General features: G+C 67.3%; 48 protein-coding genes and 4 pseudogenes. 21 read left to right on the top strand and 31 right to left on the bottom strand.

The genetic code is table 11. The features are described from left to right. Positions 1–148: 148 nt before the first annotated feature. From C0541_RS21800 to C0541_RS19225, 7 genes and pseudogenes are all read right to left on the bottom strand, one after another. Positions 149–250, bottom strand: a pseudogene (locus C0541_RS21800) (DUF3313 domain-containing protein); the annotation flags it as partial. After that, positions 246–359: pseudogene (locus tag C0541_RS21135) on the bottom strand (DUF3313 domain-containing protein); the annotation flags it as partial. The pseudogenes C0541_RS21135 and C0541_RS21800, both read right to left, overlap by 5 nt. Then, positions 357–512, bottom strand: a pseudogene (locus C0541_RS19245) (DNA-binding response regulator); the annotation flags it as partial. The pseudogenes C0541_RS21135 and C0541_RS19245, both read right to left, overlap by 3 nt. A gap of 155 nt (positions 513–667) precedes the next feature. Further along, positions 668–1555, bottom strand: coding sequence for a TIGR01777 family oxidoreductase (locus C0541_RS19240; RefSeq protein ID WP_115050989.1), 888 nt, complete (start codon positions 1553–1555; stop codon positions 668–670). Positions 1556–1757: 202 nt separating this feature from the next. Beyond that, positions 1758–2351, bottom strand: coding sequence for a DUF4142 domain-containing protein (locus C0541_RS19235; protein ID WP_115050988.1), 594 nt, complete (start codon positions 2349–2351; stop codon positions 1758–1760). Positions 2352–2445: 94 nt separating this feature from the next. Beyond that, positions 2446–2712: a hypothetical protein gene (locus tag C0541_RS19230; RefSeq protein ID WP_161960162.1), complete on the bottom strand. Its 267-nt coding sequence runs from the start codon at positions 2710–2712 to the stop codon at positions 2446–2448. Positions 2713–2753: 41 nt separating this feature from the next. Further along, entirely contained in the window at positions 2754–3035 is a 282-nt protein-coding gene (locus C0541_RS19225) for a hypothetical protein (protein ID WP_016902660.1), read from the bottom strand. A gap of 410 nt (positions 3036–3445) precedes the next feature. Here C0541_RS19225 and C0541_RS21130 point away from each other — a divergent pair, with 410 nt between their 5' ends. From C0541_RS21130 to C0541_RS19215, 3 genes are all read left to right on the top strand, one after another. Further along, a complete protein-coding gene (locus tag C0541_RS21130) occupies positions 3446–3607 on the top strand; it encodes a hypothetical protein (protein WP_193725967.1) in 162 nt (53 codons plus the stop codon). 97 nt (positions 3608–3704) lie between these two features. Beyond that, the gene (locus C0541_RS19220) at positions 3705–4805 is read left to right on the top strand and encodes a DUF3182 family protein (RefSeq protein WP_115051170.1); all 1101 of its coding nucleotides are present in this window, start codon (positions 3705–3707) and stop codon (positions 4803–4805) included. After that, positions 4805–5674, top strand: coding sequence for an alpha/beta hydrolase family protein (locus C0541_RS19215; RefSeq protein ID WP_115050987.1), 870 nt, complete (start codon positions 4805–4807; stop codon positions 5672–5674). The genes C0541_RS19220 and C0541_RS19215 overlap by 1 nt, the downstream gene beginning before the upstream one ends. Positions 5675–5820: 146 nt before the next feature. Here the strand turns inward: C0541_RS19215 and C0541_RS19210 are convergent, their stop codons facing one another. Together C0541_RS19210 and fabR are read right to left on the bottom strand one after the other, a co-directional pair. Continuing rightward, complete coding sequence (locus tag C0541_RS19210; protein WP_115050986.1) at positions 5821–6633, bottom strand: hypothetical protein; 813 nt, start codon at positions 6631–6633, stop codon at positions 5821–5823. Between the two features lie 476 nt (positions 6634–7109). Continuing rightward, positions 7110–7757, bottom strand: a complete 648-nt coding sequence (gene fabR / locus C0541_RS19205; RefSeq protein WP_115050985.1) for an HTH-type transcriptional repressor FabR — start codon at positions 7755–7757, stop codon at positions 7110–7112. Between the two features lie 93 nt (positions 7758–7850). On the opposite strand from fabR, the gene C0541_RS19200 reads away from it, so the two are divergent. Beyond that, a complete protein-coding gene (locus C0541_RS19200; protein WP_115050984.1) occupies positions 7851–8927 on the top strand; it encodes a ferredoxin reductase in 1077 nt (358 codons plus the stop codon). 9 nt (positions 8928–8936) lie between these two features. Then, a complete protein-coding gene (locus C0541_RS19195; RefSeq protein WP_115050983.1) occupies positions 8937–10061 on the top strand; it encodes a fatty acid desaturase family protein in 1125 nt (374 codons plus the stop codon). 240 nt (positions 10062–10301) lie between these two features. Here C0541_RS19195 and C0541_RS19190 read toward each other — a convergent pair whose 3' ends face one another. Continuing rightward, the gene (locus C0541_RS19190; RefSeq protein ID WP_115050982.1) at positions 10302–11861 is read right to left on the bottom strand and encodes an EAL domain-containing protein; all 1560 of its coding nucleotides are present in this window, start codon (positions 11859–11861) and stop codon (positions 10302–10304) included. Between the two features lie 373 nt (positions 11862–12234). Between C0541_RS19190 and C0541_RS21125 the strand changes: the two genes are divergently transcribed. After that, positions 12235–12411 carry a hypothetical protein gene (locus C0541_RS21125; RefSeq protein ID WP_193725966.1) on the top strand — a complete coding sequence of 59 codons (177 nt, stop codon included), beginning with the start codon at positions 12235–12237 and terminating at the stop codon, positions 12409–12411. A gap of 319 nt (positions 12412–12730) precedes the next feature. Here C0541_RS21125 and C0541_RS19180 read toward each other — a convergent pair whose 3' ends face one another. The 3 genes from C0541_RS19180 to ubiK form a co-directional block, all read right to left on the bottom strand. Then, entirely contained in the window at positions 12731–13240 is a 510-nt protein-coding gene (locus tag C0541_RS19180; protein WP_161960161.1) for a lipocalin family protein, read from the bottom strand. A gap of 302 nt (positions 13241–13542) precedes the next feature. Next, positions 13543–15063, bottom strand: coding sequence for a YifB family Mg chelatase-like AAA ATPase (locus C0541_RS19175; protein ID WP_115050981.1), 1521 nt, complete (start codon positions 15061–15063; stop codon positions 13543–13545). Positions 15064–15078: 15 nt separating this feature from the next. Continuing rightward, a complete protein-coding gene (ubiK, locus tag C0541_RS19170; RefSeq protein ID WP_115050980.1) occupies positions 15079–15357 on the bottom strand; it encodes a ubiquinone biosynthesis accessory factor UbiK in 279 nt (92 codons plus the stop codon). 154 nt (positions 15358–15511) lie between these two features. On the opposite strand from ubiK, the gene C0541_RS19165 reads away from it, so the two are divergent. Continuing rightward, a complete protein-coding gene (locus tag C0541_RS19165) occupies positions 15512–15886 on the top strand; it encodes a P-II family nitrogen regulator (RefSeq protein ID WP_274519106.1) in 375 nt (124 codons plus the stop codon). 470 nt (positions 15887–16356) lie between these two features. Further along, the gene (locus tag C0541_RS19160) at positions 16357–18339 is read left to right on the top strand and encodes a beta-N-acetylglucosaminidase domain-containing protein (protein ID WP_115050979.1); all 1983 of its coding nucleotides are present in this window, start codon (positions 16357–16359) and stop codon (positions 18337–18339) included. A 323-nt stretch (positions 18340–18662) separates the two neighbouring features. On the opposite strand, the gene C0541_RS19155 is transcribed toward C0541_RS19160, so the two are convergent. Next, the gene (locus C0541_RS19155) at positions 18663–19337 is read right to left on the bottom strand and encodes an RIO1 family regulatory kinase/ATPase (RefSeq protein WP_161960160.1); all 675 of its coding nucleotides are present in this window, start codon (positions 19335–19337) and stop codon (positions 18663–18665) included. Between the two features lie 611 nt (positions 19338–19948). On the opposite strand from C0541_RS19155, the gene C0541_RS19150 reads away from it, so the two are divergent. Next, complete coding sequence (locus C0541_RS19150; RefSeq protein WP_115051166.1) at positions 19949–20776, top strand: hypothetical protein; 828 nt, start codon at positions 19949–19951, stop codon at positions 20774–20776. A gap of 206 nt (positions 20777–20982) precedes the next feature. Beyond that, on the top strand, positions 20983–21594 hold the full coding sequence (locus C0541_RS19145; RefSeq protein WP_115050978.1) for a PH domain-containing protein: 612 nt from the start codon (positions 20983–20985) through the stop codon (positions 21592–21594). A gap of 412 nt (positions 21595–22006) precedes the next feature. Here the strand turns inward: C0541_RS19145 and speE are convergent, their stop codons facing one another. Further along, positions 22007–22864, bottom strand: coding sequence for a polyamine aminopropyltransferase (speE, locus tag C0541_RS19140; RefSeq protein WP_115050977.1), 858 nt, complete (start codon positions 22862–22864; stop codon positions 22007–22009). A 237-nt stretch (positions 22865–23101) separates the two neighbouring features. On the opposite strand from speE, the gene speA reads away from it, so the two are divergent. The 4 genes and pseudogenes from speA (at position 23102) to C0541_RS19120 (ending at position 32770) form a co-directional block, all read left to right on the top strand. Then, the gene (speA, locus tag C0541_RS19135) at positions 23102–24988 is read left to right on the top strand and encodes an arginine decarboxylase (RefSeq protein WP_115050976.1); all 1887 of its coding nucleotides are present in this window, start codon (positions 23102–23104) and stop codon (positions 24986–24988) included. A 1038-nt stretch (positions 24989–26026) separates the two neighbouring features. Then, positions 26027–30016, top strand: a complete 3990-nt coding sequence (locus tag C0541_RS19130) for a non-ribosomal peptide synthetase (protein ID WP_115050975.1) — start codon at positions 26027–26029, stop codon at positions 30014–30016. Then, entirely contained in the window at positions 30009–31346 is a 1338-nt protein-coding gene (locus C0541_RS19125; RefSeq protein ID WP_115050974.1) for a glycosyltransferase, read from the top strand. Before C0541_RS19130 ends, C0541_RS19125 begins: the two co-directional genes overlap by 8 nt. A gap of 296 nt (positions 31347–31642) precedes the next feature. Next, a pseudogene (locus C0541_RS19120) lies at positions 31643–32770 on the top strand (acyltransferase family protein). Positions 32771–32934: 164 nt separating this feature from the next. Here the strand turns inward: C0541_RS19120 and C0541_RS19115 are convergent. The 5 genes from C0541_RS19115 to radC form a co-directional block, all read right to left on the bottom strand. Beyond that, positions 32935–33690 (bottom strand): SDR family NAD(P)-dependent oxidoreductase, encoded by a 756-nt coding sequence (locus tag C0541_RS19115; protein WP_115050973.1) that lies wholly within the window; start codon positions 33688–33690, stop codon positions 32935–32937. A 40-nt stretch (positions 33691–33730) separates the two neighbouring features. Continuing rightward, positions 33731–34279, bottom strand: coding sequence for a hypothetical protein (locus C0541_RS19110; protein ID WP_115050972.1), 549 nt, complete (start codon positions 34277–34279; stop codon positions 33731–33733). A gap of 5 nt (positions 34280–34284) precedes the next feature. Then, entirely contained in the window at positions 34285–35172 is an 888-nt protein-coding gene (locus tag C0541_RS19105; protein WP_115050971.1) for an SPOR domain-containing protein, read from the bottom strand. A 46-nt stretch (positions 35173–35218) separates the two neighbouring features. After that, complete coding sequence (gene argS, locus C0541_RS19100) at positions 35219–36907, bottom strand: arginine--tRNA ligase (protein WP_115050970.1); 1689 nt, start codon at positions 36905–36907, stop codon at positions 35219–35221. Between the two features lie 86 nt (positions 36908–36993). Beyond that, a complete protein-coding gene (radC, locus tag C0541_RS19095; RefSeq protein ID WP_115050969.1) occupies positions 36994–37671 on the bottom strand; it encodes a RadC family protein in 678 nt (225 codons plus the stop codon). 96 nt (positions 37672–37767) lie between these two features. On the opposite strand from radC, the gene coaBC reads away from it, so the two are divergent. Genes coaBC through C0541_RS20935 form a run of 3 tightly spaced genes read left to right on the top strand, consistent with a single transcriptional unit; the run spans position 37768 to position 41859 of the window. Beyond that, positions 37768–39036, top strand: a complete 1269-nt coding sequence (gene coaBC, locus C0541_RS19090; protein ID WP_115050968.1) for a bifunctional phosphopantothenoylcysteine decarboxylase/phosphopantothenate--cysteine ligase CoaBC — start codon at positions 37768–37770, stop codon at positions 39034–39036. Next, the gene (gene dut / locus C0541_RS19085) at positions 39033–39500 is read left to right on the top strand and encodes a dUTP diphosphatase (RefSeq protein WP_115050967.1); all 468 of its coding nucleotides are present in this window, start codon (positions 39033–39035) and stop codon (positions 39498–39500) included. The genes coaBC and dut overlap by 4 nt, the downstream gene beginning before the upstream one ends. A gap of 13 nt (positions 39501–39513) precedes the next feature. Next, the gene (locus tag C0541_RS20935) at positions 39514–41859 is read left to right on the top strand and encodes a phosphomannomutase/phosphoglucomutase (protein WP_161960159.1); all 2346 of its coding nucleotides are present in this window, start codon (positions 39514–39516) and stop codon (positions 41857–41859) included. 305 nt (positions 41860–42164) lie between these two features. On the opposite strand, the gene C0541_RS19075 is transcribed toward C0541_RS20935, so the two are convergent. From C0541_RS19075 to pyrE, 9 genes are all read right to left on the bottom strand, one after another. Continuing rightward, positions 42165–42698: a hypothetical protein gene (locus tag C0541_RS19075; RefSeq protein ID WP_115051164.1), complete on the bottom strand. Its 534-nt coding sequence runs from the start codon at positions 42696–42698 to the stop codon at positions 42165–42167. Positions 42699–42973: 275 nt separating this feature from the next. Continuing rightward, positions 42974–43315 carry a lipid-A-disaccharide synthase N-terminal domain-containing protein gene (locus tag C0541_RS19070; protein ID WP_039816706.1) on the bottom strand — a complete coding sequence of 114 codons (342 nt, stop codon included), beginning with the start codon at positions 43313–43315 and terminating at the stop codon, positions 42974–42976. Then, positions 43315–44037, bottom strand: a complete 723-nt coding sequence (locus C0541_RS19065; protein ID WP_115050966.1) for a glycosyltransferase family 2 protein — start codon at positions 44035–44037, stop codon at positions 43315–43317. Before C0541_RS19065 ends, C0541_RS19070 begins: the two co-directional genes overlap by 1 nt. 89 nt (positions 44038–44126) lie before the next feature. Continuing rightward, positions 44127–45092: an SDR family NAD(P)-dependent oxidoreductase gene (locus tag C0541_RS19060; protein ID WP_115050965.1), complete on the bottom strand. Its 966-nt coding sequence runs from the start codon at positions 45090–45092 to the stop codon at positions 44127–44129. 101 nt (positions 45093–45193) lie between these two features. Beyond that, the gene (locus C0541_RS19055) at positions 45194–45502 is read right to left on the bottom strand and encodes a helix-hairpin-helix domain-containing protein (protein ID WP_115050964.1); all 309 of its coding nucleotides are present in this window, start codon (positions 45500–45502) and stop codon (positions 45194–45196) included. A 34-nt stretch (positions 45503–45536) separates the two neighbouring features. Then, positions 45537–46466: a ParB/RepB/Spo0J family partition protein gene (locus C0541_RS19050; RefSeq protein WP_115050963.1), complete on the bottom strand. Its 930-nt coding sequence runs from the start codon at positions 46464–46466 to the stop codon at positions 45537–45539. Then, entirely contained in the window at positions 46466–47263 is a 798-nt protein-coding gene (locus tag C0541_RS19045; RefSeq protein ID WP_115050962.1) for a ParA family protein, read from the bottom strand. Before C0541_RS19045 ends, C0541_RS19050 begins: the two co-directional genes overlap by 1 nt. Before the next feature lie 115 nt (positions 47264–47378). After that, positions 47379–48044, bottom strand: a complete 666-nt coding sequence (locus tag C0541_RS19040; RefSeq protein ID WP_115050961.1) for a hypothetical protein — start codon at positions 48042–48044, stop codon at positions 47379–47381. Between the two features lie 22 nt (positions 48045–48066). Continuing rightward, on the bottom strand, positions 48067–48726 hold the full coding sequence (gene pyrE / locus C0541_RS19035; protein WP_115050960.1) for an orotate phosphoribosyltransferase: 660 nt from the start codon (positions 48724–48726) through the stop codon (positions 48067–48069). A 127-nt stretch (positions 48727–48853) separates the two neighbouring features. Here pyrE and C0541_RS19030 point away from each other — a divergent pair, with 127 nt between their 5' ends. From C0541_RS19030 to C0541_RS19020, 3 genes are all read left to right on the top strand, one after another. Next, positions 48854–49654, top strand: a complete 801-nt coding sequence (locus C0541_RS19030) for an exodeoxyribonuclease III (protein WP_115050959.1) — start codon at positions 48854–48856, stop codon at positions 49652–49654. 241 nt (positions 49655–49895) lie between these two features. Continuing rightward, positions 49896–51191: an AmpG family muropeptide MFS transporter gene (locus C0541_RS19025; protein ID WP_161960158.1), complete on the top strand. Its 1296-nt coding sequence runs from the start codon at positions 49896–49898 to the stop codon at positions 51189–51191. Positions 51192–51249: 58 nt separating this feature from the next. Beyond that, on the top strand, positions 51250–51477 hold the full coding sequence (locus tag C0541_RS19020) for a hypothetical protein (RefSeq protein ID WP_115051162.1): 228 nt from the start codon (positions 51250–51252) through the stop codon (positions 51475–51477). Positions 51478–51756: 279 nt separating this feature from the next. On the opposite strand, the gene C0541_RS19015 is transcribed toward C0541_RS19020, so the two are convergent. Continuing rightward, the gene (locus C0541_RS19015) at positions 51757–52899 is read right to left on the bottom strand and encodes an anhydro-N-acetylmuramic acid kinase (protein WP_115050958.1); all 1143 of its coding nucleotides are present in this window, start codon (positions 52897–52899) and stop codon (positions 51757–51759) included. 277 nt (positions 52900–53176) lie between these two features. Beyond that, the gene (locus C0541_RS19010; RefSeq protein ID WP_115050957.1) at positions 53177–54595 is read right to left on the bottom strand and encodes a M23 family metallopeptidase; all 1419 of its coding nucleotides are present in this window, start codon (positions 54593–54595) and stop codon (positions 53177–53179) included. Between the two features lie 171 nt (positions 54596–54766). On the opposite strand from C0541_RS19010, the gene tyrS reads away from it, so the two are divergent. After that, positions 54767–55978 (top strand): tyrosine--tRNA ligase, encoded by a 1212-nt coding sequence (gene tyrS, locus C0541_RS19005; RefSeq protein WP_115050956.1) that lies wholly within the window; start codon positions 54767–54769, stop codon positions 55976–55978. Positions 55979–56633: the final 655 nt, after the last annotated feature.

Here is a 56633-nt window from a genome sequence, read left to right as displayed (position 1 = left end):
CCGCCCCTGCGGGGCACCTTCTCCCGTTGGGAGAAGGACTCTGAAAGCCGCCGCTTCCCAGCACCCAGCACCCAAATCCCAAATCCCAAATCCCAAATCCCAAATCCCGAATCCCGAATCCCGAATCCCGAATCCCGAATCCCAGCTGCCGCATGCCCTCGACCAACTGCTCGGCACCCTTGCCAATCCCGGCTTTCGCCGCGCCGTAAGCACCGAGGCTGGCCTTGATGTTCATTGCGTCTAGGTACTGTCTGCTCGGCACCCTTGCCAATCTCCGCTTTCGCCGCGTCGTAAGCGCCAAGGCTGGCCTTGATGTTCATTGCGTCCGGGTACTGTTTTTCGACGCAGGTGGCGAGCAGGTCCAGCAGCGCCGTGGTGCAGCGGTGGTCCACCAGCGCGGTCTTGGCGGCGTTGGCGCTGCCGAGGTGGTCGATGCTCCAGGACCGCTGGCGCACGCCGTCGCAGATTGTGTTGGCCAGCATGGTGTCGTCTTCGACAAGCAGCAGGTGCATGGGTGTTCTGCAGGGCCAGGGGCCAGTCCGAGATCCGCAACACTGTCGGAGATGGTGGTTAGGCAAAGATCAGTGCATGGCCCGGTCGGCCGTTGCAGGCGGCTGTCCGACCCGCCCGGTGCGCAAGGCCCACCACGACCGCGCCGGCGCTAGCGCTAGCGCTGCAGGATGGCGCGCAATGCCGCCTCCAGCTGGACATACTGGAAGCGGAAGCCGGCATCCAGGGCGCGTTGCGGCAGGACGCGCTGGCTGATCAGCAGCAGCTCGGCCATCTCGCCGAAGCCCAGGCGCAGCAGGCCGGCCGGCAACGCCAGCAACGCGGGACGATGCAGCACGCGGGCCAGGGTGCGCGTGAACTCGGCATTGGTGACCGGGCTCGGCGCGGTGGCGTTGTAGGCGCCGGCCTGGCCGTGCTCCAGCAACCACAGCAGCAAGGCCACCATGTCGGCGCGGTGGATCCAGCTCATCCAGTGCCGGCCATCGCCGAACGGGCCGCCGCCGCCGAAGCGGAACGCCGGCAGCATGCGGGCCAGGGCGCCGCCGTCGCGATCGAGCACGATGCCGGTGCGCACCCAGCTCACGCGCGGGCCGAGTGCGGCGATGCTGGCCGCCTCGGCCTCCCAGTCGCGGCACAACTGCGCGGGGAAATCGTCGCCGGCAGGGTCTGTTTCGGTGAGAACGCTGTCGCCACGCTCGCCGTAATAGCCCACCGCCGAGCCGGAAATCAGCACCGACGGGCGCTGTTCGGCCGGCTGCTGCGCGATCCAGGCATGCAGCTGGCCGGTGATGCCCAGGCGCGAGGCGCGGAAGCGCTGCTTGCGCGCCTCGGTCCAGCGGCCGGCAGCCAGCGGTTCGCCGGCCAGGTTGACCACCGCATCGGCCCGCACGCCGTCCAGTGTGTCCACTGCGGTGACGCCGGGCAGGCTACGCCCGGCGCGACCCGGGTCGCGGGTCAACACGCTGACCTGGTGCCCGGCTTGCAGGAGTGCCGGACACAAGGCCTGGCCGATGAAGCCGGTGCCGCCGGTGATGAGCAACTGCATGGGACCTTCCTGCGCCGAGTCGATGCGGCACGATAGGCCAGTGCCGCCTGCGGTGGAGTGAAGTCGCTGCAGCACGCGCTGCGGCGGCTGCGGGCCGCGCCAGGCCGGTGGCCCGGTGCAGCGTGTGTTCGATCGCCAAGGCCCAAATGCCAACGCGCCGGACAGGCCGGCGCGTTGGGTGCTCGCAGACGCTGCGCCAGGCTCAGCGCGAGGAGGACACCGCGTGTGCCCGCTCGAAGTGCGCCGACACCACGCGCCGGCTTTCTTCCAGGTGCTGCTTGACCGGCGCGCTTTCGGCAGCGGGCAGCAGCTCGGCATCGATGATCTTGATGGTGTCGCCGTGGTCGCTGACCATGGTGCGCAGGAAGGCGTTGCGGTATGCATCCTTGCCATCGGGCAGGGTCGCCGTCTTTGCCAGTGCGTCCACTGCCGCCTTGCCCTTGGCGCGCATGGCATCGGCACGCGCGCTGTCGGTGGCCCCCAGCGCCTTGCTCTTTTCCAGGTTGGCTTCGTGGTCGTGCAGCAGCTGCTTGGCGAATGTGTCGGTTGCACCGCCCAGGTCCTGGGCGATGGCCTGCTTGGCCAGCGCGATCTCGTTTTCGTCCAGCGCGGCCAGCACGCCGAGCACGGCGGCGTCGCCCTTGGCCAGCTCGGTGGCGCCGGTGCCGCTGACTGGTGCGGCAGTCGGCTCGGGCGACACCGCCGGCGCGGTGCGCGATGCATCGCCACCGGGGCGATCGCAGGCGGCAAGGGAGAGCACGGCAAGAAGCGATGTCGCGACAAGAAGGGGTTTCATGGATGTCCTAGGAAGATGCGGCCAACATTGCCGACAGTGAAATGCAAAGGAGCCGCTGCGCGGCTCCGGTGGTACGTGGATCGGCGCCCGCCGGTCAGGCCAGCTGCGCCTGGGCGACGGCACCAAGACCCAGCGGTCTGGCCGGCGTGCGCACGTTGTCCTGCGCGGTGCGGCACATCAGCGCCATGCGTGCGGTGCGCTCGCGAATCAACGCGTGTTCGCTGGCCGGGGCACTGCCCAGCAAGCTGGCGACATGGAAGCCTAGGATATCCTCCGCGCGGTCGCCCTGGTCGCTGACGATGTGCGGTACCAGCCGCTCCAATCGTTCCAGCTCCTGCTGCACTTGATACGGGGTTTTCATGCTGCTCTCCAATGAGGAACGGTCCTGCCCGACACGCGCGTTCAACTATTGCGTGTGCCCAGTCGCTGCCAGCAATCGGTAGCCAACTGCTCGTAGTTGGACTGGGTGCTGGATGAAATGAAGTGATGTTCCAGGCGGTCGCGAAACAGGCGCAGACGTTCCTGATCGCTCGAGCGCGGCGCCTGCAGATAGATGTCGCAGGCCATTTTCACCACCGGGGACAATTCGCTGAACTTGCCTGCACCCAAGTTGCCCTGCGCGTGCCGCGCCTGCCAATGCGCGATTTCGGCTTGTACATCGATGACGGATGGGTCTCTGCTCATGACTTCGCGTGGTCCGGGTTAAACAAACTTGACCCGCAGGGTAACTATGGCTGTGTCAACGAATGATCATCGAACCCGACAATTCAACGCATCGCAGCAGTACGTGCTTAACTGGTCAGCTTCGTCTTGCGTCCGTGCTCGCCGCGTCGGCAGCTGTAGCGCGCACGGCGCGCAGTTGCACTCGAAGCCGCATGCTTGCACCGAGTAGCCGCCAGCAATCGATTGCATGGGTGAGAAAATCCGCAGTCCAGACGTGTGTGCCAGCTGCTTTGCAGTGGCTTGCGCCAGGCGATGCTCGCCAAGCAGTCGCACGAAATGCCGCAATTTACGCAAGATTCTGAATCGTTCCACACGTGTGTAACGTCTGATGCTTATCATGTGGAACGACATTAGGGAGAAGAGTACTCAGGATGCAGGACAGCGAAAGCAGCCGTAAGCCGCAAACAGCCAGCGGTACCTCGGAAGCACGTGTGTGGTGGCATGCCTTGGTGGAACTGCGCGCAGGACGTGTCGCCATCAGCCTGATCGTCGTGCTCGTGATCGTGTTCGCGTTCTATCTGACGCTGAAATAAGCCTGCTGTTCCCGGCGCCAGCGTACTGCCGCGTGAGCGGCCGAAGTTCCAGCAAGCCAGCAAACGGCGCGCGGCGCGACGCCGCGAGGGGGGCGTGATGGCGCACAAGCGATACCGCCAGGTGCTGGGGCATGTCACGCGGCCAGTGCCTGAAGACGGTCATGAGCGCACGACGCATGCATGGGTCTGCGGTGAAATCGCACGGTTGCTGGGCGTGCACGGCGCAGGCCCGGCCGGTGACCTGGAACATGCGATGGCGCAGACCGTGTTTCATGTGCCTGACGACACCCTGACCGCAGAACAGGCGCATCGACTGGGCATCGACGATGTGGCCGACGTGCTGGGAGGCATCGTGCCGCATGCGTTCCTGGCGACCAAGGTGATCGGCCACCCGCTGATTGCCGACCACGCAGCCCGCATCGCCGGATGGAACCAGGCGCTGGCCACCGCGCTGATTCCGGCAACATTGGCTGGCTATACGGTGTTTTCGCGCATCGATGCGATGCATGCGCTGGAGATCCTGCTGCCCGATGGCGGTGTGCGGCTCAAGTTGCCGACCGGCGTGGGGGGGAGCGGACAATGGCGTATTGCCGATGCCACGCATCTCGCGCAGCTCGTGGACGGCCTGCCGGCGGATTATCTGGGCACCCATGGCGCGGTGCTCGAGCGCAACATCCTGCAGCCCGTCACGCACAGCGTGGGCGAACTGTGCGTTGCCGGTGTGCAGATCGCCTATTACGGGACGCAATCCAGCGTGCGCAACGCGCAGGATGAAGAGGTCTACGGCGGTTCATCGCTGCACGTGCATCGCGGATCGCTGGAGGCGCTGGCCATGACCGCGCTAGCGCCGCTGCAACACCGCGTGGTCGCGCAAGCCTGCAGATACGATCGATTCATCACCGCTGCCTATCCTGGGTTGCACATCTCGAGGCGCAATTACGATGTGGTCAGCGGCGACGACGGACAGGGCGGTGCGGTCTGCGGCGTGCTGGAGCAATCCTGGCGCGTGGGCGGCGCCACACCGGCCGAGCTCGCTGCGATCGCCAGCTTCCAGGACGATGCCGGACTGCAGTGGGTATGCGCATCCACGCACGAGATCTATCAGGGCGAACCGCCCGCAGATGCGCAGATCTACTACCGCGCCGAACGCCCCGGGCCGGGTCCGCGCTTCAAGTACAGGAGGGTCTCCACCCCATAATGGAAGCCAAACTTTCCAGCATCCAGATCCCGGTCGACCAGGACGAACTCAGCGGGACCTTGCTCACGCCCACCGGCATTCCCGCCGTGTTGTTCGTGCATGGCTGGGGCGGCAGCCAGCATCACAGCCTGGTGCGCGCGCGCGAAGCGGTGGGCCTGGGCTGCATCTGCATGACCTTCGACCTGCGCGGGCACGAAGGCTACGCGTCGATGCGCCAGAGCGTGACGCGTGCGCAGAACCTGGACGACATCAAGGCAGCCTACGACCAGCTTGCCGGCCTGCCCTACGTTGATCCGCAGTCGATCGCCGTGGTCGGGCTGAGCTACGGTGGCTACCTGTCTGCCTTGCTGACGCGCGAGCGCCCGGTGGAATGGCTGGCATTGCGCTCGCCCGCGCTGTACAAGGACGAGCACTGGGATCGCCCCAAGGTCAGCCTCAACGCCGATCCGGAGTTGATGGACTACCGGCAGCGCACACTGACCCCCGACGACAATATCGCCCTGGCGGCCTGTGCCGACTACAAGGGCGATGTGTTGTTGGTGGAAGCGCAGCACGATGTGATCGTGCCGCATCCGGTGTTGCGCAACTACGCCGGTGCCTTCGTCAATGCGCGCTCGCTGAGCGCGCGCGTCATTGCCGGCGCCGATCACGCATTGAGCGTCAAGGAACACCAGCAGGAATACACGCGCACGCTGATCGACTGGCTGACCGAGATGGTGGTCGGCCGGCGCATCGCCCTGGCCAAGGAGGTGGTGGCCGCACGCAAGCAGATGCTCAAGCAGCACCAGGGCGATGCGGTGTCAGCGACGGGGCAGGGTGCGCGCGAATTCCGCGGCGATATCCGTGCGGTGGAAAAGCGCTCCAGCTAAGTCGCGCGTTCGATGCGGCGACTGCGTCTGGTGGTGGGTTCGGCAATGAAGGATTCAACAACGCAGAACGGGCCCATCGGGCCCGTTCCATGTCAAACCTCGGCCTGCTCAAACCTCGGCGTGGTTTGGTGCCAGGCCGTGGCCCTTCAGACGCGCGGGGCGGTTGGGTTACGACGTGCCGCTGCGTCGTGCTGCTCCGAATCGAAGGCTTCGCGCACGGCGTGCTTGGCCTTCTCCCAGCTCAGGCGCGAGTTGGACTTGAAGCGGTCCCAGCCATCGCCCAGATCGCGTTCCAGATGGTCGTCCCACTGGCGGCCGGCGTGTTGCTGGCGCGCCTGCATGCCGTAACGGTAGGCCGGTCGATAATCGTCGTAGGAATACTCGGCGTCGCGATAGCTCGCGCTGTCGAAACGGCCCTGATAATGCGTATCGCCCTCGCGGTACACGCTGTGCGTGCGATCGGCGCGCTCCCAGGCATCGCGCGCGACAAGGCGCGCCTCTTCCCACTCCAGACGCGACTGGCCACGGTTGCGCGGCCATTCGCCGGCCAGGGTCGCTTCGGTTTCTTCCCAGCTGCTGGTCGGACGGGTTTCGCGCGCCTGCAGGCCGAAGCCGTAGACGGTGGCGTAATCGCGGTCGTAATCGGTGCCTTCCTTGTAGTAAGGACGGTTGCGATGTTCCTGGCGCCAATATTCGGTTTCTACCGTCGGGTCCAGGCGCTCGGCCACGCCCTTGCCGGCCGCAGCGCCGGCTACCACGCCGACCGCAGCACCGATCAGGGTGCCCAGCGGCCCGAACACCGTGCCGGCCAGTGCACCGGCGGCAGCGCCGCCGGCGATGCCGCCCACACCCACGCCCACCGGGTGCGAGCCGGGTGTGCCGGAGATCGGATCACGATTCAGATCCTGTGCTTCGGCCTTGCGTTCCTGCTTGTCGAGAGGGGTCTGGTGGTTGCTCATGTCGTCTCCGGGGTGTCTGTGGGTGCGACTGTCGATGCAGATCGCGAACGTGGAGCCACCTTGGCCAGACGGGAGTGAACCGCGTGTGCTGGGATGTGAGTGTGGTCGCGACAAGGCTGAACTGTGCATCCGCCGCCATGGATGAGGCTGGTCTGCACGAACGTGCGACGGTTTTGCCCTGCAGGTAGGTGGCATGCCACTGCACGCAGGCAGACGCTGCAGATGTTTCAGCGCTCGCCAGTGCTGCTTGCCTGCACAACACGCGGCACGTGCAATTACCTGCGCACAGGCGCTTGAGCGACATTCAAGCTGGCGCCACGCGTGGACTGCGCCGGCCACAACAAGCGCAGGTCACCGACGCATTGACGGCACATGCATGCGGTCTGGTCCATACGCAGCCAGCCTGCATCGCTCGACAAGCCTGCCTCGCCGATGACGGCGAGACGGACAGCTCGCGCTCCAGCGCCAAACCACGCTCAGCCGCCGTGCGTACCCAGGGTGCGGGCACCGGTCAGTATCATGCGCAGCATCTGCGAGATCTGTTCGATCAGTTCGGGGTCTTTTTCCGGCGGCGAGTCCATCGCCACCGCGCCCATCGCGAACACCAGCCGGGTGATCGCCTTGGACACCAGCGCCGGCGCATGCAGCTTGGCGTTGTCGGCGGCGGCCAGGCGGATCAGGTCCACCCGCAGCTCGTCTTCGAAATAGCTGAGCTCACGCTCCACCGCCTGCTTGAACGCGTCCGAGCCCACCGCACCTTCGCGCAGCAGCACGTGCAGCAGTTTGTCGTCGGCACGCAGCTGTTCCATGAAGGCCTCGACCGACACCCGGATGACGCTGCGGTCGGTGGAGGTGGCGCGCTGGCGGGCCTGGCCGATGATGGTGCGCAACGAGCGCCCGGCCAGGTCGATCAGGGCCACCGCCAATTCGTCCATGTCGCGGAACTGGCGATAGAAGCTGTTCGGTGCGATGCCGGCTTCGCGTGCCACTTCGCGCAGGCTCAGCGTGGACAGGCTGCGGTGCGGTCCGATCAGCGACAGTGCCGCGGCGATCAGGTCCTCACGTGAAATCGCCGGCTTGCGTGACGGCGGCGCGTCGTTGGTAGGCAGGGCGATGGAGGTCATGAGGCGGTAGCCGGACGTGGGACTGAATCATAGCTCCTCTGATCAATATACAACTGTATACACGGCTGTGCATGCATGCGTATAGTGCAATCCATGAACCTGGCATCCAACCCCAAGTCCAAGTCCCCGTTGCCGACGCGTCTGGCGCGCCGGCTGGTGTCGCCGCAGCTGTTCGATTTCTGGGCAACCCGGCTCAACCCCTTGTGGACGCTGGAACGGCCGATGGCCCGCCTGGTCGCGCGTACCGCGGCCAGCCGCGACGCGGTGACCCTGGTGCTGCGGCCCAACGGCCACTGGCAGGGGCTGCAGGCCGGCCAGCACGTGAGCCTGGGCGTGGAGATCGACGGCCGCCGCCTGCTGCGCAGCTACAGCCCGACCGTGCTGGCCGATGGCCGCCTGGCGATCACCGTCAAGGCGATCGAGGGTGGGCTGGTCAGCCGCTACCTGGCTGGCGATGCGCCGATCGGGACGGTGGTGTCGCTGGATCCGGCCTTCGGCGACATGCTGCTGCCGGCCGCCCCGACGCCGCTGTTGCTGCTGGCTGCCGGCTCGGGCATCACCCCGATGCGCGCGCTGCTGCAGGCCGCCGCGCAGGCCGGCATGCCGATGGACGTGGACCTGCTGTACTGGGTGCGCCAGCGCGACGAAGCCTGCTTCCTCGACGAATTCGAGGCGATGGCCGCCGCATATCCGCGCCTGCGCGTCCGGCTGCTGACCACCCGCGAAGGCGTCGCGCCAGCGGCGCGCATCGACACCTACCCGTTGCAGCAGGTCGCCGATCTCTCCAGCCGCCACGTCATGGTCTGCGGGCCGGGCGGCTTCGTGCAGGCAGCGCGCGCGCGGCTGGAAGGCCAGGTGGCGGCGTTTCAGGCCGAAGCCTTCAGCGTGCCGGTGCTGGAAGACGGCGAAGCCGGTGAGGTGCAGGTCCAGCTCTCACGCAGCGGCCGTACGCTCACCCTGCCGCGCAGTCAGTCGCTGCTGGAAGGGCTGGAAGCGCAAGGCCTGCGCCCGAAACACGGCTGCCGCATGGGCATCTGCAACAGCTGCGCCTGCGCGCGTCAGTCCGGCACCACGCGTCACCTGTTGACCGGTGAGCGCAGCAACGAACCCACCGCACAGGTCCGCCTGTGCATCAGTGCCCCGAGCACTGACCTGATCCTGGATCTGTAAGGAATCCTCATGAGCCGAGTCCACAACCGCGCCCTGTCCGCTGCCGAACTGCAGTCCTTCGGCGACGAGCTCGATGCCATCCGCGCCCGCGTGCAGGCCCAGGTCGGTGCCGCCGATGCGCGTTACATCCGCCGCATCGTGGCGGCAGTGCGCTGGACCGGCGTGGCCGGACGCGCGCTGCTGTTCCTGGGCGCGTTCGTGCACAGCGTGCTGATTCCGGCCTGGATCGCCGGTGTGGTGCTGCTGACGCTGTCCAAGATCCTGGAGAACATGGAGCTGGGCCACAACGTCATGCACGGCCAGTACGACTGGATGGGCGACCCGCAGCTCAACGGCAACACCTACGAGTGGGACATCGTTGCCACCGGCGACAACTGGCGCAAGACGCACAACTTCAAGCACCACACCTACACCAATGTGCGCGGCATGGACGACGACATCGGCTACGGGCTGCTGCGCATCTTCCCCGAGCAGCGCTGGCGCCCGTTCTACCTGCTGCAGCCGTTCATTGCGGTGGTGTTCGCGTTGCTGTTCGAATGGGGCGTGGCGATCCAGGACCTGCGCCTGGGCCGCTGGTTCGCCGGCAAGATGAAGGCGGCCGAGTTGCGCGCCTCGTTCCTGCCGGTCGGCCGCAAGATCGGCCGCCAGATGCTCAAGGACTACATCGTGTTCCCGGCGCTGGCCGGCCCGTTCTTCCTGACCGTGCTGCTGGGCAACCTGGCCGCCAACGTGCTGCGCAGCATCTGGACCTTCGTGATTATCTTCTGCGGTCACTTCACCGCCGATGCGGAAGTGTTCCCGAAGGAGTCGATCCGCAACGAGTCGCGCGGCCACTGGTATCTGCGTCAGCTGCGGGGGTCGTCGAACCTCACCGGCGGCAAGCTGATGAACGTGCTGTCGGGCAATCTGAGCCACCAGATCGAGCATCACTTCTACCCGGACCTGCCGGCCAACCGTTACGCGCAGATCGCGGTCGAGGTGAAGCAGGTCTGTGCGCGCTACGGCCAGCACTACAACACCGGCTCGCTGCCGCGTCAGTTCGGCCAGGTGATGTGGCGGATCGTGCGGCATGCGTTCCCGAGCCGGCCCAAGCCGGTCCGTCGCCAACGCGAAGGCGCCCTGCAAGGCGCCTGATCGAAAGGGCCGCCACTGGCGGCCCTTTTCTTTTGGCCAGTCCGTCCGCCCCGTTCGCCGAACGCGGGTGCGCGTTGGCGGTGGGCGGCATCGGTGCCGGCGACAGTGGCGAACACCGTCGCGGCGATCCGGGCCTGCCGTGCGCGTCCTGGTCGTTGCCATGCCGGGATCGCCGTGCCCGGTCGGCCGGCTGCACGTCGTGGTGGCCCCGCCCGGTGCGTGGCGCCGTAGCGGCGCTGGTCAGTGCGCGACGCCGCGCATCAGTGCGTGGTAGGCGATGAAGCCGGTGGCCGGCAACGCGCGCGAGAACAGCCAGCCCTGCGCCAGGTCCACGCCGTGCGCGCGCAGATAGTCCAGCTGTTCCTGCCGTTCCACGCCTTCGGCGATGGTGCGCAGCTGCAGCGTCTTGGCCATGTCGATGATGTGCGAGGTCACCGCGCTGGTGGCCGAGTGGGTGCCGATGGTGTCCACGAAGGACTTGTCGATCTTCAGCGCATCCAGCGGCAACCCTTGCAGGTATTGCAGGCTCGAATAGCCGGTACCGAAGTCGTCGATCGACACCGTGTGGCCGGCACCGCGCAGGTGGGTGATGGTGGTGCGTGCCGCCTCGATGTCCATCAGGCTGCGTTCGGTCGCTTCCACCCACAACTGCCCGCTGTCCACGTTGGTGCCGTGCAGCGCCTGCGCAAGCACGGTCTGCACACGGCCGCTCTTGATGTCGTCGGCGGAGACATTGATGGCCACGTGCAGGGAGGGGTCGGTCGCCAGGGTCGGGCCAAGGTCGCGGATGACTTCGGCCACCACCAGATCGGTGATGGGCAGGATCAAGCCGCTTTCTTCGGCCAGCGGGATGAAGGCATCGGGCGGGATCAGCACGCCATCGGGTTGCTGCCAGCGCACCAGCGCCTCGGCACCGACGCAGGCGCCGGTGTCGAGTGCGATGATCGGCTGGTAATGCACGACGAACTCGTTGCGCTGTACGGCGATTTCCAGCCGCGCCAGCGGCGACAACCGCCGCCGCGATACCCAGATCACCAGGCTGACCAACAGCAATGCCAGCGCAACGCCGACCGGTACCACCTGCAAGCGTGCGGCCGCCAGCGGCCCGCGCAGATAGGCCACCGGCTCGGTGACGACCGCCGCCCAGTCGCCGCGGCGGTCGCGGCCGGACAGCACCGTGGCGTCTGCGGCGGGGCCGGTTGCAGCGGTCGGCGGTGCGATCAGCAACTGCTCGGCGGCGATGCCGGTACTGCTCAGTATCTGCCCGTCCGGCGTGCCGATCGCCAGCTGCAGGCCGGGCGGCAGATTGATGTCGGTGAGCGTGTTCGGATTGATCAGGACGTTGTAGTCCCGCAGCTGCAAGGCCATCAGCGGATGTTGCGGATTGGCCAGCGGACGCAGCCGCGTGGTGACCGCGATGCCGCGCTTGACCACGAAGTCGGCAGTGGTGTGGGCAGTGGTTTCCGGCGATGGGCCCCACGAGGTGCAGCGCAGCCGGCCCTGCCGCATGTATCCCAGTTCGACGATGTAGTGGCTGGCCAGCACCAGTGCGCGCATCTGCCCCACATGCGGTTGCGAGCAGGGCTGCAGCTGCGATGCGCCCATGCTCAAGAGTGCGCCATACGCCTCGTCGAAGGCGGTGTCGGTGCGCCGGATCGACAGCGCTGCGAGCTGCGCGAGCTTGCTTTCCTCGCGCTCCAGCGCCAGCCGCCATGCCAGATAGTAGGACAGGCTGATCGGCAGCGTTGCGCACAGCAGCACCAGCAACACGGTCACACTGATGATGCGTTGACGCTTCACCTCACCACCCACATCTGCGGGGAGGCATGCTCACGCACTACAGCCCGTGCGGAGCGGCACTGGCATGCATCGCCCCAGCAACGATGCGGCGTACTCGCGCTGCGCGCGGACGCGCCGCACGGGAATGCTGGAGATCGTGACGGTGGACTGATGAGGCTGCACGTCGCGAATGTACGACAGACGCGTGGGTTGCGCGCGTCTGCGGGACGAAGCAGATGCAATTTTTCTGCAGATGACGGTGCCGGGCGGCCTCTTCCATGGGTTCACGCGCCTGCATCGGGCAGCGCGTTAGGGTCGGGTCGTCTGTGCTCCCGAGTGGGAGCCGCGGCGCCATCCGGTGCCGTGCAAGGCACTTTCCCTGGAGGAATCACCCATGACAACGCAGAAAGAACGCGTCGGCGGCACCGATGCAGTGCCGATCTTCAAGATGCAGGAAACCACCCGCGATGGCGAGCTGACCAAGTACGTGGTCGGCGACACCGGCGTGGCCTTCGACAGCCTGGAAGGCGCGCAGGCTGCGGCCAGGGATCTGGGCACGCTCGACGGTTGAGTCGGGTTGCGGTCCGGCCCGTCGGTCGTCGAACGCCGGATCGTCGAGGCCGGGGCAGGCCGCGGCTGCGGTGCCTCGGCGCTTGCAGGCCACGCGGTGGATCCGTCCGTGCAGCGTCCAGCAACGGATGCACCGCGTGTGCCGCGATGGCGGGCGGGCAAGGGTCCTGCAACCAGGCTGCAGGTTGGCCGCGCTACAGGTGTTCCAGCGCTGCAATCGATCCGTCTGTGCGGGCAGCCTGCCAGCGCGCAAGCCGGTCGCTGGTCGACGGAGCGTGTCCTGGTGGGGGAGGCGACTGCCATGCCGGCCCTGCCGGCAATCAGGGAAGCGGCTGCTCGGTCAGTCGCCCGGTGTGCGGGGTATGGATCAGCGGGGCCAGATCGAAGCCCTGCTCGCGCGCATGCGCCAGATAGGCCTGGGTGATGTTTTCGTCCAGCTGCGGCAGTCTTGCCAGCAGCCACAGGTACTTGCGGTCGGGACCGCCGACCAGCGCGGCGGTGTAGTCCGCATCGATGCGCATCACCCAGTAATCGCCCTTGGTGAACGGAATCCAGCGCAGGCCTTCGGGCAGGAAGGTGACTTCCAGCCGCGCGTTGCTGTCGTCGATGGCGCGCGCCTCGCCGACTGCCTCTTCCAGCTCGCCTTCGGCGGTCAGGCAGCGGTTTTGCACCCGCACCGTGCCATCGTCCTGCAGCGAGTAGTGCGCCGACACGTCGGTGCAATCGGCATCCTCGAAGCGGATCGGCAGCCGTGCGATTTCGTACCAGGTGCCCAGATAACGATTCAGATCCAGGGACGGGACGGTGACTAGGTCGGGATGTCGGCTCATGGCGGCGTCTGCGCTGTGGTGTGGCGGACGTTGTACGTGCATCGCCATGAAATGGATGTTGCGAGGTTGGAGGACGCGCGTGGACGCGCCGGCGACTGCCATGCTGCCCGATGCAAGCAGGCGCACGCGCGCCACGCCAGAACCGGCAGCAGGGCCCTGGCGAACCGGCAGCCGACAACGTCGCGAGGGATGTAGCGATCGACCGCACTGCGGTCCCGACATGCTTGGCGTCCTGACCAGACAGCGCGGCATCGCCGTACGCCGGACCAGTGCCGTGGAGTCGAGGCACTGGGTCGGCGCGCCTACGCCGCGCTCGCCGTGCCCATGGCGCGATCCAGCTTGCGGTAGCCGATGGCCTCGCTCAGATGCCCGGTGGCAATGGCGGCACTGTCGTCGAGATCGGCAATGGTGCGGGCCACCCGCAGGATGCGATGCATCGAACGTGCGGACAGCTGCAGATGCTCGATGGCGCGTTCCAGCAGTATCTGATCGTCGCCCTGCAGGCGGCAATGCTGATCGGTCTGTGCCTGATCCAGTTGTGCGTTGGGTGCGCCGGCACGCGCGAGTTGCCGCTCGCGTGCGGCGACCACGCGGGCACGCACGCTGGCGCTGTCTTCGCCGAGGTTGCCGCTGCGCAAGGCCTGCGGCGGCAGTCGCGGCACGTCGACATGCAGGTCGATCCGGTCCAGCAGCGGGCCGGAGACACGGCTGCGATAGCGGCGGATGCCGTCGCTGCTGCAGCGGCACCGCCCGCTGCCGTCGCCGGCCCATCCGCACGGGCATGGGTTCATGGCAGCAACCAGCTGGAACCGCGCCGGGAAATCCACGCTGCGCGCGGCCCGCGAGATCGTCACCAGGCCCGACTCCAGGGGCTCGCGCAACACTTCCAGCGTCTGCCGCTGCCACTCCGGGAGCTCGTCCAGGAACAGCACCCCGTTGTGGGCCAGCGAGATCTCGCCAGGGCGCGGATGGGTACCACCACCGACCAATGCGACCGCGCTGGCGGTGTGGTGCGGGGCCCGGTAAGGCCGCTGCCGCCAGCGCGCAAGATCCAGCCCGCGGCCGCTGACCGAGGTGATGGCAGCGGTTTCCAGGGCCTCGGTTTCGCTGGATTCGGGCAACAGGCCGGGCAGGCGCGAGGCGAGCAAGGTCTTGCCGCAGCCCGGGCTGCCCACCAGCAGCAGATGGTGACCGCCGGCGGCGGCGATCTCCAGCGCGCGACGTGCGTGCGGCTGGCCGCGCACATCGGCCATGTCGGGCAGGGCGCGTGCGCCGAGTGCCGGGATCGCCACCTCGGCGGCCGGTGCGCGTTGGCTGCCGTTGAGCGCGGCGCAGACTTCCAGCAGCGTGCGCGCGGTGAAGGCTTCGACATGCCCGGCGATGGCCGCTTCGGCGCCGTTGGCCAGCGGCACGATCAGCCGTCGCCCGGCCTGCGCGGCAGCCAGGGCGGCGGGCAGTACGCCATCGACGCCGCGCAGCTCACCGGTCAGCGCCAGCTCGCCGAGAAATTCGTAGTCGGCCAGGGTTTGCCGATCGATCTGCCCGCTGGCAGCCAGGATGCCGAGGGCGATCGGCAGGTCGAAGCGGCCGCCTTCCTTGGGGAGATCGGCCGGGGCCAGGTTGATGGTGATGCGCCGGGCGGGAAATTCGAATTGTGCGCACAGCAGCGCCGCACGCACGCGCTCGCGCGATTCGCGCACCGCGGCCTCGGGCAGGCCCACGATCTGGGTGGAGGGAAGCCCGCCGGACAGATGCACTTCCACCCGAACCTCAGGTGCATGCACCCCCACGCGGGCACGGCTGTGCACCAGCGCCAGACTCATGGTGAAAGGCCCTGGTCAGGGAGTGGTGGGTGGCGCTGCGGGCGGCGTCGCAGGCGCGCGGGCTTCCAGCGCGGCCACGGCCTGCTCCAGCGCGTCGAGTTTTTCGCGCGTGCGCAGCAGCACCGCGCGCTGCACGTCGAACTCTTCGCGGGTGACCAGGTCCAGCTTGCCCAGGCCGGCCTGCAGCGCGCCCTTGAAGGTGCCTTGCAGCTCTTCGCGCGATTGGCGCAGGCCCGGCGGCACCAGGTCGCTGAGGCGGCGGGCGAGGTCGTCGAGCTGGTTGAAATCGATCATGGGTGTTCTCCGCAGGTCCGTAGGAAGCCTAGTGCAGGCCGGGACACGCGGGACATCGGCAAGGCAGTCGGCAGGCGGTAAGGATAGTCCCATTCGGCTGTCGGCCGCGGTGACGGCCGCACCCCACGGGGTGAGTGTTACGGCCGTCCACGGTATGCTGCGCGCCCGTCATGCCCCTGGATCTGCACCGATGAAAATGATCATGGCCATCGTCAAACCGTTCAAGCTCGACGATGTGCGCGAAGCGCTCGCCGGTTGCGGGGTGGCGGGCATCACGGTGACCGAGGTCAAGGGGTTCGGGCGGCAGAAGGGGCACACCGAGCTGTATCGCGGTGCCGAGTACGTGGTCGATTTCCTGCCCAAGGTGAAGATCGAAGTGGCGGTGACCGACGACCAGGCCGAGCGCGTGGTCGAGGCCATCGTGACCGCGGCCGGGACCGGCAAGATCGGCGACGGCAAGGTGTTCGTCTACGACCTGGGCAGCGTGGTGCGGATCCGCACCGGCGAGCTGGACAGCGACGCGCTGTAAGCGCGCCGGCGGGCAGCGACGTCGGCGACGGTGCGCCTGGCGCCTGGGCAACCGCCCGCTTGCCGGAACACCACACCGCGCCAGTCGGCGACCGACGAGCGGCTGGGTGCCGCGACGCAGTGCCATGGCGTGCGCAGTGCATCGCCGGTCACTGCATCCTCCAGGGTGGCACGCGGCCGTCGACGGCTGAGGTGGGCACGCAATGCTGAGCCGGGGGCGCTCTCGACGCAGTCGCGCGGGCGCTCCCCGAGCCAGGCTGCTGTCAGTCGCCATCCCAGCGTTCTCATACCATTTCAATACCGAAGACCGGATCCGGCACCCGAGGCAAGCCTCGGCATCCGCTTGAAGTGCTTCACCCTGCTTGCCGCTCCCGAATCGAGCCAGGACGCCAAAAAGCCGCGCCCGCTTGTCGCCACGCGATGACTTGCCTACTCTAGGGCCTAATACCATTTCAATACCGGAGTTCGGGGATGAAACGACGCGCCAGAACGTCGGGCTTGCGCCCGCTCTCGCTGTGGCTGGCAGCAGGCCTGGCAGCGGCGACAGTCCCCGCACTGGCGCAGCCGGTCGTCCAGCCAGCGATCTTCCCCACACCGGTCGCGATCACGCTGGACGGCGGCACGGTCACGCTGGGTCGGTCGGTGGTGCTGGTGGTGGCGCCGGGCGCAGATCCGGAGGCGGTCGCGTTGGTGCGCCGCATCCTCGGCACGGCCGGCGTCACCAAGATCGCCACTGGGTCGCGTCTGCCTGCCACGCTCGACCGCCCGCATATCGTGCTGGGCACCGCTGAGGCGGCAGTGGTGCGCGATGCGCTGACCCGCAGCAAGGCGGTGCAGGACACCCACACCGAGGGCTACACGCTGGCCAGCGTGGCGCTGGGCAACGGCAGCCTGATCACGCTGGCCGGCCACGACAACGATGGCCTGTTCCATGCGGCGCAGACGCTGCGCCAGCTGCTCGAGCGCCCGGCCATTCCGACCCTGGCGATCGAGGATCATCCGGCGATGCCGATCCGCGGCACCATCGAAGGCTTCTACGGCGCGCCATGGTCGATGGCCGACCGCAGCAAGCACATCGAGTTTCTCGCCCGCAGCAAGGCCAATACCTTCATCTACAGCCCCAAGGACGACCCCTACGCGCGCGACCGCTGGCGCGAGGCGTACCCGGCCGCGACGCTGAAGGCGCTGGGCAAGCTGGCGGCCACCGCCAGGCGCAATCACGTCGACTTCGTCTATGCGATCTCGCCGGGGCCGACGGTGTGCTTCTCCGATCCGGCCGATGCCAAGGCGCTGCTGCGCAAGTTCGATGCCTTCCGCGCGCTGGGCGTGCGCAGCTTCTATGTGGCGCTGGACGATATCGAATACACCAAGTGGAACTGCGAGCGCGACAAGACCACCTTCGGCGCGTCCGGCGCGCAGGCGGCCGGCATCGCGCAGTCGCATCTGCTCAACCTGGTGCAGGCCGACCTGGTCGCCCGCCACGATGCGTCTTCGGAATTGATCATGGTGCCGACCGAGTACTACGACGCCAAGGAAAGCCCGTACAAGGAAGCGCTGCGCAAGCACCTGGATCCGAAGATCGTGGTGCAGTGGACCGGCACCGACGTGGTGCCGCCGGCCATTTCCATTCCCGATGCACGCGCGGCCACCAAGGCGTTCGGCCGCAAGACGCTGCTGTGGGACAACTACCCGGTCAACGATTTCGAAACCTCGGCCGGGCGCCTGTTGATGGCGCCGTATGCGCGGCGCGAGGCCGGCCTGTCGGCGGAGTTGTCCGGCATCGTCTCCAACCCGATGAACCAGGAAGTGCCCAGCCGCGTGGCGGTGATGGGGCTGACCGCGTTCGCGTGGAACGACACCGGCTACGACGCCGAGCGCACCTGGCACGCGGCCGCGCGCGACCTGGCCGGTGGCCACGCGCAGGTGACCGCGGCGCTGCTGACCTTCTTCGACACCCAGCATCTGGCGCCCACCTTCGGCAGCCAGCCCTGGCAGGAGCAGGCGCCACGCCTGAAGGCCGTGCTGGACCAGGTGCGCGAGGCGATCGCACTGGGCGATGCCGCAGCGCGCAGCCAGGCGATTGCAACATTGGCGCGCACCGCCGACGACATCGCTGCCGCGCCGCAGATCATTCGCGATGGCGTCGCTGACAAGGGCTTTGCCGAACAATCACGCCCCTGGCTGGAGGCGATGGAGGGTTGGGGCCGCGCGCTGCAGAAGACCGCGGCCGGGCTGGAGGCCGCCAATCGCGGCGACGCGCAGGCGTCGGTGGCGTTTGCCGATGCAAAGCGCGTCGCCGCCGAAGCCGCGGCCATCCCGTCGATTCCCGGCGCCACGCGTTTCGGCGGCCCGGTCAAGATTGCCGATGGCGTGCTGGACCGCTTCGTCGCCGACGCGCCGCGCCTGATCGCCTACCGCGCGCCGTCGGCAGCCGAAGCGGCAGGTGCGCGGTGAGGACCTGCCGCAGCGACCGGGCGACTGCCTAGCCACTGGATAGCGCCGCTGATGCGCGGCATCGGCGTGGACTGCGGTTCGTCGGCGCCGTGCGAATCCCCTGGCGATTGCTCGCCAGGGGGCGGCGTAGCGTTGGCGCGTCATCGAGAGGGTCAGGCTTGCAGCCCGGCGCGCGTGCCCGCTTCGCCGGACCAGCAGGCGGCACGCAGATCGCTATGCGTCGTTCCCACGCGCTGGTGCTGGATGCATGGCGCGACTGCGCCTCATCGGCCAGGCAGCCTGCCCGGCGCCCGCTACCTCGGCGGCGCGCCGGTCGGCGCGCTTCAGTCGGCACTGGTTGGCTGCGCATCGCGCTTCAGGCGCCGATACAACCGCTTCCAGCCGCTGCGAATGGCGCCCACCCAGCGCGGTTCGGCGCTGCGCGCGGCCTCGTCGGCAGTCGGTGCGATCCCGGCCAGGCGCTGGCGCATCTTGTGGAAATTGGCCACATCGCCACGCTGCAGCTGACGGGCCAGCGTGCCGCGCTGCAACCAGCGCGGGAAGCGCCAGGCCGAGGTGAAATCGATCAACACCGGCACCCCGGCACTGACCACCACGTTGGTGCCGTGCAGATCGTTATGGGTGATGCCGAAGGCATGCAGGCGACGCAGCGCCTGCTGCAACTGTTGAAAGACTTCCTGGCCCACCACCGCACTGGCGCTGAGCGTGTCGCCCGGAATGAACTCCATGCCCAGCGCCAACCCGCCCAGCGTGCCGAGCAGGGCCGGCGCATGCCGCCAGCCGTGCAGGCGGGCCAGCATCTTGGCCTCGTGCCGCACCATCAGCCGTGCGATCGGTGCCAGCAGCGTGCGGCGATACCGGCCGTAGTCCTTGACCACGGCCAGCTGCCCGTCCAGATGGGTGCGGTAGACGTCGGGCTCAAGCAGCCGCGTGCCCTGCTTGAGCAGAACGGGAGTGACGACCTGCAGGCTGGACACAGCCAGCGGTTGGTAATGCATGACAGTTCTCCAGACCCTGGCGGCGCGGAGGTGTCACGCGGGACGCAGGTCCATGGGGATCACGATGGATCGGGATCACGCAATTTTAGAACTTACGAGTACTGAAATTACATTTGTTTAACAAATGAAATGTTCCGGACATGGAACAGCCTTTCAATTCAGATGGTTGGAACGCTCGGGCCTTGCAAAATTACCGGGGCAGAGGCCATGCGGGAGCGCTGTGCCGCCGCGGTGGGCGGCCGCACGCGGCACCACGGCCGCGGCGCGATCTCTCCCGACCGGAATGGAAGCTGGCGATCAGCTCGCGGTGGATCGGCGGGGGGCGGAACATGTCGAAGCCAACCGCGGCTGCGTGCGATCGGACATGCGTCCCGCCGCTTCTTGACAGTCAATGAGACTCCAGACACTGTGCGCGCTGCGGTCAGGGGGCTGCATCACGCGCGCGTCGCGCACATCCACGTCGGTGTGCCACGACCGGTGCCTTGGGCACTGCGGTGATGCGGGGACGCTCCCGAAGAGATGACGGCAACTGCGCCACTTCCAGACGCCGTCGGGTTCGCCTGCGCGCGCACGGATGCGGGAACGATGGAGGACCACTCATGGGGAATGCGATGAAAAGGACTGCAACACTGCTGTTGGCCTGCACGGCGCTTGGCGTCACGGCACAGGCCTCGGCGCAATCGTTGTCGCGCGGCTGGGACAGCTACCGGCAGCAGCAAAAGCAATCGCAGGCCGGTACGCAGGGGGTCCCTGCGCCGGCAGCGCCGCCGTCGCGTCCGTCGCAAGCCGGCAGCGGCGGCGCGCCCACGGCCGTCGGCGGAAGCGGAAGCGCGAGTGTGGTCGACCAGACCGGCGGATTTGCCACCGTCACGGCGCAGACGTCTGCGGTAGATGCGCCACAGGCGCCGGCTTACGCAGCAGCATCAGTCCAGGCAGCGGGCAGTGAGCACACCGAGCAATCGCGGATCGACAGCGGCGCGTTTATTAGCGTGCAGCGGGGGAGGGGCGAGGTGTTCAGTGGCTACAAGCAGGACATGCTTGGCCTCAGCGCCGGCTATCGCTGGCGTGCCGGCTCGGTGACGTTGATCGGGCTCGAGGGGTCGGTTGGGCGCCTGGACCGCGGAGACTCGACCGACGATGTGTTTATTCCAGCAGTGAAGTTTGTCGGCATCGGCGGTACGGCCCGCTTCAATTTTGGTGACACTCCACTGTTTGCTGTGGTGCGTATTGGCTCATGGTATGCGGAGGTCGCAGAAATGAGTGATGAAATCTACGGTGGCTACGCTAGCCTCGGCCTGGGCGTCGATCTCGGCAAGCACGCGAGTGTGAGCGCGATGTACACCAACTACATTTACGCCAACGATTACGATGACTACGCCGAAGACACCACCATCAATCGTGCCGATGTACTGAACGCGGCACTCGAAGTCCGCTTCTGATGTAAGCGCATGATCCAGGAAGGGCGGGCGGTGGCGTCCGCCCTTCCGCGTCGGATGTTTTTCAAAAGCGACTTGGCAGACGGCAGTTTTTGTTGAGGCCGCACCTTGAAGACGCGCCGCATACGGTCATTGGTGTTGCACGGACATCCACGCGGGTTGTTGTAGTGTCACGGTCAACGCATTGGCTCAGCCGTTGGTGAGGGCAGATGGACGCAGTAGCGCAGTTTTTGACAGACGAACAGGACCCGGTAGCCGTGGGCAAGATCCTGCCCAAGGTGAACGAGTTGCTGACACGGGACGAGCAGGTCGAGTACATCGCCGTGCAGAAGAAGATGGTGATGAACCTGTCGCCGGACGCGGTGGTGCTGACCAACCGCAGGTTCATCGTGGTCTCCCCGAAACTGTTCGGCATGACGTTTCGCGATTTCCCCTGGCGCGAGGTGCTCGATGTGCACATGAGCGAACAGATGCTCGGGGCCACCATCATGTGCCGCACCACGCAGGGTGCGTATGCATCCATCGATAGCCTGCCAAAAAAGCAGGCGCGTCGCGTGTATGCCTATGCGCAGCAGGTGGAAGAATCGGCCTACGAAAAACGCCAGCAGCTGGAATTCGACAAGTTGCGCGCCTCTGCCGGCGGTGTGGTGGTGCACGCTCCTGCGGCGCCGGGTACGGTGCCGTCGGCCCCGCCGATCGCGGTGGCCGTCACCGATGATCCGATGCAGGTGCTGAGCAAGCTCAAGCAGCTATTGGATGCGGGTTTGGTCACGCAGGAAGAATTCGATGCCAAAAAGGCCGAGGTATTGGCACGGCTGTAAGGCTGCTGGCAGATACAGCACGTAGCCGTCAGCTGGCGGGGATTGCGCGGACCCAGGAATGCCTGACGAAACCTAGCGAGCAATCGTAAGCCGTGCGGACGGTGCGCCCAGAACCGGAGCGTAAAGCGTGGTGCATACCGATTCCGAGCACCGGCCGCGCCAAGCGGTGCATGCGTGGGTTCGGCAAGTCACTTCAAGCGGCGCTCTGCGTGCTCTGCGCTTGCCGCAGCCGGCGCGCAGACCGCTACGCCGGTCGTGGGGTGCCAAGCTACGGCAGTCAAGACCGGCACGTGGTCGTCAGGCGGGCGGACGCAGCTTCGCTTGCCGCTTCGCTGTTTGCCGCATGGACATGGCGGCTGCTCCGCCTGCCATGCCCATCTGACGAGCGTTCACCTTGGTGCCGCTGGCAGTCTTACTCGCCCAGCGCCTTGGCCACGAACGGCGGTGCGACCAGCACGCCGGTATGCAGGTGCGCGGTGTAATACAGCGTCTCGAAGCCCTTGGCCTGCGCAGCGTCCTGGCGGAAGGCGAAATCGGCGTTGGCCTGCTTGCTGGCCATGGTCACGCTCCACCAGCCGGTGGGGTAGCACGGCTGCGGGAACGGCAGGGTCTTGAACGACTGGAAGCCGGCCTTGCCCATTTCGGTGCGCATTTCCTGGATCAGCGCCAGCAGCGCCAGCGGCGACTCGGACTGCTGCACCAGGATGCCGTCGTCCCTCAGTGCCTTGAAGCAGCTCTCGTAGAAGGCCTTGTTGAACAGGCCTTCGGCCGGGCCGACCGGATCGGTGGAGTCGACGATCACGATGTCCACGCTGCCGGCCGGGCAGTTGGCCATGTAGGCCACGCCGTCGTCGAACAGCAGCTCGGCGCGCGCGTCGTGGTTGGAGTCGCACAGCTCGGGGAAGTACTTCTCCGACATGCGGGTGACCTGCTCGTCGATATCGCACTGGGTGGCGCTTTCCACGCCCGGGTGCTTGAGCACCTCGCGCAGGGTGCCGCAGTCGCCGCCGCCGATGATCACCACGCGCTTGGGCGCGGGATGGGTGAACAGCGCCGGGTGGCTGATCATCTCGTGGTAGAAGAAATTGTCGCGGCTGGTCAGCATCACCGCGCCGTCGATCAGCATCAGCTTGCCCCAGTCGGTGGTCTGGTAGATCTCGATCTTCTGGAACGGGGACTGCACCTCGTCCAGCTTGCCGCTGACGCGGAAGCCGATCGCCGAGCCGGTCGGCTGGAAGTGTTCGATGTACCAGTTGTCGTTGGTGCTCATGCGGACGTCCTAATTCTGGAAGAAGCGGGCTGTTCCTTCTCCCGGCGGGAGAAGGTGGCGCGTGGCGCCGGATGCGGGTCGGGCGCAGCCTCATGCAGTCGGACTGCGTGGCGGCTGACCCTTGCTCGGCCCCGTTCCGACCAGGAGCGGGGCGTGAAGTCGGCGCGGATTGTAACGGACCCTGCGCGTGCCAGGCGTTACACTTCACGCCCTTTTTGCCCCAGCCGAGTCAGCGAAATGAGCGATTGGTCCCTCGACCAAGCCCGCAAGACCTATTCGATCCCGCATTGGGCCGACGGGTATTTCGACGTGAACGATGCCGGACATGTGGTGGTCACGCCGACCAGCGACGGTCCGTCGGTGTCCTTGCCCGAGGTGGTGGATGCCGCGCGCGCGGCCGGCGCCAAGCTGCCGCTGCTGGTGCGTTTCCCCGACATCCTGGGCCAGCGCCTGGGCAAGCTGCAGGCGGCATTCGCGCAGGCGCAGTCCGAATGGGACTACGCCGGCGGCTATACCGCGGTGTACCCGATCAAGGTCAACCAGCACCGCGGCGTGGCCGGCACGCTGGCCAGCCACCACGGCGAGGGCTTCGGCCTGGAAGCGGGCAGCAAGCCGGAGCTGATGGCGGTGCTGGCGCTGTCGCGTCCGGGCGGACTGATCGTCTGCAACGGTTATAAGGACCGCGAATACATCCGCCTGGCGCTGATCGGCCGCAAGCTCGGCCTGCAGACCTTCATCGTCATCGAAAAGCCCTCCGAGCTGAAGCTGGTGCTGGAAGAGGCGCGCGCGCTGGACGTCAAGCCGGGTCTGGGCGTGCGCATGCGGCTGGCCTCGCTTGGCGCGGGCAAGTGGCAGAACAGCGGTGGCGACAAGGCCAAGTTCGGGCTGTCGCCGCGTCAGGTGCTGGACCTGTGGAAGACGCTGCGCGACACCGAGTACGCCGACAGCCTGAACCTGCTGCATTTCCACATGGGCTCGCAGATCTCCAACGTGCGCGACATCGCCAACGGCATGCGCGAGGCCACACGCTACTTCGTCGAACTGTCGCGGCTGGGCGCGAAGATCAGCCATGTGGACGTCGGCGGCGGCCTGGGCATCGATTACGAAGGCACGCGCTCGCGCAGCTATTGCTCGATCAACTACGGCCTGCATTCCTACGCCAGCAACATCGTGCAGCCGCTGGCCAGCGCCTGCGAAGAGCACGGCCTGACCCCGCCGCGCATCGTCACCGAATGCGGCCGCGCAATGACCGCCCACCACGCGGTGCTGATCGCCAACGTGTCCGAAGTGGAGCAGGCGCCGGAAGGCCGCGTGCCGGACGCGCACGACGACGAACCGGCGGCGATCCGCCACCTGCGCGAGATCCATGACGAGCTCGATGTACGCCCGGCGGTGGAATTGTTCCAGGAGGCGCAGCACTTCCATGCCGAAGGTTTGAGTGCGTATGCACTGGGCCAGATCGACCTGACCCACCGCGCACGCATCGACGACCTGTTCTATGCCATCGCCCACGGCGTGCGTGCACGCCTGAGCTTCGACGAGAAAAGCCATCGCCCGGTGCTGGACGAGCTCAACGAGCGGCTGGTCGACAAATACTTCGTCAACTTCAGCGTGTTCGAGTCGATTCCGGATGTGTGGGCGATCGATCAGGTGTTCCCGATCGTGCCGATCGAGCGCTTGAACGAAGCGCCGCAGCGGCGCGGCATCATCGCCGACATGACCTGCGATTCCGACGGCATGGTCAAGACCTACGTCGAGAACGAAAGCCTGGACAGCTCGATGCCGCTGCACACGTTGAATCCGGGCGAGAGTTATCGCATCGGCTTCTTCCTGGTTGGCGCCTACCAGGAAATCCTCGGCGACATCCATAACCTGTTCGGCGATACCGATGCGGTGGAAGTGGCCGTGGACGGCGACGGCTATCGCATCGCGCAGCAGCGTCGCGGCGATACCACCGATGTGATGCTGGACTACGTGGGCTATCAGCTGGACACGTTGCGTGCGACCTATGCCGAGCGCATCGCCGCCGCCCAGCTGTCGCCGCAGCGCGCGCAGGAATTGCACGACGCACTGGAAGCCGGGCTGACCGGTTACACCTATCTGTCCGACGAGCCGCTGGGCTGAGGCCCGGTACTGCGCTGCGGCCAGTGCCGCGGCGCAGTCGATTCCGATGCGAGCGCATCGGGTCTGTCCATGGCTGCCTGCGCAGTCGCCAGGCGGGTACGGCCGGTACCCGGATGCATCGGGTTTGCGAACACCGCGGCGATCGATGTGCTGCATCGACAGCCTCCATGGCTCCGCCGCGCCTGCTCGTAGAGTACGCACACGCCGGCGCAGCGGCGGAACCGGCGAACCTGCGCTGGCCGGTGCTTGCATTGCAGAGCGAGCTGTACAGGCAATGCGTGGCCGCCCCGGCAGGCGCTGCCGACGATCGCAGGCAACGCCACGCCCAGCGCCTTCGCACCGCTACACGTTCCGCCGTGCACGCCGGTGCGACCGCGACCCACCGGTGTTGCTCGCAGCAAGGCGCCAGGTGTCGCAGGCATATGACAGCCGGGCGAGCAGCGGGTGAGCCTGCAAGCGCAAGCAGCATTTCCAGCAGCGGTTCTCCTGCCTGTTGCAGTGATTTTGTCGGTCGCCATTTATAGCAACGGCACTGCAGAAAGTGGTCTTGTTCATTACGGACATTCCTGCAGATTGATGCGTGGAATTCCTGCTGGTCCGCCATTTTTTCGGCACTGATGCGGTGTCTGTCGCGCCTGCTTCCGGCCCGTTGCACGGGTCGTCGACCTCGCACGCGACACCTGCATCCAGAACGCCCGTTGGAATCACACTTCAGAAAAAAATATTTTCGGATGACGCCAGAAGCGTGATTTTTGCACGGTTCAAGATGTTGGCTAATTGTTAGTGTTTATTAACTTGCCGGGAAGCAAGTGCCCTAAAACAAACAGCTGCACATCGTTGTATCGATGCTGCGTTACGCTTCGTTGTGCGTTTTCATCATGCGTCTCCCATCGCGTATCGCCGATGTCCATTGGCGGTCGATGGTGTTGTCTACTCCGCGGTTTTTTAAAGGCCAGGTGCTGATCGGCGTCCCACTGACTGCTGTGCTGTCAGGGCGCGTCGGCCGACTGCGCGCCAAACAGAGAAGGAATGCACGCAATGCACGCCAAAGCCCCCTCCGTGTTTCCATTGACCAAGGCGCAACGCGGCCTGTGGGTCGCCAGCAAGTTGCACACCGGCAACACCTTGATGTTGTCCGAAGCCCTGGAAATGGTCGGCCCGCTCGATCCGCAGCTGCTGATCCGCGCCAGCATGCAGCTGACGTGCGAATTCGACACGCTGCGGCTCTGCATCGTCGAGCACGACGGCGTGCCGCATCAGGTGGTGCTGCCCGACTACACCGCCGCGATTCCATACTTCGACGTCAGCGAGGATGCGTCCCCGCGCCATGCGGCCGAGCACTGGGTCGACGAAGAAATCCGCAAGCCGGAAGACCTGCAGAACGGGCCGTTATGGCATTGCGCGGTGTTCCGCCTGGGCGAGGATCACCACCTGTGGGTGCAATGCGTCAGTCATCTGGTGATGGATGGCTATTGCGCCTCGATCATGATGCAGCGCATGGCGGTGCTGTATAACGCCTACGCGGAAAACCGCGAGCCGGAGCCTGCGCAATACGGCAGCGCGCTGTCGCTGATCGAACTGGAGCAACAGTATCGCGACTCCGATCGTTTCCAGCGCGACCGCAGTTACTGGATGCAGCAGCTGGCCGATCTGCCGCCGCCGGCCACCCTGGCACGTCCGGGCAGTCAGCTGTCGACCGGGCTGTTGCGTGGCACCGGGCAGTTCTCGCCGCAGCAGGTGGTGCGTCTGCGCGCACTGGGCAAGGACTACGGCGCCAGCCTGCCGCAGATGCTGATTTCGTTGATTGCCGCCTATTACTACCGCTGCACCGGCGCCGAGGACCTGGTGCTGGCCATGCCGGTGACCGGCCGCATCAATGCGCGCTACCGGCAGGCTGCAGGCCTGGTGGCCAACGTGATTTCGCTGCGCCTGAAAATGGACCCGCAGCAGCCGGTGCATGCCTTGTTCGCGCAGGTGTCCTCGGTGGTCCGGCATGCGCTGCGCCACCAGCAATACCGCTTCGAGGACGTGCGCCGTGACCTGGGCATGTTCGGGATCGATCAGAAGTTCGCACGCCTGGCAGTGAACATCGAAGCCTTCGACTACGCACTGCGCTTTGGCCAGGCCCATGCGATGCCGCATAACCTCTCCAACGGCCCGGCCGACGATCTGACCATCTTCTGCTACGAGCGCGGCGACGGTGCCGCGTTGCGCTTCGATCTGGATGCCAATCCGGCGTTGTACGACAGCGACGAACTGGCCGACCATTGCCGCCGCCTGACCCATCTGGCCGATGCGGTACTGGCCGACCCGGCATGCGCGCTGGGCCGGATCGATGTGCTGGGCGATGCGGAACGCCGCCGGCTGTTGCAGACCTGGAACGCCACCGCCGCAGCGCTGCCGGAACCGGCCACGCTGCTGCACGGCATGCTGCAGCGTGCCGAGCTGATGCCGGCGGCAGTGGTGGTGCAGTACGACAACCGCAGCCTGGACTACGTCACGCTGTGCGAGCTGGCCTCGCGCATCGCCGCGCAATGGGTGGCCGATGGCGTCCGCCCCGGCGATGTGGTGGCCATCGCGTTGCCGCGCAGCGAGCACTTGTTGGTGGCCCTGCTGGCGGTGATGTGGAGCGGGGCGGCGTATCTGCCGCTGGATCCGGAAAGCCCGGCCGCACGCAACCGGCAGATGCTCGATGATTCCGGCGCCATCGCACTGGTCTGCGAGCCGGCGTTGTGCGAGCGCTATCTGCTCGGTGGCATGGTCTGGCTGGATCCGCGCCCGGCGGTGTTGCCGGCGGCGATCGCGCCGCTGGCCACGCCGGACGGAACCGCCTACCTGCTGTACACCTCCGGTTCGACCGGCGCGCCCAAGGGCGTGGAAATCAGCCATCGCAACCTGTTCAATTTCCTGCATGCGATGGCGCATGAGCTTGCGTTGCGTCCGCGCGACCGCGTGCTGGCGGTCACCACCATCACCTTCGATATCGCCGGGCTGGAGTTGTATCTGCCGTTGCTGGTGGGCGCGCGCGTGGTCGTCGCAGCGGCCGGCATCACCCACGATCCGCGCAGCCTGTCGCGGCTGATCGCGCAGGAACAGATCAGCGTGGTGCAGGCCACCCCGTCGCTGTGGCGCATCCTGCTGGCCAACCAGGATCTGGCGCTGGACCGTATCCACGCCCTGGTCGGCGGTGAAGCCCTGGTGCCGGAACTGGCCACCCAGTTGCTGAGCCGGGTCGGGCGCCTGACCCAGTTGTATGGGCCGACTGAAACCACGATCTGGTCGACCATCATGCCGTTGCAGCTGACCGACGCCGCCGCTCCGCCGATCGGCCGGCCGCTGCTCAATACGCGTGTCTATGTGCTGGATGCGCAGCGGCAACCGCTGCCGACCGGCGCGATCGGCGAGTTGTACATCGGCGGTGCGGGCGTGGCCAAGGGCTATCGCGGCAAGCGCCAGCTGACCAGCGAGCGCTTTGTGCGCGACCCGTTCGCCGACGACGGCAGCAACATGTACCGCACCGGCGACCGCGTGCGTCAGCGCCGCGACGGCATGCTGGAATTCATCGGACGCGCAGACGCGCAACTGAAGATCCGTGGCCATCGCGTGGAGCCGGCCGAAATCGAAAACGCCTTGCTGCTGCATCCGCAGGTGGCGCAGGTGGTAGTGGTCGGTCATCGCGATGGCGACCACGCTGCGCTGCAGCTGCTGGCCTATGTGGTGGGCAAGCAGGGCGCAACGCCATCGGCCGAGCTGTTGCGTGCGCATCTGCAGCAGCGCCTGCCGGCGTCGATGATTCCCACCTTGTGGATGCCGTTGCAGGCACTGCCGCTGACACCCAATGGCAAGCTGGATCGCCGCGCCTTGCCGTCGCCGGGTGCGTTGCCACAGCGCGCGCATGTGGCGCCGCGCAATGCGCTCGAACACCAGCTGGCGGCGATGCTGCAGGACGTGCTGGGCATTGCAGTGGTGGGAGTGGAAGACAACTTCTTCGAGCTCGGTGGCGACTCGCTGCGCGCGGCGGAAATGGCCGCACGTTTCCCGCAGGCGTTCGGTGTCGAGCTGCCGTTGGGCAGCCTGTTCCATGCGCCGACCATTGCCGGCCTGGCCGAGGTGATCACGCGCAAGGCGCAGATCCCCAACGACCCGCTCGGCGTGCTGTTGCCGCTGCGTGCCGGCAGCCCGGGCACGACGCCGCTGTTCTGCATCCACCCGGTGGTCGGTCTGGGCTGGTCGTATCTCACCTTGCTCGGCCAGCTCGATCCGCAGTGGCCGGTATATGCCCTGCAGTCGCCGGGCTTGAGCGACCCGCAGCATCGCCCGGAAAGCATCGAGGCGATCGCGCGCGACTATCTGGCGCGGCTGCGCACGGTGCAGCCGCAGGGGCCGTACCGGTTGATTGGCTGGTCGCTGGGCGGCTTGATCGCCCATGCCATCACCGCCGAACTGCATGCGCTGGGCGAAGAAGTCGAACTGCTGGCGATGCTCGACAGCTACCCGCACCTGGAGCAGGCCGCGTCGCTGCCGGAATCGGAAAACGTGCGTGCCTCGGTGCATGCGCTGGGCCTGCACCTGGCACCCGACCAGCCGATGCCGACCACGGTGACCGAACTGGCCAGCCTGCTGTGCGATCACTACGGGTTGAACGCGCTGCCCGCGGTGCGCCAGCTGCTCGAACAGCGTCCCACGTTACTGGACGACATGGGGGGCCTGACCCAGCACCACCTGCAGCTGGCGCGGCGCCATCGCCCCAGGCCGCTGGACCAGGATGTGCTGTTCGTCGAAGCCAGCGTGCGCATGAGCGCCGGCGGCGACGATACGCTGTGGGTGGATTACCGGCCGCAGGCCTGGCGCCCGTACGTGCGCAACCTGCACCTGCACGCATTGGACAGCGACCACCATTCGATGCTGTCGTCCACGCATTCGGCCACGCTCGGCGCACTGCTGCACGCAGCCACGGCGAATGCGAAGGCCACACAACGCGACGGCAGCATCGCCACCGCCAGCGACGGGGTGGCCGAATATGCCTGAGTCTTCCTTCAACGCGCGGCGCCCGCGGCCGGTGCTGATCGCCACCCTGGGCACGCATGGCGATGTGCGCCCGATCATCGCGCTGGGCCGTGGCTTGCAGCAGCGCGGTTACCCGGTGCGGGTGCTGACCAGCGCCAACTTCGAAGCGCTGATCCGCGCCAACGGGCTGGAGTTCTTCCCGCTCAGCGGCGACCACCAGAAACTGCTGCAGGACCATCCCGATGTCGCCGAGATGCGCGGTGGCTGGCGCGGCATCTGGGGCACCTTGCGCGCGCAATTGCTGGAGTGGGCGCCCGACTGGGCCGCGCAGGGTCGCGCGGCCTGTGCCGAGGCCGGCTTGGTCCTCGGCGTGGGCAGTGCGAGTTTCCTGGCGCACAGCCTGGGTCAGGCGTATGGGCTGCCGGTGGTGTTCACGCAGCTGCAGCCGCTCACCGCTTCGCGCCACCTGCCGCTGATGGTGATGCCGCATGTGCGTTTGCCCGGGTTGGTCAGCGTGGCGCTGCAGCAGGTGGTGCGCTTTGCCGGATGGCAGCTGATGCGGCCGGTGCTCAACGATATCGTGCGACCGGCATTGGGGTTGCCGGCGTATCCGTGGGGCGGTCCCGATCGCAGCGGGCTGCGCGTGCTGTACGGCTACAGCGCGCATCTGTGCCCACGTCCGCCGGACTGGCCGGCCAGCGCCCAGGTCAGCGGTTTCTGGCCGTTGCCGCAGCCGCAGTGGCAGCCACCGGCCGCGCTGCAGGCGTTTCTGCAGGCCGGCCCGCCGCCGCTGTATATCGGTTTCGGCAGCATGATCAGCAGCGATGCCGCGCAGCTCACCGCCACCGTCAAGGCGGCAGTGCGTCTGACCGGTCAACGCGCGCTGCTGGCCAGCGGCTGGGGCGGGCTGGCGGCCGGGGACGACGCTGCCGACGACGCAGGGCGCTTTTTTCATCTGGAGCAGGCACCGCACGATTGGCTGTTCCCGCGGGTGGCGGTGGCGGTGCATCACGGTGGTGCCGGCACCACCGGTGCGGCGCTGGCGGCGGGGATTCCGTCGGTGGTGCTGCCGTTTGGCTACGACCAGCCGTTCTGGGCGCATTGCCTGGCCCAACGCGGCGTCGCGCCGCCGGCGCTGGCACGGGCCGGATTGCAGCCGGAGACCCTGGCCGATGCCATCGGCCAGGCCAGCGCGCCGGGCATGCGCGCGGCGGCACGCGCGCTGGGGCAGCGCATCGGTGAGGAGGACGGAATCAGCCGGGCGGTGGAGCAGCTGGAAGCCTGGGGATTGCTGGAGCCGGCGGTGACGCTGGCGCAGGGAGTGCGCCTCGAGCAGCAGGCTGTCGCTTGACCCAGGCCGTCGCGTGATCGATGACGCCTTTGGGAAGCCACAGCATCGACAGCGGTTTGGCGGCGGTAATGCGGCTGGCGGTACCGAAGGTCTCCGGGTGCGGCACCGGTGGAATGCTTGGCGTGTTGCTGTCGCCGCCAGCCGGTCGACGGCAATACGCGCTGCACTGCTGGCAGGCGTCGAGAACCCGTCTGCGTTGCCGGCACGAGCCGGCGAGCGCGGCCAACGCCGCTGCCGGCATCGCCGCAGCGACGGGATGCGGCACAATCGGGCTTCCTCGCCCCTGCAGCGTCCGCATGCGCTATCCCGCTCTCGATCTGCTGCGTGGCATCGCCATCGTCTGGGTGATGCTGTTCCATTCCTTCGTGGTCGGCGGCCTGGGGCCGGACTGGGCGTGGTTGTCGCGCTACGGCTGGATGGGCGTGGACCTGTTCTTCGTGCTGAGCGGCTTCCTGATCGGCACGCAGGTGCTGCGGCCGCTGGCACGCGGGTAGCGCCTGGACTTCAGGGATTTCTACCTGCGCCGCGCGTTCCGCATCCTGCCGGCGTTCTTGGTGGTGCTGGCGATCTACTTGGCGTGGCCGCAGTTCCGCGAGGCGCCCGGGTTGGCGCCGTGGTGGATGTTCGTCAGCTTCACCCTGAACCTGTTGGTCGACTACGGCCGTGATGCCGCGTTCTCGCACGCCTGGTCGCTGTGCGTGGAAGAACATTTCTATCTGGTGTTTCCGTTGCTGGCGACGCTGTCGATGCGGCGGCCGTCGGCCGCGGGGTTCGTCGTGCTCTGCGTGCTGGTGGTGGTCGCAGGCATCGCGCTGCGCGCCGGCATCTGGTGGCACAACACCGCCCTGGACAGTGCCGGCGCCGGCCTGCAGCGCAACTGGTTCATCGAAGACCTCTATTACCCGACCTGGAACCGTCTGGACGGTCTGCTGGCCGGTGTCGTGCTGGCGGTGCTCAAGGTCTTCCGCCCCATGCTGTGGCAACGGCTGCAGCAGCGCGGCAACGCCGTGCTGTGTGCAGGCGTGGCAATCCTGGCGCTGGCACTGTGGCTGTTTCGCGAGCGTACCGGCCTGGTCGGCAATGCGCTGGGTTGGCCGGTGCTGTCGCTGGGACTGGCCTTGCTGGTGCTCGCCGGCACCGCCACCCGCGGTGTGCTTGGCGGCCTGCGCGTGCCGGGCGCGGCGTGGCTGGCGGCCATTTCCTACAGCCTGTATCTGACCCACAAGGCCGTGTTCCATCTCACCCAGGGCTGGTTCGGCCCGGCCTTGGAGGGGCGCGGCGTGCTGGCATTTGCGGTGTATGGCCTGGTGGCGGTGCTGGGTGGCGCGCTGTTGCACTACGCGGTGGAGCGCCCGTTCCTGCAACTGCGCGACAAGATGCTGCGGCCAGGCGCGCAGCCGTTGGCTGCCGCCGATCGCGGCTGACCGGGCAGAGCAAAACGCCGCGCAATGCGCGGCGTTGTCGTCATCCCTGGCGGTGCGCCGGTTGCAGCGCCGCACCGAGCTTGATGCTGCGCAATCTGCTCACGCGCCGACCAGCCCACCATCGGATCGCGGCGCGATCGGCGCATCGGCGGTGCAGGCCACCGTTACTGTGCGTCGCGCGCCACCTGGAAACCGGCGAACGATTGCGTGACCGGCATGATTTCCAGCCGATTGATGTTCAGATGCGCCGGCAGGCTGGCGACGTAGAAGATCTGCTCGGCGATGTCCTCGGCGGTCATCGGGGTGGCGCCGCGGTACAGCGTGTCCGAGGCGGCCTGGTTGCCGCCGGTGCGCACCAGGGTGAATTCGGTTTCGGCCATGCCCGGTTCGATCGAGGTCACGCGCACGCCGGTGCCGTGCAGGTCCGCGCGCAGGCCCAGCGAAAACTGCTGCACGAAGGCCTTGGTGCCGCCGTAGACGTTGCCGCCGGTGTAGGGGTAGGTCGCCGCGACCGAGGCGATGTTGATGATGGCGCCACGGCGTGCGATCAGTGCCGGCAGCAGGCGGTGGGTGAGGGTGACCAGCGCGGTGACATTGGTGTCGATCATCTGCTGCCACTGGGTCAGGTCGGCCTGCTGCGCGGGTGCGGTGCCCAGCGCCAGCCCGGCGTTGTTGACCAGCACGTCGATGTCGGCAAACCCCGCCGGCAAGGCTTCGATCGCTGCCGACAAGGCCTGTGCATCGCGCATGTCGAACGCGGCGGCATGCACCTGGCCGGCGGGCAGCTCGGCCGCCAGCGCGTCCAGGCGCTCGGCGCGGCGGCCGGTGGCGATGATCTTCCAGCCGGCGGCGGCAAACCGGCGCACGGCGGCGCTGCCGAATCCGGAGGTGGCACCGGTGATCAGGACAGTCTTGGACATGGGGGATAACTCCTGCGAACGAGGGGATCAGGCAAGGGGATCAGGGGGACGTGGCGGGGCCGGGCGCGTTGGCCTGGGCGCGACGCGCGCGCAGGCTGGCCTCACTGAGCGGTTCGCGCGTCACCACGCGGCCGTGTTGCACCTGCAGGAGCAGGTACGGCGTCTCTGCGGCGGTGGGCGCGGTGTCGGCGGCGCTCGCAGCGGTTGGCAAAGCAATCACCAGCTCGCCATCGATCCAGTCCGCGGCGACCGGGGCGGTTCGTCCGGGAAACAGCACATCCAGGGGCAATGCCGGCGGTGCGGTGGCACAGGCACCGATGACGACGCGGTCCAGCAGCAGCTGCGCGTTTTCCACGCGCCAATCGGCCCGATAGCCGCGCCAGTTGGCACTGCAACCGCCCAGCGCCTGCCGCGCATGCGGCACGAAACGTTGCCAGGTGGCCTGGTCGTCCAGCACCGGCGACAGGGGCTCGGCCAGCAGCGCCGCGTCCTGTCCGTCGATCCGGATGCGGTCTGGAATCTGCTCGGTGGCGTGCGCCGCGCCGATCAGTCCCCAGCACAACCACAGGCCGGCAACGCGCTGCAGCACTGCGGCTACTGCGCCTTGATCGCAATGGCGGGCAAGCCGCTACCGGTCAGCTTCTGCTTGGCTTCGGCCAGTTCGCCGGCGCTGCCATACGGCCCCATGCGCACGCGGTAAACGGTCTTGCCGCTGATGTCGGCCGACTCCACGCGTGCGGCCAGGCCCATCATCGCCAGCTTGGCCTTGGTCGATTCGGCATCGCCGGAGGCGCCGAACGAACCGGCCTGCAGGATGTAGCGGGTGTTGTCTGTCACCGCAGCGGGGGCGGCCGGGGTGGCAGTTGCCGCTGCCGCAGCCGGCTTCGGCGCAGCGGTTGCGGCAGGCGTGCTCAGTGCCGCAGTACTGGCCGGCGCCGGCGCCGGCGTGGCGGACGGGCGTGCCGGGGCGGTCTCCGCCAATGGCTTCGGCGCACCGGCCGCCGTTTCGTTCAACGGCACCGGCGCGCTGGTGGCCGGCGTGGCGGCCGCCACGCTCGCACCCGGTGCCGGCGCGACCGGCTTGCCTTCCAGGGCCGCACGCGCACGTGCGGCTTCTTCGGCGCGCGCACTGGCCGCCAGTTCGGCATCGGACATCTGCACTTCCTTGCCGGGCAGCAAGGTGTAGAAGTCGTACTGGGTCTGCGCATCGCCCGGCTTGGCCGGCGGCTTGGGCGGTTGCGCGCTGGGCTTGGGGAGTTCGGCCGGCGTATCGGTGTCGGTATCGGCCACCGGCTCGGGCTGCGCGTCGGGGTTGGCGCGCGGGCCCACGCGCAGGAAGCCGTCGCCGTCCTTCTTGAACAGGTTGGGCGCGGCCAGAAAGATCACTGCCGCAATCGCAGCGCCCGCCACCAACCACACCCAACCGGGGGTGCCATTGCTGGTGTTGCGTCGTGCCTGACTCTTACCGCGTCGTGCTGCCATCTACCACTTCTCCGAATCACGTCATTGCAGGCCATGCGGCCTGTGCTTACATCTTTTCCGGGGCGCTGACGCCAAGCAGTTCCAGGCCGTTGGCGAGCACCTGTTGCGTGGCGACGGCGAGGGTGAGCTTGGCGTCGCGCTCTGCGGCATCGTCCACCAGCAGTTTGGTGTTGTGATACCACGTGTGGAAGGCGTGCGCCAATTCACGCAGGTATTGCGCGATCTGGTATGGCTCCAGCGCCTGGCCGGCGATTTCCACCACCTCGGCATAGCGCGACAGCTCGACCATGACGTTGAGCGAGTGCTCGTCGTCCAGGCGCGCCAGCTCGGCCAGTCCATGCGCCTGCTCGTACTTGTAGCCTTTTTCCTGTGCCTGCCGCAGCACGCTGCACACGCGCGCATGCGCGTACTGCACGTAGAACACCGGGTTGTCGTTGCTCTGCTGGCGGGCCAGGTCGATGTCGAAGGTGAGCTGCGAGTCGGGCTTGCGCGCGATCAGGAACCAGCGCACCGCATCGGCGCTGGTTTCCTCGATCAGGTCGCGCAGGGTGACGTAGCTGCCGGCACGCTTGGACAGTTTCACTTCCTCGCCGCCGCGCATCACCGTGACCATCTGGTGCAGCACGTACTCCGGCCAGCCTTGCGGGATGCCCAGTTCCAGCGCCTGCAGGCCGGCGCGCACGCGCGTCAGCGAGCCGTGGTGGTCCGCCCCCAGTTCGGTGATCGCGCGCTCGTAGCCGCGCTGCCACTTGGTCAGGTGGTAGGCCACGTCCGGCACGAAGTAGGTGTAGGTGCCGTCGGACTTGCGCATCACCCGGTCCTTGTCGTCGCCGAAGTCGGTGGACTTCAACCACAACGCGCCGCCTTCCTCGTAGGTATGGCCGGAGGCGACCAGCTTCTGCACCGCCTCTTCGACCTTGCCGTCCTTGTACAGCGAGCTTTCCAGGAAATAGATGTCGAAATCGACGCGGAACGCGGCCAGGTCGTGGTTCTGCTCGTTGCGCAGGTAGGCCACGGCGAAACGGCGGATCGCGTCGAAGTCGGCAGGATCCTTGCCGCCGGTGACCAGATGGCCTTCCAGGTCGACGGTGTCGCCGGCCAGGTAGGCGTTGGCCACATCGGCGATGTAGTCGCCGCGGTAGCCGTTCTCCGGCCAGCCGTCGCTGTCGGGGGTGAGCCCTTGCGCGCGCGCCTGCACCGACAGGGCCAGGTTCTCGATCTGCACGCCGGCATCGTTGTAGTAGAACTCGCGCTTGACGTTCCAGCCGTTGGCATCGAGCACGCGCGCCAGGCTGTCGCCGATCGCCGCCGCGCGGCCATGGCCCACGTGCAGCGGGCCGGTCGGGTTGGCCGAGACGTATTCCACGCCCACCGAGCGGCCGTTGCCGGCCAGCCCGCGCCCGTAGTCGTGGCCCTGCTTGAGCACGTGCGCCACTTCGCGCTGGTAGGCGGTGGGGGCGAGATGGAAATTGATGAAGCCCGGTCCGGCGATCTCGACCTTGGCCACGTCGTCGCTGGCCGGCAAGGCGGCGACCAGTGCCTGGGCCAGCGCACGCGGATTGCTGCGCGCGGCCTTGGCCAGCAGCATCGCGGCATTGGTGGCGAAGTCGCCGTGCTCGCGCGTCTTGGGCCGCTCGACCACAAAATCCGGCGGCAGGGTGTCGGCGGGCAGGGTGCCATTGGCGCGCAAGGCTTCGATGCCTTGGCCGATCAGTGCGCGGAGTAGGGCTTTCACGTGGGATCTGCTTGGAACGAAACCAGCGATTTTACCCGACCGCGCGCCCCGGGGTCCGGCCGACGGTTCAGCTCAGCGTCGCCTTGTCATCCCAGCCAGCCGCGCTCGGCCAGCGATACCGGCCGGCCGTCGCCGATCACGAAGTGGTCCAGCAGGCGGACATCCACCAGCTCCAGTGCATCCAGCAGGCGCCGGGTGACCGCGCGGTCGGCCTCGGACGGTTCCGGATTGCCGGACGGGTGGTTGTGCCCGACGATCACCGCCGCGGCGTTGTGCAGTAGCGCCCGCCGCACCACTTCGCGTGGATGGATGTCGGCCCCGTCGATGGTGCCGGTGAACACTTCCTCGAAGGCGATGGCGTGATGGCGGGTGTCCAGGTACAGCACCGCGAACACCTCATAGGGGCGCGGACGCAGCCGTTGCGAAAAGTAGCGGCCGGCGCTGGGCGGGTCGCTGAGCGCATCGCCGCGCTCCAGCGCGCTCAGCAGGTGGCGGTTCGCCAGTTCCAGCGCCGCACTGAGCTTGCAGGCCGAGGCCGGACCCAGGCCGGGCAGGCGCGCCAGTGCGGGCGCGGTGTGGTCCAGCAGCACGCGCAGCGGGCCATGGCGCAGCAGCAGCTCGCGCCCGGTCTGCACGGCGTCCTGGCCGCGCAGGCCGGAGCCGACAAAGATCGCCAGCAGCTCGGCATCGGACAGGGCGGTCGCCCCGCGCGCCAGAAGTTTCTCGCGCGGGCGTTCGTGGGTGGGCCAGTCGTGAATGTGCATATGGCGAGATTGCCGGTGCTCATCGCTCACGCCTATCAGGCCGGACGGGGGCATCGGCTAATCTAGTTGTCCTTGTAACCGTAGGACGACTCCGACGTGATCGGCTCCACTCAGGCCCGCCCCCTGGACGGACAGCGCTTGCTGCTGTGCGTCGGCGGAGGCATTGCCGCTTACAAATCGCTTGAACTGGTCCGTCGCCTGCGCGACGCCGGCGCACTCGTCCAGGTCGCCATGACCAGCGGCGCGCAGCAATTCGTCACCCCGCTCAGCTTCCAGGCGCTGTCCGGGCAGCCCACCCGTACCACGCTGTGGGACAGTGCCGCCGAGCAGGCGATGGGACATATCGAACTGGCGCGCTGGGCCGATCGGGTGATCGTCGCCCCGGCCACCGCCGACCTGCTGGCGCGTCTGGCGCATGGCCTGGCCGACGATCTGGTCACCACCCTGTGCCTGGCCACGGCCGCGCCGCTGACCGTGGCGCCGGCGATGAACCACCGCATGTGGCTGCATTCGGCCACCCAGGCGAACGTGGCCACGCTGCGCGCACGCGGCGTGGCGGTGGTCGGCCCCGACGATGGCCCGCTGGCCGAAGGCGAGTCCGGTCCCGGCCGGCTGGCCGAGCCGGCGGCGATCATCGCCGCCCTGGCCGACGCTGCCGGCAGCGCCACACCGGTCGCCTCCAAGGGAGCGGTTGCCCCGGCATTCGTGCCCAGCAGCGCGCAGCTGGACGGCCTGCGCATCGTGATCAGCGCCGGCCCCACCTTCGAGGACCTGGACCCGGTGCGTTACGTGGGCAACCGCAGCAGCGGCAAGATGGGCTATGCCCTGGCCGCCGCCGCCGCCAGCCAGGGCGCCGAGGTGGTGCTGGTCAGCGGCCCGGTGCACCAGGCCACCCCGGCCGGCGTGCGGCGGATCGACGTACGCTCGGCCGCGCAGATGCGCGACGCGGTGCTGGGCGCGTTCCCGGCCGACATCTACATCGGTGCCGCCGCGGTGGCCGACTACACCCCCAAGCGGGTGGTCGCGCAGAAGATCAAGAAGACCGGCGAAACGCTGACCCTGGAACTGGTGCGCACCCCGGACATCCTGGCCGAGGTCGCCGCGCAGACCGGCGCGCTGAAGCTGGTGGTCGGTTTTGCCGCCGAAACGCACGACGTGGAGCACTACGCACGTGGCAAGCTGGCCGCCAAGCGGCTGGACCTGATCATCGCCAACCAGGTGGGGATCGAGGGCGGTGGCTTCGAAAGCGACAACAACGCCGCCACCGCCTACTGGCAGGGCGGCGAGCGCGCCTTCCCCAGCAGCAGCAAGACCGAACTGGCCGACCAACTATTGGCCCTGATCGCGGAGAGATTGCAGGCATGAGCACCCCGACCCAGTCCTTGCAGGTGAAGCTGCTCGACCCGCGCTTCGGCGACCTGTGGCCGCTGCCGGCCTATGCCACCGACGCCAGCGCAGGCATGGACCTGCGCGCCGCGCTGGAAGCGCCGATGACGCTGGAGCCCGGCGATGCGGCGCTGATTCCCAGCGGCATCGCGATCCATCTGGCCGACCCACAGCTGTGCGCGGTGGTCCTGCCGCGCTCGGGGCTGGGCCATCGCCACGGCATCGTGCTCGGCAACGGTACCGGGCTCATCGATGCCGATTACCAGGGGCCACTGCTGATCAGCACCTGGAATCGCGGACGCGCCGCTTTCACCATCGAGCCGGGCGACCGCATCGCACAGCTGGTGATCCTGCCGATCGTGCGCGTGGGCTTGCAAGTGGTGGATACTTTCGTCGACAGCGCGCGGGGAGCGGGTGGATTCGGCCACACCGGCGTGCGCTGACGGGGGACGTCACATGAGCAAGGCGAACGAGCGCAGGCAGTCGATGTCCAGCGTGCGTACGAGTGGTCCGGTGTTGGGAGCAATACTCGTGCTGCTGGCGGCCTGGTTCGGCTGGAGCAGCTACTCGCAATGGCGCCAGGATGCGGTTGCGCAGGAACTGGAACAGGCGCGCGACCGCGCCGTGCAGGAGGTCAGCCAGGCCATGGCCCAGCAGGCCAGCCAGTTCGACGCCGTGCTCAAGCAGCCGCAGGTCATCGCCGCGCTGGCCAGTGGCGAGGCGCTGGCGGCCGCCTCGGCGATCCGCGAGCGCTTCAAGGGCGCCGAGGACGTGCAGGTGCTTCCCGGCGATCTGGCCGCGGCCTACGCCAACCCCAAGGAGTTCGGCTACGCGCGGCTGAGCCTGCTCGAATCGGCACAGGTGGCCGCGCGTGCGCAGGTGCACGTGGTGCGCGATGCCGGGCAGGCCCGTCTCGGTGTGGCGGCAGCGGTGCAACTGGGCGCGCAGCCGGCAGTGGCGTACGCGCGCCTGCCGTTGCTGCGGTTGACCGGCCCGCTGGATGCCATCGCAGTGCCCGGCAGCGCCTATCTGGCCTTGCGCCAGGGCAGCTACAACGTCGCCCAGCAAGGCGATGTGGCGCTGGCCGATGCCGCCGAGACCCTGGCCCGGCCATTGGGCAACAGTGGCCTGCGCGTGGCCGCCGCGGTACCGCAACGCGATGACGGCCCGCTGGGTCTGGGCGCCGCCGGCTGCGCGGTGGTGGCCGCGTTGCTGCTCGTCATCGCCGTGCTGTCGGTGCTGGCCAGCCGTGGTCGCGTCGCCTTGCCGCGTCGCCGCGTGGCCGGCGAGTCGAGCGCCGACGAACCCACCTTCAGCCAGAGCCTGCAGCACGAGGCCAGCCTCGCCAGGGACGTGCGTGCGCTGGACGCAGACACGCCGCCCGCGCCGCCGGCGCTGGTGCCGGCCGTGCAGGTCGCCGCCGGGATGTTCCGCGCGTACGACATCCGTGGCGTGGTCGGCAAGGACCTCACTCCCGGCGTCGCCGCGTTGATCGGCCAGGCCATCGGCAGCGTGATGCAGGCGCAGGGCCTGCGCGAGGTGGTGGTCGGCCGCGATGGGCGGCTGTCGGGCCCGGAGCTGGCCAATGGCCTGATCGATGGCCTGCGCCGCGCCGGCTGCCAGGTGATCGACATCGGCCTGGCGCCTACCCCGGTGGTGTACTTCGGCGCCTATGAATTGCGCGCCGGCAGCTGCGTGGCGGTCACCGGCAGCCACAATCCGCCCGACTACAACGGCTTCAAGATCGTCATCGGTGGCGAGACCCTGTCCGGGGCGGCGATCGCCGACCTGCACCAGCGCATCAACGAAGGCCGCCTGCACACCGCGGCAACGCCTGGCGAGCTGGAGCAGCGCGACATCAGCGACGCCTACATCCAGCGCATCGCCGACGACGTGCAGTTGGACCGCCCGATCAAGGTGGTGGTGGATGCCGGCAACGGCGTGGCCGGCGAGATCGCGCCGCGCCTGCTGGAAGCCATCGGTGCCGAGGTCATCCCGCTGTACTGCGAGATCGACGGCACCTTCCCCAATCATCACCCCGACCCGAGCGAGCCGCACAACCTCGACGATCTGGTGAAGATGGTGCAGCGCTTCGATGCCGACATCGGCGTGGCCTTCGATGGCGATGCCGATCGTCTGGGCGTGGTCACCCAGCAAGGCGCGATGGTGTTCCCGGACCGTCTGCTGATGTTGTTCGCCGCCGACGTGCTGCAGCGCAATCCCGGCGCGTTGGTGATCTACGACGTCAAGTGCACCGGAAAGCTGTCCGACTACGTGCTGCGCAACGGCGGCAGCCCGCTGATGTGGAAGACCGGGCACTCGCTGATCAAGGCCAAGATGCGCGAGACCGACGCCGAACTGGCCGGCGAGATGAGCGGGCACTTCTTCTTCAAGGAACGCTGGTACGGCTTCGACGACGGCATCTATGCGGCCGCACGCCTGCTGGAAATCCTGGCCCAGCGTGAGCAGACCCCGTCGCAGGTGCTGGACGCCCTGCCCGAAAGCGTGTCCACCCCGGAAATCAAGGTGCCGGTGGACGGTGATGCGCACGCACTGGTGGCACGTTTTGTCGCGCGTGCCCAGGCCGGCGAGGAATCGCCGTTCGAATCGGCGCGGCTGTCGACGATCGACGGACTGCGTGCGGACTTCGCCGACGGCTGGGGCCTGGTGCGTGCCTCCAACACCACGCCGATCCTGGTGCTGCGCTTCGAGGCCGACACCGAGGCGGCATTGCAGCGGATTCGCGCGCTGTTCCGCAGCCAGTTGCAGGCCCTGCTGCCGGAGCATCCACTGGACTTCTGACCGCAATTTTGACCAGCCGGCGCGTACCGGACGACGGCGCTGCCGGCAACGCCGGCGGTGCTGACGGAGACGGTGCGGTTGTCGATCACACCGTGCTCGACGCTGGCAGATGTCGGCGATCACCGCAGCGCGCAGCCGGCCCTGACCGACGTAGGCGACCGCGTCAGACGTCGCCGGAACAGACGCCGCCGGATGTCAGACGTTGATCAAACGGACGTCGCTCGCGCTGATATCCCGCAAGACTGACAGGCGAAGACGCGTATCAGTATGTCCGGCTCGAGCCGGACGGATGCACGCGATTGCAATCACCGGCCTCCCGGACCCGGCATGCGTGCGCGGTCATCTGGCGCTGCAATCGCGGCGCCGTGTGCAGCGCGGTCGTGCAACAGCCAGACCGCGTCCCAGTACGGATATCCGCCGACCTGCGTGGCCAGCCCTGCGCGTAGCGGCAACGCCACCAGTGCGCGTGCGAACTGGCGATGGTCGTCATGCGGCGCAAGCGCCGACGCCTGCATCTGCGGCTGCCACACCGTCCCGCCCCGGCCACGTGCGCGATTGACCGCCCCGGCAGCAGCCTGACGTGCAACGGCGGCCAGCTGGAGCAGCCCGGCCTTGCCCGGTGCCTGTAGCAGCGCACACCAGCAATCGGGCAGCAGCACCCAGCACAGCAACTGCACGCCCGGCCAATGACCGGCCGCCGCCAGACTCGCCGCCGCGGCCCGCGCGCAACGCCAGTCGGCAAACAACGGCACTCGTTGGTGCGTGTGCAGCCGCAGGTGCCAATGCGCCGCGAACGGCGCCGACCCGGACAACGGACGATGGAGAAGTGCACTGGACATGCGCACAGCCTGCCGAGGCGCAAACAGCCGCGGCATCGGCGGCGCGCCTCATCTCCGGTCGGTCACCAGCGCATCGCGGTGTACGAAGAAACCCATTGACTGTCGGATATCGCACGCCTGGCGTTATCCACCACAAGGCAGGGCCGATGCAGCCTGCTGCACCCGCTCAGTTGCGCCACCGGCACCACCTCAAACGCCTGGAGACCTGGCGCACCAATCACCAGCAACCGGTCACAGCACCCGCGAACCGCGATTCCCCAATCCCGATTCCCCGCTCAATGCACCGCCCGGTCGCGCTTCCAGCCGCGATGCTTTACATCCAGGTACAGGCTGTAGAACGCGGTAAACGCCGGGAACAGGTTCTGCAGCACGCCCACCGAATCCTGCTTGGCCGAGAACACGAAGTAGCTCAGCGTCATCAGGCTGCCGACCACGCTCATGTACCAGAACATGCGCGGGATCACCGGCTTGCCGGCGCGCTTGGACGCGACGAACTGGACCAGCCAGCGGCCGCCGAACATCAGTGCGCCCACATAGCCGATCAGCTTCCAGCCGGTGACATGCAGCCCGGTCCAGTACAGCCAGGTCAGTGGCTGGTCCAGCCAATGCAGTTCCATCAGCGCTCCTGCACCACGGTGCGCCTGCTGCGGGTGATCAGCCAGGCCACGCCGCGCAGGTCGCGGATGCCGACCAGCGCGCGATTGAGGTTGTTGTACTTGGACACGCCGGCGGTGCGATGGCGGTGGTGTACCGGCACGCTCACCGTGCGCCAGCCGGCGCGCTGCATCAACGCCGGCAGATAGCGGTGCATATGGTCGAAGTAGGGCAGGTCCAGGAACGCCTCGCGCTCGAACAGCTTGATGCCGCAGCCGGTATCGGGCGTGTTGTCGTGCAGCATGCGCGAGCGGATCGCGTTGGCCCACTTGCTGGCCCAGCGCTTGGACCCCGAATCCTGGCGATTGACCCGCCAGCCGGCGAACAGCTTCACCTGCGCATCGGCGCTGGCGCGCGCGGTCAGCAGCTTGGGAATGTCGGCCGGATCGTTCTGGCCGTCGCCATCGAGCGTGGCGATCCACGTTGCGCGCGCGGCCTTGACGCCGTTGCGCACCGCCGTGCTCTGGCCGCTCTGGGTCACATGGTGCAGCACGCGCAGTTCCGGCGTGGTGGTCTTCAGGTCTTGCAGCACCGCCAGGGTGTCGTCGCGCGAGTGGTCGTCGACATAGACGATCTCGAACGCCACCAGCCCTCGCAACGCGGCGACGATCTCACCGACCAGCGCGGCGACGTTATCGCGCTCGTTGAACACCGGGACGACGACGGAAAGCTGAGGGTGGCTCATGGATGCGTGGTGGCCAGATGAAGGCTGAGCGAAAAAGATCGCGCATTGTGCCCTGACTGTCTGAGTCAGGCATGAAGCGGACGTGCGCCTTAGGCGCGCTCACCGAAATAAGTGCGGCACCACTCCACCACCTGCGGCAGGCCGCGCTCGACCGGAGTGACCGGCGCGAAGCCGAAGGCGGCCTGTGCGCGCTGCGTATCGGCCATGGTGCGGATCATGTCGCCCGGCTGCATCGGCCGGTAGACCTTCTCGGCCGGCCGGCCGGCGGCCTGGGCGATCACGTCGATGAAGTATTCCAGTTCCACCGGGGTGTGGTTGCCCAGGTTGAACACCTGGTGCGGCACCGGCGCGCTGCCGGGCGTGTCCAGCGCGCCCAGCACGCCGGCCACGATGTCGTCGACGAAGGTGAAATCGCGCTGCATCCTGCCGTGGTTGAACACCTCGATCGGCCGCCCCGCCAGCACCGCGCGGCTGAAGATCAGCGGCGCCATGTCCGGCCGGCCCCACGGCCCGTACACGGTGAAGAACCGCAGCCCGGTCGCGCGCAGGCCGTACAGCTGCGCATAGGTATAGCCCATCAGCTCGTTGGCAGCCTTGGTCGCCGCATACAGCGAGCGCGGCTGGTCCACGCGCTGGTCTTCGGAAAACGGCGGGGTGGCCGAATCGCCGTAGACCGAACTGCTCGACGCATACACCAGGTGCTGCACGCCGCGGTGCCGGCACAGCTCGAGCATGTTGACGAAGCCGACCAGGTTGCTGTCGACGTAGGCGGACGGATTTTCCAGCGAGTAACGTACCCCGGCCTGCGCGGCCAGATGCACCACGCGCGTTGGCCGGACCTCATCGAACAACGCGGCCAGCCCGTCGCGGTCGGTCAGGTCCAGGGTGCGGATGTCGATGCCCGGGCACAATGCCGCCACCCGGTCGCGCTTGAGCTGCGGGTCGTAATAGCTGTTGTAGTTGTCCAGGCCCACCACCGACTCGCCGCGCGCAGCCAGCGCGCGGCAGGTGTAGGCACCGATGAAGCCGGCAGCGCCGGTCACGAGAATGGTCATGGTCGTTGTCCTGGATGTTGCAGAAGCAAAAGAGGTTCGCCGGGAGCGTTGCGCATGCGCAGTTGCGGTGCAGGGCGGTCAGTGGCAGGCGGGAAACGCACTCAGACCGGACCGAGCCGTGCTTCGGATGCCAGCCTGGCCTTGCGTGCGGCGCTGAAGGTCCACCAGGGCTGCGGCGCTTCGCCTTGCATGAAATGCACGATCGACAGGAACACATCGATCACGCAGGGGTCGTGCAGTACCCCGGTGCGCAGGCACAGTTGCGCATACATGTCGTAGGCATCGCGACCGCGCAGCTGGGCAGGCACGCGGATGCCGATCAGGCGCAGATCCTTTTCGCAGGCCGGCCCGACGTTCGGCAGGTCGGTCAGAGACAGCAGATGATTGCGATCCACCTTGGCCGGATGCATTGCCGGGATGCTCCTCTTGCGCGGGCGCAGGAACTCAGCTGCGCTGGGCGCGTAAACGTTCCAGCACGCCGTCCAGCGTGTCCAGGTCGGTGTAGTGGATCACCAGCTTGCCCTTGCCGCCGCGGCCGTGGTTGAACACCACCTTGGTGCCCAGCGATTCGGACAGCTCGGTTTCCAGCGAGGCGATATCGGCCTGCGGCGCGGCAGCGGCCGGCTTGCCCTTGCGCAGCGCGCCGGGCACCTTGCCGGCGGCGAACTGCTGCGCACGGTGTTCGACCTCGCGCACCGACCAGCCCTGGTCGGCTGCTTCCTGCGCCAGCTTGCTGGCCAGCTCCGGCGCCAGGGTGAGCAACGCACGCGCATGGCCCATTTCCAGACGGCGGGTTTCCAGCAGCACGCGGATGGCCACCGGCAATTCCAGCAGCCGCAGCAGGTTGGACACCGACGCACGCGAGCGGCCCACCGCGCCGGCGGCCTCGGCGTGGGTCAGCGAAAATTCGTCGATCAGCCGCTGCAGCGCCTGCGCTTCTTCCAGCGGGTTGAGGTCTTCGCGCTGGATGTTCTCGATCAGCGCCATCGCGATGACGGTGCGGTCGTCCAGCTCGCGCACCACCACCGGCACCTCGCTCAGCCCGGCCAGCTGCGAGGCGCGCCAGCGACGTTCGCCGGCCACGATCTCGAACTGCCCCGGTGCCAGCTCGCGCGCCACGATCGGCTGGATCACCCCCTGCGCCTTGATCGACTCCGCCAGCTCGGCCAGCTTGACCTCGTCCATCTCCTTGCGCGGCTGGTACTTGCCCGGCTGCAGCTGGCTGACCGGCAACCGGCGCAGGCTGTCGCCCGGTTGCAACGCTTCCTCGCTGGCCGCGCTCGGCGCCGCCGCGGCGGCCGCGCCCTTCGGTCCCAACAGCGCTTCCAGGCCTCGGCCCAGGCCACGCTTCTTTGCGGGGATCGGCTTGTTCATCAGACGGTCTCCACGGGCCGGTAGGCCTTGTTGCGGTCGTTCTGGCGGCGCAGGATTTCGCTGGCCAGCCCCAGGTAGGCCACGCCACCGCGCGAGGAGCGGTCGTACCCCACGATGCTCTGGCCATGGCTGGGCGCCTCGGCCAGGCGCACGTTGCGCGGCACGATGGTGCGGAACACCTTGTCGCCGAAATGCTCGGTCAGCTCGGCCGACACCGCGTTGGCCAGGTTGTTGCGGATGTCGAACATCGTGCGCAGCACGCCTTCGATTTCCAGCGCCGGATTGAGGTTGGCGCGCAAGGCCTCGATGGTTTCCAGCAGCGCGGTCAGTCCTTCCAGTGCGTAGTACTCGCACTGCATCGGCACGATGATCGAATCGGCCGCGGTCAGCGCATTGAGCGTCAGCAGCGACAACGCCGGCGGGCAGTCGATCAGGATGAAGTCGTACTCGTCGCGGATCGGCGCCAAGGCGCGCTTGAGCCGCTGTTCGCGCTCGCCCTGATCCATCAGCTGGATCTCGGCCGCGGTCAGGTCGATGTTGCCCGGCAGCAGGTCGAAGCCTTCCGGCGCGGTGACCCGGATCTCGGCGGCGGTGTTCTCGCCCAGCAACAGGTCGCAGGTCGAGGCGGCCACATCACGCTTGTCGATGCCGCTGCCCATGGTGGCGTTGCCCTGCGAATCCAGATCCACCAGCAACACACGCTTGGGCGCGCGCGCCAGGCCGGCCGCCAGATTGACTGCGGTCGTGGTCTTGCCGACGCCGCCTTTCTGGTTGGCAATGGCGATGATCCGGGCCATGCGGGAGAGCCTCGTGGGCAGGGAGAAAGACCGGCCATTATGCGGGCAGGGCGTCGGATCGGGAAATGCCGCCTGCCGCAGTGCGTCGCACGGCCGGGAATGACCGCTGCGCCGGTCAGCCGGCCGGCGCAGCGCCTGCCGGCGGCTTCCTCATCGTCCGGTAGCGCTGCAGGATGTCGGCGATCTCGCCGTCCAGCGCCACCCGTTGCTGCTCGAAGCTGGTCTGCAGGCGCAATTGCGCCTGCAGCTCGCGATGGCGTTGCTGGATGTCGGCGGCCAGCTTGTCGGCCACCGCCTGGCCGGCCAGTTCGCGGTCGCCGGCGCTGCGCAGCATGCTGGCCAGCCCTTCGCGCAGGCTGGTCACATTGAAGCGCGCGGTGTGGATGTTGTTGTCGACGATGGCGATGCGCTCGTTGAACACCCGGCGCAGGTCGTCCTCGCTCCGGTAGGACATCAGCATCGCCTGGTCGGTGCGCTGGCGCATCTGCTCGGCGGCCAGGTCGGCCTGGCGTTGCTGCTCGCTGGCCGCGGCGGCGGCGCGCTCGTCGCTGCTCATCGCGCGCTGCACCTCGGCGCTGCGCAGGCCGCTCCTGGCATTGAACTCGTCGCGCGCCTGGTTGACCGCCTCCGGCGGCAGCGTATCGCTGCACACCCGGCTACCGTTCTGGTTCCAGCAATACAGCTTCTTTACCGCCGACTTGTCCTGCGCCCCGGCCGGGGCGCCGACAACGGCCGCCGCAACGGCGGCGAGTAATGCCAAACGGATGTGTCTCGGCATCATCGCAGCCCCCTGTCGCCTGCCGTCAGCCTGTGGTGTCGGTGCCGTAGCGGCCACGATAGGCCAGCAGCGGTTCCCGGAAGCCGACAAGGTCGGCGTTTCCTGCCGCAAAAGCAAGCAGGTCGCCCAGGTTGGCCACCGCGATCACCGGGATGCCGGCCTCGGCCGCCACCGCCTGCGCGGCCGAGCGGCGATCCTGCTCGGAGGCGATCTCCTGCCGGTCCAAGGCCACCACGATCCCGGACGGAATGCCGCCGGCGCCGCGGATGATGCCCAGCGCCTCGCGGATCGCGGTGCCGGCGGTGATCACGTCGTCGACGATCAATACCTTGCGGCCCTCAAGCGGCGCACCGATCAGGCTGCCACCCTCGCCATGGTCCTTGGCTTCCTTGCGGTTGAACGCCAGCGGCAGGTCGCGCCCGCGCCCGGCGTAGGCGCAGGCCAGCGCCGTGGCCAGCGGGATGCCCTTGTAGGCCGGCCCGAACAGCAGATCGAACTCCACCCCGGCCGCATCGATCGCATCGGCATAGCACTGCGCCAGCTGCGCAATCCTGGCGCCCGAATCGAAGCGCCCGGCATTGAAGAAATACGGGCTGAGCCGCCCGGACTTGAGCGTGAACTCGCCAAAGCGCAGGGCATCGGCGCCCAGGGCCAGCTGCAGGAAACGGGTGCGGTGGTCGGTCATGGTGACGAGATTGGGGAGTAGGGATTCGGGATTGGAAAGCATAGCCGGTCGCGCCTTGCGGCATCCGCTGATGCGGTACGCTTTCACGAATCTCCAATTCCCATTCCCGAATCCCGGCTCCTCATCCATGCGCATCATCAGTTTCAACGCCAACGGCCTGCGCTCGGCCGTCACCAAGGGTTTCTTCGAATGGTTCGCCGAGCAGGACGCCGACGTGCTGTGCGTGCAGGAGACCAAGGCCCAGGAGCATCAGCTGGCCGGTCCCAAGTTCCTGCCCGCCGGCTACAAGGCCTGGTTCCGCGACGCCAGCACCAAGAAGGGCTACAGCGGCGTGGCCATCTACAGCAGGCACGAACCCGATGAAGTGCGCACCGCGCTGGGCTGGCCCGAGTTCGACGAAGAGGGCCGCTACATCGAGGCGCGCTTTGGCAACCTCAGCGTGGTGTCCTTCTATATCCCGTCCGGCTCCTCGGGCGAGTTGCGCCAGGGCTACAAGTTCCAGGTGATGGACTGGCTGCGGCCGATCCTGGATGAATGGCTGGCCAGCGGCCGCCAGTACGTGCTGTGCGGCGACTGGAACATCGTGCGCTCGGCGCTGGACATCAAGAACTGGAAGTCCAACCAGAAGAATTCCGGCTGCCTGCCGCCCGAGCGCGACTGGCTCAACGGCCTGTGCGCCGATGCGCTGGAAGACGCCGATGCCGCCGGCGGCCGCGGCTGGGTCGACACCTACCGCGCGCTGCACCCGCAAGGCCAGGATTACACCTGGTGGAGCAACCGCGGCGCGGCACGCAGCAACAACGTCGGTTGGCGCATCGACTATCAACTGGTCACGCCCGGCCTGCGCGACAAGGTCAAGGCCTGCTCCATCTACCGCGAGCAGCGTTTCTCCGACCACGCGCCGTATGTCGTGGATTACGCGGAGTGAGGCAGGGTGCGCCGCTGGCAGTGACGGACATGGGGGCGGCGGGCAAGGCACCCCGATGGCGTGCGTCCAGCCACGCTGTGCAGGTGAACCTGGAGTGCGTGCAGGCCGTGCCTTGCCGCAGCCGGATGGGCGTGGATCCTTCAGGGAGCCAATCATGCGTTTCCGGCAGGCCGCTCCGCGCAGCGGCCGGTAATACTGCCCGCCCGGCACCGATCAGCCCCCGTTCCCAGCGACCAGACGCATGACCACCCCTGAACCCAACTACAAAGGACTGCGCGGCATCCGGCAGGCCTTCACCACCCCGTCGGCGATGACCATGGCCCTGCTGGGTTTCGGCAGCGGCCTGCCGTTCCTGCTGATCGCCTCGCAGACCCTGTCCACCCGGCTGCGCGATGTCGGGCTGGATCTGGGCAGCATCGGCCTGATCAGCCTGGCCAGCTTCTTTTACCTGCTCAAGTTCCTGTGGGCGCCGCTGCTGGACCGCTATGCGTTCCCGCTCACCGCGTGGTTGGGACGCCGCCGCTCCTGGTTGCTGGTCTCGCAACTCGGCGTCACCGCCGGCTTGTTCGCACTGGCGTTTTCGCACCCGGACATGAGTGTCACCGGCCTGGTCGCCTGGGTGCTGTTCGCCTCGTTCTGGGGCGCCACCCAGGACTCGGTGGTGGATGCCTACCGCATCGAAATCGCCCCGGACACGGCGCAGGCGGCCTTGGCGGCGACCTATACCCTGGGATATCGGATCGGCCTGATCCTCGGTGGCGCCGGGGCGCTGTATCTGGCCGACTACCTCAACTGGGCCTGGGCCTACCTGGCCATGTCGGCGCTGATGCTGCTGCCGATCATCACCACCCTGGCATGCCGCGAGCCGGACCGGCCGCAGCTCACGGTGGTGCGTCGCATCGACGTGACCGGCGCATTCTGGCAGCCCATTACCAGTTTCTTTTCCGGCAATGGACTGCTGCTGGGCATCGTGCTGCTGGCATTTGTCGGCCTGTTCAAGTTCCCGGACCAGGTGATCGGCGTGATGGCCGGGCCGTTCTACCTGGATTCGGGCTACACCAAGTCCGACATCGCCACGGTATCCAAGCTGTTCGGCGTGTGGATGGGCATCGTCGGCGCGTTTGCCGGCGGCGCCGCGGTGGCCGCGTTCGGCTTCCGGCGCATGCTGCTGGTCGCCGCCCTGGGCGTGGCGCTGTCCAACCTGGCGTTTTTGCTGATGGCGCAGAACCCCGGCAAATTGTGGGCCTTCTACGCCGCACTCAGTGCCGACAATCTGTTCCAGGGGTTCGCCGGGACCGTGCTGGTGGCCTTCATGTCATCGCTGACCAATCGCAACTTCACCGCCACCCAGTACGCCTTGCTGGTGTCGCTGGCCAATCTGCCGGGCAAGTTCGCCGGCGGTGTATCCGGGTTCCTGGTCGAGGCCACCTCCTACAGCACCTTCTTCATCCTCAGCGCTCTCACTGTGGTTCCCACGCTGGCCCTGCTGGCCTGGCTGTGGCCGCGGCTGGATGCCCGCGACGGGCGTCCGGATTGAAACCGCCGGCAAGGTTGCCGATGATGCCGACGCGGCACTGCATCGCACGAGGAAGGGCATGACCGATCTGGTACTGCGTGACATCGATCCATTGCTGGTGGACAGGATCCGCCGCATCTCCGCCGCACGCGGCTGGACCCAGCACCAGACGGTGATGCACCTGCTCGAACAGGGCCTGTTCGCCAGCGAATACGAAGTCGCCGGCGGCCTGCAGCATCCGGAAGTCGATGCCCTGGCCGAGGCGATCGCCGCGCTCAAGGCGCTGCCGGCAGGGAACAATCCGTAGCACTGCAAACGGCCAGGCAGTGCTGCTCGGCATGCGAGTCCAGCATGCGAGTCCACTCGGCGCGAGCCTGGTGTGTGGATGCGGATGCGGATGGCCCGGTCAGAAGCCCTGCATGCTGCCGAGCAGGGGCTAAGACTTCTTTGCATTCGCCGGCTTCAGCCGAAGACAGCATTGCTACCCGTGATTAATTGAGTGCTGGTCGAAAGTCGCAGGATTGGTGGCAGGGCATCACCAAGCAGCCGGGCTGGTGGCATCCAGGCCGGTGCCGATCCAGGCCACTCATGCCGGATGGATCGCCCCCAGCAACCGCGGCCCCGCTGCCCCGGTCACCGACGGCAGATTGGCCGCACGGCCTGCGAGCAGCTCCGCCGCCAACCACGCAAATCCCATCGCCTCCAGATAATCCGGATCCAGCCCATGCCGCGCGCTGGATTCCACCACCACGCCGGGCAGGCGCGCGGCCAGACGCGCCATCAACACCGGATTGCGCACCCCGCCGCCGCACACCAGCACGCGGCGGGTATCGGGCTGCAGCCGCAACAACGCGTCGGCGACGCTGGCGGCGGTGAGCTCGAGCAGGGTCGCCTGCACATCGGCTGCGGATGGCGCCACGTGTCCCGGCGACCGCATCGCCTGCATCGCCCAGTCCAGGTGGAACTGCTCGCGTCCGGTGCTCTTGGGCGGTGCCAGCGCAAACCACGGGTCGGCCAGCAACGCCTGCAGCAGCGCGGTATCGACGCGCCCGCTGGCGGCAAACGCACCGTCGGCATCGAACGGCGTGCCGCAGTGCTGCTGGCACCAGCTGTCCAGCAACGCATTGGCCGGGCCGGTATCGAAGCCCAGCACCGCGCCACTGCGCGGGATCAAGGTCAGGTTGCCGATGCCGCCCAGGTTGAGCACCGCACGGTCCTCGTCGGCGGCGCCCAGCATGGCCAGATGGAAGGCCGGCATCAACGGTGCGCCCTGGCCGCCGGCAGCCACATCGCGGCGGCGGAAATCGGCCACCGTGGTGATGCCGGTGTGCTCGGCAATCCGGCTGGCATCGCCGATCTGCCAGGTGAAGGCCGGATCGGCCTTGGGGCGATGCCGAATGGTCTGCCCATGCGAGCCGATCGCGCGAACGCGCAAACGCGCGATGCCGCTGTCGCGGATCAGGTGATTGGCCGCGGCCGCAAACGCCAGCCCCACCTGCGCATCCAGCTGTCCGAGCGCATCGATGGCGATCGTGTCGGCGCCCTGGCCCAACGTCACCAGCGTCTCGCGCAGTTGCGGCTCCCAGGCCACGGTCGTGCCCGCGACCAGTTCGCAGCGTCGGTGGCTGTCGTCGGCAAAGCGCACCAGTGCCGCATCGATGCCGTCGGCACTGGTGCCCGACATCAGGCCCAGATAAAGCGGGGATTCCAGGTGTTGCGGAGCAGACATGCCAGGGCCAGTTGCACGGTGGTCATGCAGCTTGTGCAGCCGGGGTGGGAGAGTCAACCGGCCCTGGTCGCATCGCGCTGGACCAATGGGCGCGGCGCTCGCCAGGCAAGCGCTCGACCCGCAGTGCCGACTGCCGCATCGGCATCAGCATCCAGCCGTCGTCGGCAGCAATCCGGCGCCGGCCGGACATCGCGCGAGCCAATCCCTTTGCCGGTAGATGCGTGGCCGCCCGCCTGACGATTGCCGGGGCGGCGGCTGCGACCTCAGCCGTCCCGGTTCAACCGCGTGGCTTGCCCTTGGCAGGCTTGTCGGCGTCGGCATAGATCAACTTCTCCATGCCTTCGATACGCGCCAGCGCCGGCGCCGTCTGCGCGCGGAACGCGGCCAGCTCGGCGCCCTGCAAGGGCTCGGGCGGCGGCATCGTCACCGACATCGGGTTGCGCTGCTGCCCGGCGACGCGGAATTCGTAATGCAGGTGCGGGCCTGTCGCCAGGCCGGTCATGCCGACATAGCCGATCACCGTGCCCTGGTTGATGCGCTGGCCGGCCTTGATCTTGCCGAAGCGCGACATGTGCCCGTACAGCGTGCTGAAGTTCCTGCCGTGGTCCAGGATCACCACGTTGCCGTAGCCGCGCTGGGTTCCGACGAACACCACCCGTGCATCGCCAGCGGCCATGATCGGCGTGCCCGAGGCTGCCGCATAGTCCACGCCCTTGTGCATGCGCATCGTGCCCAGCACCGGATGCCTGCGCGCGCCAAAGGTCGAGCTGATGCGGCTATAGGCCACCGGCATGCGGATGAAGCTCTTCTTCAGCGGCCGGCCGGTGATGTCGTAATACTCGGCCGGCTTGCCGGCACGCTCGAAGCGGAAACCGGTATAGGTCTTGCCGCCGGTGGTAAAGGTCGCCGCCAGGATGTCGCCGGTGTTGATGCGCTCGCCCTCGCGCCAGGTCTCGTCCATCACCACGCTGAAGCGGTCGCCCGGCTGCAGGTCCTTGTCGAAGTCGATGTCGTACTTGAAGATCTCGTCGGTCATGATCGCCACCGCCGCCGGCGACAGCCCCGACTTGCCGGCCGAGGCGGACAGCGAGCTGCTGATTTCCCCGCTCGCCACCACCGTGCGCGTGGTCGTGGCCCGCTCGGTGACGTTCTCGCGCACGCTGTCGCCCAGCAGACGCAGCTCCACGCGGTGGCTGTCGTCGCGGTCGAAGCGCAATGCGCGCAGCTCGCCCGGCGTCGGCATGTCGAAGGCAATCTCGGTACCCGGACGCAGCTTGGTCAGCGCCTCCTTGGTGCCCGGATGCGCCAGCACCTGGTACATCACCGCGGTCGGGATGCCCAATTCGCCGAACAAGGTACTCAGCGTCTGCCCCGATTTGACCTGCAGGATTTCCCAATCGGTGCTCGGTGCCAGCTGCTTGCGGGCAGGCACCAACGGCGGCAGCGGCAGGGCCAGCGTGGAATGGCTGGACAGCGGCGTATCGATGGCGTTGGAAAAGCCCGGCACGATCGTGGCCACCAGCGCCCCGATGGTCGCGAACAGGCTGGCGTGGATCCAGTGCCGGCGCGTCCACTGGTCGTTGAATGCCGCCGGAAGATGCGCCTTGAGCTTGCGATGCAGGGCAGTGTCGTGGAGGACGTGGAGGCGTTCGTGAAAGCGCCGCTTGCGTGCACGGCCCTGCTCTGAGTTCTGCATCGTTCAAATTCCTCGCTGGCTCGAAGTGCGAGCCCAATCGCCGGTACCATAGACAGCATGTAACAGCGCGTCAAACCATTGAGCCTGTTCGTTTATTTTCATTTGGCGCGGAATTAACCCGCGTTTAACATCGTTCACGTTGTTGACGGCAAACGCCGCTGGAGTCTGTGGTTGGCCACTATTGAAGAATCCCTCGCACTCATCGGTCGCGGCACCGAGGAGATCCTCAAGCTCGATCAACTCGAGACGCGGCTGACATCGGGCGCGCCACTGCGGGTCAAGGCCGGTTTCGATCCCACTGCGCCGGATCTGCACCTGGGCCATACCGTGCTGCTCAACAAGATGCGGCAGTTTCAGCTGCTCGGGCACCAGGTGATCTTCCTGATCGGCGACTTCACCGGCATGATCGGCGACCCGAGCGGCAAGAACGTCACCCGCAAGCCGCTGAGCCGCGAGGATGTGCTGGCCAACGCGCGCACCTATGAGGAGCAGGTCTTCAAGATCCTTGACCGCGAACGCACCGAGGTGCGCTTCAACTCCGAGTGGTTCGGCCAGATGAGCGCGGCGGACATGATCAAGCTGTCCGCCCAGCACACGGTGGCGCGCATGCTAGAGCGCGACGACTTCGCCAAGCGCTTCACGGGCCAGCAGCCGATCGCCATCCACGAATTCCTGTATCCGCTGGTCCAGGGCTACGACTCGGTCGCCTTGAAGGCGGACGTCGAACTGGGCGGTACCGACCAGAAGTTCAACCTGCTGATGGGGCGCGGCCTGCAGGAGCACTACGGCCAGGCCCCGCAGGTCGTGCTGACCATGCCGCTGCTGGAAGGTCTGGACGGCGTGGCCAAGATGTCCAAGTCGCTGGGCAACTACATCGGCATCAACGAGCCGGCCATCGACATTGTCACCAAGACCATGAAGATCGGCGACGAACTGACCTGGCGCTGGATCGATCTGCTGTCCTTCGACATCGGTGTCGCCGAGGCCGAGCGCCTGAAAGCGCAGGTTGCCTCCGGTGACCTGCATCCGCGCGAGGTCAAGTTGCGTCTGGCGCGCGAACTTGCCACACGTTTCCATGACGCCGCTACGGCAGAGCAGGCCGTCGCCGGCTGGCACGCCGTGGTGACAGGGCAGGGCGACACCAGCCTGTTGCCGCTGCAGCAGGTGGTTGTGCCGGCCGAAGGTCTGCGCATTGCAAGTCTGCTCACCGCTGCCGGCCTGACGCCCAGCAATTCGGAGGCCACGCGCAAGCTCAAGGAGCGCGCGGTCAAGATCGATGGCGAAGTCGTGGAAGACCCGGCGCGCCAGTTCGGGCCAGGCTTTGAAGGCGTCATCCAGGTAGGTAAGCGCAATTTCGCCCGGGTGGCGCTGATTGCTGGTTGAGCCGGCAGCACCGGCGCTGCATGGCAGCAACGCCAGGTCGCCGTGGCAGCGCTCTTTATAAAGCGCTGCCACCACCGGGCCGGTCTTAAAGCAAGGTGCTGCGGGACCAACCGGGCGTCAGCGCAGGCATTTGGCAACTTCGTGAAAATTTTTTCACAAAAGGCTTCCCAAAATCTTCTTGCGGGCATATAGTTCGCCTCCCCCGACGCAACGGACTCCGCAAACGCGGAACCACAGCGAAAGGGTTCGGAAATCCCCTGAAATTAGGGTGTTGACGAAACGAAAAAGCCGGCTATGATGGGCGGCTCGCTACACGGAAAGATGCTTCGGCAGATTGAAGTGCAGCGGCGGCAACTTCNGGTGTTGACGAAACGAAAAAGCCGGCTATGATGGGCGGCTCGCTACACGGAAAGATGCTTCGGCAGATTGAAGTGCAGCGGCGGCAACTTCCTCTTCACGAGGGGTTGACGAGGATGAAAAGCCTGCTAATATGGCCGGCTCGCTTCGCAGAAAACCTTCGGGTCGAAACGAAGCAGCGTCAACCACCTCGAAATGAGGTGTTGACGGCAAGAAAAAGTCCGCTATAATGGGCGGCTCGCTTCGACGGAAACGACGAAGCTGACGGGAACGGCGCTGAGGCCACTTCCCAATGTTC

This window comes from Xanthomonas arboricola (assembly GCF_003353015.1).
Classification (GTDB): domain Bacteria; phylum Pseudomonadota; class Gammaproteobacteria; order Xanthomonadales; family Xanthomonadaceae; genus Xanthomonas; species Xanthomonas arboricola_E.
Note: the sequence above shows the minus strand (reverse complement) of the source record. Positions and strands in the feature narration are given on the sequence as shown.

Excerpts from the sequence above, each read along its gene's own strand:
- pyrE (WP_115050960.1), bottom strand. The coding sequence starts at position 48,726 with ATGACCGACCACCGCACCCGTTTCCTGCAGCTGGCCCTGGGCGCCGAT.
- radC (WP_115050969.1), bottom strand. The coding sequence starts at position 37,671 with ATGCACATTCACGACTGGCCCACCCACGAACGCCCGCGCGAGAAACTT.
- C0541_RS19240 (WP_115050989.1), bottom strand. The coding sequence starts at position 1,555 with ATGCAGTTGCTCATCACCGGCGGCACCGGCTTCATCGGCCAGGCCTTG.
- C0541_RS21125 (WP_193725966.1), top strand. The coding sequence starts at position 12,235 with ATGACAACGCAGAAAGAACGCGTCGGCGGCACCGATGCAGTGCCGATC.
- C0541_RS19215 (WP_115050987.1), top strand. The coding sequence starts at position 4,805 with ATGGAAGCCAAACTTTCCAGCATCCAGATCCCGGTCGACCAGGACGAA.
- C0541_RS19075 (WP_115051164.1), bottom strand. The coding sequence starts at position 42,698 with ATGTCCAGTGCACTTCTCCATCGTCCGTTGTCCGGGTCGGCGCCGTTC.
- C0541_RS19040 (WP_115050961.1), bottom strand. The coding sequence starts at position 48,044 with ATGATGCCGAGACACATCCGTTTGGCATTACTCGCCGCCGTTGCGGCG.
- C0541_RS19065 (WP_115050966.1), bottom strand. The coding sequence starts at position 44,037 with ATGAGCCACCCTCAGCTTTCCGTCGTCGTCCCGGTGTTCAACGAGCGC.
- C0541_RS19115 (WP_115050973.1), bottom strand. The coding sequence starts at position 33,690 with ATGTCCAAGACTGTCCTGATCACCGGTGCCACCTCCGGATTCGGCAGC.
- C0541_RS19145 (WP_115050978.1), top strand. The coding sequence starts at position 20,983 with ATGGACGCAGTAGCGCAGTTTTTGACAGACGAACAGGACCCGGTAGCC.
- C0541_RS19020 (WP_115051162.1), top strand. The coding sequence starts at position 51,250 with ATGACCGATCTGGTACTGCGTGACATCGATCCATTGCTGGTGGACAGG.
- C0541_RS19060 (WP_115050965.1), bottom strand. The coding sequence starts at position 45,092 with ATGACCATTCTCGTGACCGGCGCTGCCGGCTTCATCGGTGCCTACACC.
- ubiK (WP_115050980.1), bottom strand. The coding sequence starts at position 15,357 with ATGATCGATTTCAACCAGCTCGACGACCTCGCCCGCCGCCTCAGCGAC.
- C0541_RS19030 (WP_115050959.1), top strand. The coding sequence starts at position 48,854 with ATGCGCATCATCAGTTTCAACGCCAACGGCCTGCGCTCGGCCGTCACC.
- C0541_RS19230 (WP_161960162.1), bottom strand. The coding sequence starts at position 2,712 with ATGAAAACCCCGTATCAAGTGCAGCAGGAGCTGGAACGATTGGAGCGG.
- C0541_RS19070 (WP_039816706.1), bottom strand. The coding sequence starts at position 43,315 with ATGGAACTGCATTGGCTGGACCAGCCACTGACCTGGCTGTACTGGACC.
- C0541_RS19015 (WP_115050958.1), bottom strand. The coding sequence starts at position 52,899 with ATGTCTGCTCCGCAACACCTGGAATCCCCGCTTTATCTGGGCCTGATG.
- C0541_RS20935 (WP_161960159.1), top strand. The coding sequence starts at position 39,514 with ATGAGCAAGGCGAACGAGCGCAGGCAGTCGATGTCCAGCGTGCGTACG.
- C0541_RS19195 (WP_115050983.1), top strand. The coding sequence starts at position 8,937 with ATGAGCCGAGTCCACAACCGCGCCCTGTCCGCTGCCGAACTGCAGTCC.
- C0541_RS19045 (WP_115050962.1), bottom strand. The coding sequence starts at position 47,263 with ATGGCCCGGATCATCGCCATTGCCAACCAGAAAGGCGGCGTCGGCAAG.
- dut (WP_115050967.1), top strand. The coding sequence starts at position 39,033 with ATGAGCACCCCGACCCAGTCCTTGCAGGTGAAGCTGCTCGACCCGCGC.
- C0541_RS19055 (WP_115050964.1), bottom strand. The coding sequence starts at position 45,502 with ATGCATCCGGCCAAGGTGGATCGCAATCATCTGCTGTCTCTGACCGAC.
- fabR (WP_115050985.1), bottom strand. The coding sequence starts at position 7,757 with ATGACCTCCATCGCCCTGCCTACCAACGACGCGCCGCCGTCACGCAAG.
- C0541_RS19235 (WP_115050988.1), bottom strand. The coding sequence starts at position 2,351 with ATGAAACCCCTTCTTGTCGCGACATCGCTTCTTGCCGTGCTCTCCCTT.
- C0541_RS19210 (WP_115050986.1), bottom strand. The coding sequence starts at position 6,633 with ATGAGCAACCACCAGACCCCTCTCGACAAGCAGGAACGCAAGGCCGAA.
- C0541_RS19175 (WP_115050981.1), bottom strand. The coding sequence starts at position 15,063 with ATGAGTCTGGCGCTGGTGCACAGCCGTGCCCGCGTGGGGGTGCATGCA.
- C0541_RS19180 (WP_161960161.1), bottom strand. The coding sequence starts at position 13,240 with ATGAGCCGACATCCCGACCTAGTCACCGTCCCGTCCCTGGATCTGAAT.
- C0541_RS19130 (WP_115050975.1), top strand. The coding sequence starts at position 26,027 with ATGCACGCCAAAGCCCCCTCCGTGTTTCCATTGACCAAGGCGCAACGC.
- C0541_RS19025 (WP_161960158.1), top strand. The coding sequence starts at position 49,896 with ATGACCACCCCTGAACCCAACTACAAAGGACTGCGCGGCATCCGGCAG.
- C0541_RS19050 (WP_115050963.1), bottom strand. The coding sequence starts at position 46,466 with ATGAACAAGCCGATCCCCGCAAAGAAGCGTGGCCTGGGCCGAGGCCTG.
- C0541_RS19160 (WP_115050979.1), top strand. The coding sequence starts at position 16,357 with ATGAAACGACGCGCCAGAACGTCGGGCTTGCGCCCGCTCTCGCTGTGG.
- C0541_RS19165 (WP_274519106.1), top strand. The coding sequence starts at position 15,512 with ATGCTGCGCGCCCGTCATGCCCCTGGATCTGCACCGATGAAAATGATC.
- C0541_RS19125 (WP_115050974.1), top strand. The coding sequence starts at position 30,009 with ATGCCTGAGTCTTCCTTCAACGCGCGGCGCCCGCGGCCGGTGCTGATC.
- speA (WP_115050976.1), top strand. The coding sequence starts at position 23,102 with ATGAGCGATTGGTCCCTCGACCAAGCCCGCAAGACCTATTCGATCCCG.
- C0541_RS19010 (WP_115050957.1), bottom strand. The coding sequence starts at position 54,595 with ATGCAGAACTCAGAGCAGGGCCGTGCACGCAAGCGGCGCTTTCACGAA.
- C0541_RS19155 (WP_161960160.1), bottom strand. The coding sequence starts at position 19,337 with ATGCATTACCAACCGCTGGCTGTGTCCAGCCTGCAGGTCGTCACTCCC.
- speE (WP_115050977.1), bottom strand. The coding sequence starts at position 22,864 with ATGAGCACCAACGACAACTGGTACATCGAACACTTCCAGCCGACCGGC.
- C0541_RS19225 (WP_016902660.1), bottom strand. The coding sequence starts at position 3,035 with ATGAGCAGAGACCCATCCGTCATCGATGTACAAGCCGAAATCGCGCAT.
- C0541_RS19150 (WP_115051166.1), top strand. The coding sequence starts at position 19,949 with ATGAAAAGGACTGCAACACTGCTGTTGGCCTGCACGGCGCTTGGCGTC.
- C0541_RS19220 (WP_115051170.1), top strand. The coding sequence starts at position 3,705 with ATGGCGCACAAGCGATACCGCCAGGTGCTGGGGCATGTCACGCGGCCA.
- C0541_RS19105 (WP_115050971.1), bottom strand. The coding sequence starts at position 35,172 with ATGGCAGCACGACGCGGTAAGAGTCAGGCACGACGCAACACCAGCAAT.
- C0541_RS21130 (WP_193725967.1), top strand. The coding sequence starts at position 3,446 with ATGCAGGACAGCGAAAGCAGCCGTAAGCCGCAAACAGCCAGCGGTACC.
- C0541_RS19200 (WP_115050984.1), top strand. The coding sequence starts at position 7,851 with ATGAACCTGGCATCCAACCCCAAGTCCAAGTCCCCGTTGCCGACGCGT.